This is a genomic window from Candidatus Amarobacter glycogenicus, from assembly GCF_016704105.1.
In the GTDB taxonomy this organism is placed as follows: domain Bacteria; phylum Chloroflexota; class Dehalococcoidia; order Tepidiformales; family Tepidiformaceae; genus Amarobacter; species Amarobacter glycogenicus.
In genome coordinates this window covers 283,540-339,772 of the sequence record NZ_JADJAT010000002.1, presented here as the reverse complement: position 1 = coordinate 339,772, position 56,233 = coordinate 283,540, and the positions used below count along the sequence as shown (strand labels likewise).

Here is a 56,233-nt window from a genome sequence, read left to right as displayed (position 1 = left end):
GACGCGCAGAAGTGGCTTGTCACCACGGACCGCGGCGACCGCTTTCTCGCGCGGTTCATCGCCATGGCGAACGGCCCGCTCAACCGCCCGAAGCTGCCCGGCGTCCCGGGAATCGAATCGTTCAAAGGCCACTCCTTCCACACGAGCCGTTGGGATTACGACTACACAGGCGGCGACAGCTATGGGAACCTCACCGGTCTGGCGGACAAACGAGTTGCCATAATCGGCACCGGTGCGACCGCGATCCAGGCCATCCCGCACCTCGGCGCGAGCGCAAAGGCGCTGTTTGTCTTCCAGCGCACTCCGTCCTCAGTCGACGTCCGGGCGAACCGAGCCACGGACCCGGAGTGGGCGAAGTCGCTTCAGCCGGGATGGCAGCGCCATCGCATGGAGAACTTCTCAACCGTCCTTGTCGGCGGTCAGGTAGAAGAGGACCTGGTGAGCGACGGCTGGACCGAGATCATCACGAAGCTTCTTCGTGGCCGCGTCTCCGGGAATGCCACAGATGGTTTCGGGGGCGGTGGTGCGCCCGACGCGCTCGAGCTCGGCAAGGTGATGGAGATGGCCGACTTCGAGAAGATGAACCAGATTCGTGCGCGGGCGGATGCGACCGTCCATGACAAGATGACGGCGGAAGCGCTCAAGCCGTACTACCGCCAGTTCTGCAAGCGCCCTTGCTTCCATGACGAATACCTCCCGACGTTCAACCGGCCCAACGTCACCCTGGTCAACACGGACGGCAAGGGGATCGACCGGATCACCGAAAAAGGGGTGGTGGCGAACGGCCAGGAGTATGAAGTCGACTGCATCATCTACGCCAGCGGCTTCGAAGTTGGGACGCCGCTTGAGCGGCGCGCCGGGTACGAGGTCTATGGCAAGGGTGGCCTCACGCTCAGCGACAAGTGGAAGGACGGAGTGGCGACGCTGCACGGTATGCAGACTCGCGGCTTCCCGAACTGCTTCATCGTCGGCCTCGCCCAGGTTGGCGGTAGCGCGAACATCACCCACGTGCTTGATGTGCAGAGCCGGCACATCGCTTATGTGATCGAGAGTGCCCTGGAACGGGGGGCCGAGACCGTGGATGTCGTGCAGGAGGCAGAGGATGCCTGGGTGGACACCATCATCCGGGCATCGATGGCGAACATCACGTTCCTGGAGAACTGCACGCCGGGGTACTACAACAACGAGGGCCAGCCCAATGGGGAACTGATCCGCCAGAACGGTGCTTACGCGCCCGGAATCATGGCGTTTTCGAAGTTGCTCGACGCATGGAAGGCCGAGGGCAGCCTGTCCGGCCTGGAGTTCGCCGGAGGGTGATGTCCGGCCGGTGAACTCCAGAGGCCCGGAGTCTATCCGGGGCCTCTCTGCCTGAGACCTGGCGCGGCAGCGGGCGATTAACGCGCGCCGGCCCGTTCCTTTTCTTCCATCTCCTTGAGGACGGCGCGCATCCTGGCCCAGCGTTCCGCGCGGGTACGGGCGGTCTCGTCGAGAGTCGACGGGTCGATCTGAGCGACCATCGCGCCATAGGCGGGGTAGGCCGGGATCTCGTCGTCGGTGAGTTCCTTCATCCACTGCTTTCGCTGAAAGGCTTTCTCGATGTACGGAGCGAGCTCTTCGGCTTTGCGCTTTTCGCGAGCTTCGATCTCAGCCTTGAATTCGGGCTGGACTTCTTTCGAAAAGAGCTCGAGGGAGTCGCAGATGTGTTCGTGCTTGTTCTTGCCGCCCTGCTGGATGAAGACGGTTTGGTCGACGCCGGCATCGGCGAACTTACGGAGGTGCTTGCGGAGCTGGTCGGGCGTGCCGATGCCCTCGCCGCCGCCGCCGAGGAAGTCGAGCGCTTCGGCGCCCATCGCGGCCTTCACAGCTTCGTACTGCTTCCAGATGTCGGTGCGGCCCGGCTTGTGGCTGCCGAAGGCGTAGTGGTGGCCGAGGCCGAACTGGAAGAATTTGAACCCATCGAAACCGCGGCGGAAGGCCTCTTCGGCATCGCGATGGCAGGAGAAACTGGTGACCATGGCGACGTTCGGGTTCACGGTGTGACCTATCGGGACGCACTCGTTCTTGAAGGTTTCGTAGTAGTCGGTCACCCAGTGCCGGGCTTCTTCGGGATCAACGAAGGCGAAGGTGAGGGCGCCGATGCCGAGTTGGGCGGCGAGATGGATGGTGTCGCGATTTGAGCAGGCGACCCAGAGTGGCGGATGGGGCTTCTGGACCGGCTTGGGCACGATGTTGCGGACCGGCATGGAGAAATACTTGCCCTGGAAACCGGGGTAGGGATCCATGGCAAGCATGTTGCAGACCTGCTCGACCGTCTCCCGCCACATCGCGCGGCGCTCACCGGGGTTGATGTTGAAGCCTTCGAGCTCGGCGCGAGAGGCGGACTCGCCGGTGCCGAATTCGACTCGGCCGTTGGAGACGAGGTCGAGCGTGGCGATCTCCTCCGCGATGCGCGCCGGCGAGTTGTAGCCGGGTGGCATGAGCTTGATGCCGTGGCCGAGGCGGATGTTCTTCGTGCGCTGGCTGGCGGCTGCGAGGAAGACCTCGGGGCAAGAAGAGTGGCTGTATTCCTCGAGGAAGTGGTGTTCGACTTCCCATGCGTATTCGATGCCGAGTTTGTCGGCGAGTTCCACCTGGTCGAGGGCGTCCTGAAAGAGCTTCAACTCCTCCCCATCGCTCCAGGGCCTGGGGAGTTGGTGTTCATAGAAGATCCCGAATTTCATCCGTCCCTCCTTGGGTGCCGGAGTTTAGCAGGCCAGGTTCGCCAGGTGGCAAGGGCAGCGGCGACATCCCGCGGGCGTGATCCGAAACCTCGCGGCGGACGCGCGTGCACCGTTTGCGCGGGTGTGGGCCAACGCAGAGAATGCGCGATCGGGCGAGCGAGACTCGGTTTGGGAACCAACTGCATGACGAAACCTGAACGCTCTCCGGAACTGGAAGCCGCAATCACGACGTTCTTCCAGGCGAGTGCACTGCTCGACCAGATCCGGTTGCGAATCTGGGATCGGGAGAACCTGACAGTCACGCAGCTTCGGCTGCTGGGACATTTGCGCGACAGGGAAGGCTTGAGCAACGCCGAGCTGGCCGACAGGTTGTATGTCACGCGGCCTTCTGTTTCGGCACTCCTCGAGCGGCTCGAACGGGGTGGATTCATCCGAAGGGAAGTCTCGCCAAACGACCGGCGGGGCATCGCCATCTGGCTGGAGCAGCGGGGTCGCGAGGCGGCGGAGAACCTGCGAGACGAGACGCGCGAGTACCTTGCGAGCCTGATGGAAGAGATGTCGCCAGCGGAGGTGGAAGCGTTCACGAAGTCCGTGGAGAAGTTCGTGGCTTCCGGGCGTTCGCGGCGGGCGAAGGACCTTGCGGCGGATGGCGGGACTCCGTCGTAGGCTGGCTTGATGACCGAAGGGCTACGCCTGACTGAAGCGCTTACAACGAGTTCCGCCGTCGCGACCTACCTGGGCGCGCATTCCGTGACGGCGGAGCACGTGTTGACCGCGATTGGCATCCTCCGGGGGACGGTGACGCTGGACGACCTCGGACGACCCCAATCCCCCATGCTGTCGCGGGCAACCGGCGCCGGGCGTGAGGTCGACGCTCTGGTGCGGGAGATAGCACAGCGGTGGTTTTCGAAGCTGGGGAGCGACCCGTTCGCGGAGATGGATGCGGAACAGGTCTCAGAGTTGGAAGCCGACCTGAGGGCGGCAACCGTGGTAGGCGGCCGCAGAGCCCTGGACTAAGGACTCGCGACGAGCCGTCGGACGACTTCGTAAAGCACCTGGAGACCGAGCCGGATGTTCTCGACGCTGATGCGTTCGTTGTGACCATGGACTCCGCCGAGTTCTTCGGGGGGCACGAGGCAGGGTACGAAGCCGTAGGCGGGTATGCCCTTGAGGCGGTAGATACGGGAGTCGGTGAACCCGCTGGTCATTTCCGGGGCGATGTAGGCGCCTTCCGCCATATCTGCGATGACGTCGCGGACGACACTGGCGAAGCGCGTGTCGAGGGGGCTTTCGGCGCCCACGAAGCGATTTTCGATGGCGAGTTCGACGCGCGAGTCGGCGATGACGGCGGACAGCTCGGCAAGAAACACATCGGCATCGACATCCGGGAGGAGCCGGCAGTCGAGCGTGGCGGTGGCCTCGGCGGGTATGACGTTCACCTTGATACCGGTGTTGATGGTCGTCACGGCCACGGTATTGCTGAGCCGGGCACGGAGGCTCGGGTTGCGGTTGGCGGCGCGAAGGATGGCGTCATCGGCGGCGGAGCGCATGACGCCCGCACCGGTGAGGGCCCTGGCGTGCTCCTTCATGACCGGGAGAATGCGCAGCTCTCTCTGCCAGCGGGTGATGCGTTCGAGGGCCTGGACGAGATGCTCGGCGCAGTTGTCGCCGTGGGGGACACTGCCGTGGCCGGGCCGGCCGTGCACGGTAAGGCGAACCCAAAGCGGGACCTTCTCGGTCGGGGCGATCTGAAAGACCTGGAGGCCGGCGGGCAGCGCGAGGCCATATGCGCCCTCGTTGATCACCAGGCCAGTGTCCATCCATGCCGGCCGGTTCTCGGCGACCCAGGAGGCGCCGAAGGCGCTTCCTGCCTCTTCATCCGCGACAGCGAGGAACGAGACCGATTCGGCAAGGGGAACTCCGGTGCGCCGGAGGAGGAGGAAGACCATCAGCTCGAGGATCCCCATGCCCTTCATATCGAGGGCGCCACGGCCCCAGACCATGCCATCGACGAGGTCGCCGCTGAACGGGTCCCGCGCCCAGAACTGGCGTTCGACGGGGACAACATCGGTGTGGTTGAGGAGGCAGACGCCGCCGGACGGCGGACCGAGCCGGGCGAAGAGGTTGGAACGGCCCGGAGCCGATTCGGCGACCTCGGAGGGGATGCCTTCGGCCGCGAGGATGCCGCGGAGGAATTCGACTGCGGGACGCTCGTTTCCGGGGGGATTGGAGGTATCGATTCGGAGGTATTCGCGGAGAAGGGAGACGGCCTCAGTGGTCGCGGCATCCCAGTCGATCGAAGCGGTCATCCGTGACTCCGTGCAGGATGGCCGGAGTTTACGGTGGCGATCAGATTGCCGATAGCGCCGGCACTGGGGATAGTCACGGCGATGGATGCACTCTGGATGGCGGGAGCTGCCGCTGTTGGCGCCGGGTTCGGGTGGGTGTTCCCGGGTGTGCAGCACGTGCTCTACTCGGAGCCGCAGTACCGGACGCAAGCAGCCGCAGGCCGAAAACTCCTGGGACTCCGGCTGTTCGCGATGAGCGCCGCGGCGGTGTCGTTGGCGTTGGCCTTGCGACCGGACTTCTACGAGGCCGGGCCGGCCCTTCTGACGGCCGCCTGCCTGCTGGTCCTGGTGGCGCTGAGCAGCACGGACTTCGATCGGCGCCGAATCCCGAACACCCTGACGTACCCGGCGTTCGCCGTGGCACTCGCGCTCTGTTGGGCCTGGCCGGACCGCACTGTGGGCGAGATGCTCCTGGGCGCGGGCGCCGGGGTTGTCGCGGCGATGGCACTTGTCGGCTTTGGCGTGTTGCTCGGGGGAGGGGGGCTGGGATTGGGAATTGGCGACGGGAAACTGATCATCCTGATGGGCGCGATGATCGGGTGGCCGGGAGTGTTCCCGGCGGTGGTATACGGCATTTTGCTTGGCGGACTGGTCGCAGTTGTGATGCTGGTGAGGCACGGGCGCGGCGCGACGTTCAGCTACGGACCCTACCTGGCGGCAGGTGCGGCGCTTGCCCTGCTCTTTCCGTCTCTCCGGTAAGGAAACGCCAACAGGCCCTCACGTGCGTGAAGGCCTGCTGGTTCTTTCGCGGGGCGAGGGCGCTTAGAGGTTGTTCTTCAACTGGATGATGGCGGGCCCACCGATGACGATCATGATCGCGGGGAAGATGAAGAAGACGAGTGGGAAGACCATCTTGATGGGGGCCTTGAAGGCCTGTTCTTCGGCTTTCTGGCGGCGCTTGGTGCGGATGACGCCGGTCTGGACGCGAATGACGCCGCCGATGCTGATGCCCATGGCTTCCGCCTGGACGACGGCGTTGATGAGCTGGCGGAGTTCATCGACGCCCGTGCGGTCGGCCATATCGATGAAGGCGTCGCGGCGAGCCCGGCCCATCTGAACCTCGCGCATGGTGCGGGTAAGTTCTTCGCAGAAGGGGCCGTGGACTTTTTCGATGACGCGGGTGAAGGCGGCATCGATGCCGAGGCCGGCTTCTACAGAGGCGGTGATGAGGTCGAACGCGTCCGGGAGCGAACGCCAGATTTCCTTCTGGCGGCGCTTGACGCGGCCCAGGAGCATGACGCGGGGACCGTAGATGCCCATGGCGGTCGCGACACCGAAGGCGCCGAGAATCATCTTGAAGGACTGGCCCATGCTCGCCATGTAGAGGGTGGCGAGGATCGGGAGGACGCCAGCGGTGACACCGCAGATGAGCAGGAACTGGCCCGGCTTCATCTTCATGCCCGCCTGGACCATCGTTTTTTCGAGGCGTTCGGACACGGAGGAGGGAAGGATTCCGTTGGCACGGCGGGAGAGGCCCTGCATGATCGGCCGGATGACGCGCTGGGTGAAGGCGGCGTCGGGGTCCGGGAGGGCGTCCTTGGCAGGGCGAGCGTAGCGCAGTCCGCCGAGACGCACGTCCATCCCGCCGCCGTCGGCGGCGCGATGGAGGAGGCCGTAGATCATGAGGGTCACGGTGATGAAGGTACTGATTGCGACAATTGCAGGCATGGCTAAATCTCGATATTCACGATCTTCTGGATGACGGCGAAGCCAAGGACTTCGGAGACGGCGGCCGCGCCGAGCAGCATTCGGCCGAGCGGGTCGGTGAAGAGGAGTGAGGTGAACTCAGGGCTGATCATCATGAAGACGAGGAGGAGGCCGATCGGGATACCGCCGATGACGTAGCCGGTGAGGCGCTGTTGCGAGGTGAGGGTGCGGATTTCGCCGCGGATGCGCTCGCGTTCGCGCATGGTGTTGGCGACGTTATCAAGGATTTCGGCGAGGTTACCGCCGACCGACCGCTGGATGAGGATGGCGGTAATCACGATATCGAAGTCGGGACTGCCGACACGGTCGTTGAGCGAAGTGAGCGCTTGTTCGACGCTCGCGCCCATGGCCGTGTCGCGAAGGGTGCGACGAATCTCGGTCTGGAGCGGCGCCTGGGTCTGCTCGCCTGCGGCTTCGAGTGCCTGGAGGAGGCCGAAGCCGGCCCGGAGCCCGCTGGAGAGCATCTGAAGAAGCTCGACGAGCTGGGCCTCCATCTTATGGAGGCGGGAGATCTTGCGGCGCTTGAGCCAGAAGCCCGTCGCGAAGAAGCCCAGGGGCAATCCGGCGAAGGCGAGGAGCGGGATTGGCGCAACTGCGAGGAGGAGCGTGGTGAGTACGACCGAGATCACGATGCGAAGGACGAGGTATTCCTTCGCGTTGAGTGTGAGTCCGGCGCGTTCGAGGTCTTTGGTCCAATTGGCGGCGAGGGTGCCGGAAAGGAGCGTGATGCCGGCGAAGTTCACCGAGCCACGCCTGCGGAGGCTGGTCTTGGTGTCGGCGGTGGGGAGCGAAGCTTCGGCTTCCCGGAGCTTGTTGAGGCGGGCTGAAGCGAGGGCGCTGGCTCCGCCGGCCCCGGAGAACCAGAGGACACCGGTGGTGGCGAACGCGCCAGCGCAGAGTGCGGCGAGGATCATCAGCATTGGTCTACCAGCCTTCCGGGGACCCGAAGAGGGTGTTGGGCAGTTCGATGCCGGCGATGGCGAACTTGTGGACGAAGCCGGGGCGGATGCCGGTGGGCTTCATCGCGCCGTGGACTTTGCCGTCCTCATCAACGCGGTCGAGCTTGAAGAGGAAGATGTCCTGGAGGGTGATGGTGTCCCCTTCCATTCCGCTCACTTCGGTGACGTGGGTGACTTTGCGGGAGCCGTCCTGGAGGCGGCTGATCTGGATGAAGAGGTGGATCGCGCTGGCGACCTGTTCGCGGATGGCGCGGGATGGGAGTTCCATGCCGGCCATGAGCACCATGTTCTCCATGCGGGCCAGGGCTTCGCGCGGGTTGTTCGCGTGAATCGTTGAGACCGAGCCGTCGTGGCCGGTGTTCATGGCCTGGAGCATGTCGAAGGCTTCTTCGCCGCGGACCTCACCGACGATGATGCGGTCGGGGCGCATGCGGAGGCAGTTCCTGACGAGGTCGCGCTGCTTGATCTGGTTCTTGCCTTCGATGCTGGCAGGGCGAGCTTCGAGGGTGATGACGTGGTCCTGCTGGAGACGGAGTTCCGAAGGGTCTTCGATGGTGACGATGCGTTCGGTGTTGGGGATGAACGCCGAGAGGGCGTTGAGCATGGTGGTCTTACCGGTGCCGGTACCGCCGCTGATGATGATGTTCATGTGGGCGCGGACGCACATGGCGAGGAACTCGGCGGTGGCTTCGCTGAGCGCGCCAACGGCGATGAGGTCGGCCATGCGCATCTTGTCGGCGCGGAACTTCCGGATGGTGACGCTGGGGGCCTTGGGTGAGGCCGGCGGGATGGTGATGTTGACGCGGGAGCCATCGGGCAGGCGGGCATCGACCATCGGGCTGGACTCGTCGATTCGGCGGCCGAGCGGCGCGACGATGCGCTCGATGATGCGCATGACGTGGGCTTTGTCGCGGAAGCGGACGGGGCTGCGGAAGATGCGTCCTTCGCGTTCGAAGTAGACCTTGTCGATGTCGTTGACCATGACTTCCGAGATGGACGGGTCACGGAGGAGAGGTTCGAGGGGCCCGAGGCCGAGGGCTTCGTCGGCGACGGCTTCGAGGAGTTCCTCGCGGCTGGCGCCACCGAGCTGGATGCCTTCCTGCTGGAGGAGCTCACGGGCGGCCTTCATGACGGCATCGCGCTGTTGTTCCGGGGCGAGGCCCTCAAGGGCGCCGTGTTCGAGCTCTTCGATGAGGAGTTCGTGCAGCCGGATCTTGGCGGCTTCAGCCTGGGTGTTGGCTCCCTTGGCGCCGGAGACGGCTTCGATGCGGCGTTCGAGGCGCATGGGCTCGGGGCGCGCGGGGGCTTCGGGGCGTTGTGTCGCGGGTGCGGGCTGCTGGGGTTGCTGGGCGCCTGCGTTGCGCAGAGCGCTCATGCGCGCCTGGCCAGGGATGCCGGGCGGAGGCGGGGGCACGGCTTCGACGTCGCCCCACGAGCGGCCCTGGGGGGCCGGGCGCTGGAGCTGGCCCGAAGGGCGCAGGCGAGCGGTCTGTTCGCCCGAGGGCGGAGGGGATTCCTCGTTGGAATCCGCGGGTTGGGGAGGACCGGCGGCCTGGTCGCCGGCGAGACGGCGGCGGGCACCGGACCAGCCGAAGGCAGGCCGTTCGTCGTCGCCCGAGGCACGGCGTTCGCGGAAGTCATCAGCCATGATCAGTCACCTCGTCTTTGAGTTAGGCGCTTTTCTTGAAGAGGCGGCCCAGGTTGAAGCCGCCCTTGCGCTGGGCCTTGGAACGCTGCCGGATGCCGGCGAGCGCGCGGGCGATTTCGCGGATTTCGAGGGATACGCGGCTGTTGGGCCGGCTCATGACGATCGGGCGGCCGAGTTGGGCGGCCTTCACGACTTCGTTGTCCTGGGGGATCTTCCACCAGAGCTCGGTGTCGAGGGTGCGCTCGACGTCTTTCTCGCGGACGCCGGTATCCATGCCGGCGCGGTTGAGGACGACCTTGATGCGTTCGTCGTCATCGCCGAAGCGCTCATGAAGCATTTCGAGGGCGAGGACCGTGTCCTTGATGGACGCCATATCGAGGGTGGTGATGAGGAGGATCATCGTCCCAACTTCGATGGCGGCGGCGACGATCTCGTTGAACGTACCGGGGGTATCGAGGATGACGAAGTCATGCGTTTGTGAGAGCACGTCGACGACATCGCGGATGTGGCTGGAGCTAAGGTTTCGCCAGTCGCTCGGCCGGGTTGGAGCGGGGAGGATGTGGACCCCGGATTCGTGCACCACGAGATAGTCGCGGAGGCTGTTGCGGTCGACGTTTTCCAGGTTGCGGGCGAGGTCGGCGATGGAGCGTTCGACGGGGATGTCCATGGTGATGGCGACATCGCCGAAGCGCGTGTCCATATCGACGAGCGCGACCGTCTGGTGTGCTTCGCTGGCGAGCGCGACGGCGAGGTTGGAGGCAATGGTGGTTTTGCCGATGCCGCCCTTGGCGCCGAAGACGGTGATGATGGTCCCCTGGGCGACCGGGTCGGCGAGTTCGCCGCGGCGCCTGGCAGCTTCGCGCTCCTTCTTCTCGAGGACCTTCATGATCGAGTTCTCGAGTTCTTCGGGAGTGCACGGTTCCTGGATGTAATCCGAAGCGCCGCCAACCATGGACTGGCGCATGAGGCGGATGTTGGCCTCGGTGGAGAAGACGATGATGGGCAGGTCCGGGAGGCCGTCGTTTATGCGGGAGAGCGTCTGGACCGGGCGGACCAGGGGCTCTTCGATGCGCATGAGGACGAGGTCCGGGCGCATCTGGAAGCAGAGCGTGAAGGCTTCCACGCCGTATCCGGCGGTTGCGAGGACCTGGAAGCCGAGCATCGAGAGGGTTTTCGCCATCTCGGCCGAGCTTTCGCGGTCCGGATCCACCACAATCAGTTGCGGTACCCGTGCCATGTGTTGTTCCTCCACCGTCTCGCACCCCAGGGACCGCCGGGGGCCTTGCTGTCGCTTTCTGATGCTTGGGCTGGCGTAGTCGCCACCCGTGGCGGGTGGCAACTACTCGTGATTGGATTTCCCCGCCGGGTTAGCGTGCCGGGAAGATGTCTTCGTACTTGTAGGTGGTCTTGCCAGAGATCGGGTCCGCATCGCCCTTCTGGCGCGGGAGGATGCGGTACTGGGCGACGTCGTCCTCCATCGCATCGATGAGGGCGACCTTGGCTACGAGGTCCGGCGGAAGGGCGATCGTTATGGAGATCGACTTTTCGTAGGTGCCGGTCTCATCGCCGGTGGCGACGGCCTGGGCGCCGGCGTTGGCGCTGACGGCGGCGGCGCCGCTGGAATTCTTGTCGGTAGCGATCTTCGGGACCGTCTTGACGACGGACTGGGCGACGGCGAGGACCTGGACGTTCTGGGCGATGTAGCCCGCGAGGAGGTCCGGGCGTTCCTGGCCGGTCAGTGGGTCGACGGTGACGAAGGCGGTGATGCCGAGGATGTCGATCATGTCGCCGGGCTGCGGGAGGCCGCCGGCAATCCACGCTTCATGAGGGACCATGAGGCCGAGTGCACGCATACCATCGGGGACTTTCCAGGCGATGGTGTTCTGGCCTTCGTAGGTGCTGATCTTGGAGGTCAGGACCTGTTCGCCAGAGTAGAGGGGAGCAACGGCTACCTGGCCAACGAGGGTGGTCGCCTCGCTATCCTTGATGTGGCCATCGACGAGCGCCGCGGCGGGCATGGTCTTGGTGCCGAGCATGTCGGCGGTGATCTTTTCGCCGACGTTCACGTTCCGGGTGACAACGACGACGGTTTCGGCGCCGGCGCCGGAGTTGAGCTGTTCATCGATGCCATTGTCGCCGCCCCGGCTGTTGAGGAACGCGAACATGAGCATCGCGCTCAGGATGCCAAAGACGGCGGCCAGTAGAAGGACGCCACGATTACGAGAAGAACTGCTTGAAGCAGCCGCGATAGTACGGTTCACAGTGCTACTCCTCCCCTTTCCCTTGCTATATCGGCGGTCTAACCGGGTTCCTACAGGCCGGGTTAACCCTGTTGACGGAGAAAGCGGAACCCCGCCTGGTCCGAGCTTCGTAGAGGAAGCCGGGGCGGGGTTCGCGGTGGTTGCGGATGGGCGCCCGGGTGTTACTTCACGAGGGCAATGTGGGTCTGTTCGGCGATGGCCTCGAAGGCTTCGTCGAGCTGAGCGGGTGTTGGCGCGAAGTAGTACCGGCAGCCGTCTTCATTTTCCTGGCAAGGGCCGACGCCCGCCGTCCCGCCATCGGCGATGCGTTCCAGGAAGGCCGCGTTCACACCGTTGCCGAGTCCGATCGTGAAGATCATGATCTGTGCGTTGGTGGCGCGGACAGCCTCTGAGTAGGCGTGACTTTCGGCGCTTCCCGAAGAACTGTAGGTGCTGCTGCAGGGGACGGAGTTGTAGTCCCCGGTCGAGTAAGCGGAATCCGAGCCACAGACGTAGTTGGCGATACCGTCGGTCAAGAGGACGAGGACGCGGACGGCGTTCGCTCTCTTTCCCGCCCCATCCAGGATGAGACGGCCGGCAGCGAGCCCCCCGGCGATGTTGGTCGAACCGGCGGGTGGCACGAAGTTGTGGATGGTGGTCTTCACGCCCGAGAGGCTGCTCGTCAGCGATTGGGCGTTCGTCGTGTTGGTGGAGTACTTGGCGACGCCGATCTTGTCGTATGCGGGGTCGAACAGTGTCGTGAAGTACTCGGCTGCGGAGATCGTGCCATCGAAGGGATCGATCTGGTAGGGGACGGTGGTGCTCCGGGCTGCCTTGTCGCAGCCGGTCCGGTTGGCCCAGACCTCGGCGCCGACGGAGTGGGCCATCTGGGTGGTCGCCGTGCTGGTCCAGTTGTTCGTCTGGGCGCGGGTAACGGTGAGCTGGTTGGCCCCGGGGCCGATGGCGCTGATGTCGAAGAGTTCGTACGGGCCCGAACTCCCGTTGGCGAAGATGGCGATGATCCCGGTCCGGCCGGAGATCGTTTGCTGGTGGTAGCGGTTGGTGCTGCTGTAGCCGAAGTTCGTGTTGTTGGTGGACGAGTTCGTGCTGTTGAAGATGGAGTTGCTGGAGAGCGTGATGACGATCGAGCCGGCGGTGGCGCCGGGGATGGCGGTTGCCACAGTGGGACGCGTGCCAGAAGGGTGGCCGGGGCTCATGAGGACGTTTTCCGAAGACTCCGAGTGCATGACGCCAGGGGAGTCGTAACACATGGACCCCGAGATATCGAGGACCATGGCGATATCGAGCACCTGGGCCTCGGCATCGCCTTCGGCGGAAACGGTCCAGTGGTCGACCCCGAAGAGCCTGGCGAACCAGGTGGGGATGTCGGCCTGGGCGGCGACGCGCAGGCGCTTATTCCCGGGCGGATACGAGACCGCGAAGGTGACGTTCTCGCCCTGGCTCTGGATGAAGCCGGAGTTGTCGATCCAGTAATCCGCGGCTGTCGCTTCGGCCTGTGCGACGTTGGGCATGTCCTGGGCGGCGGCGATAGCCGCGGCATCGACGCCGGCCTGCATGGAGGTGCGGGCCCAGACGTAACGTCCGACGTCGATGCTCATGGCGACGAAGCCGAGCAAGACAAACACCATAATGCCGAACAGAGGCAACGCCTGTCCGGCCTGGTCTTTATGAGTGCGGGAAAGGATGGTCCGCATACCGCAGCCTCCCGGAGGTGGGGGAATTATTCGAGGCGCATCGAGGTGTGTGCCGTGATGGTGGGCTCAGAGAGCGAGCCGCCGAGCATGGCCACGATGTTTCCGAGGGGAGTCGCGTAATCGAAGTTGTAGCTCAGGTCGATTTCGACGGCTGAACCGCGAGCGCCCTGGACGTTGGTCTTGTTGATGGTGAGCTTGGCCGGATCGAGTCCGCAGCTGGACGGGTAGTTGTCGCAGAAGCTGTCGTAGATCCGGGTGTTGATGGCGCTGGAGTCACCCTGGACGGCGGCAACACGGGCGCCTTCGCGCGCTGCGTTGGTGATGAGCAGCCAGGTGTAGAAGCCGCGGCCGAAATCGACCAGTCCGAAGAGAAGCATGAGGAAGATGGGCAGGATCATCGTGAACTCGACGAGGGCCTGTCCGGCCTCAGTCCTCCGGAGTTTGCGGACGACGCGCGCAAACCGGGACGAGCGCTTCGCTTCGTTCGGTCCGTGTTCCATCCGGTCCCTCTTTCCAGAGCAGGGATGCCCTGAGGATTGAGAAGTAAGGAAAGGGGTGGGTGACCGTGGTCGCCCACCCCTTTCGAGTTGGTCCTGGGTTGCGCCAGGATGGCCGGGGCCTAGAGGCCCGCGCTGACCTGGCCGAGGATGCCCTGCAGGTCGGTGCCCAGCGTGGTGAGGGCGGCGATGCAGACGACGGCGATGAGGGCGAGGATCAGGCCGTATTCGGCGAGGCCCTGGCCTTCTTCGCGAGCGTCCTGGAACTTGACGACCTTGCTGACAGCCCAGTTCTTGATCTTCGACATGATGTTTCTCCTACCTCTTTCCTGGTTCGGGGCTTTGCCCCAGTTGGTTTGCCGGACCGGCGACGTGCCCTGCCTCCCCTGGCCCCCCGGCCAGTTGTCCTTCGCATCGCTTTGGCGAACCCCGTTTCCGGGTTGGCCTTCGCCGCCGCTCTGCTCGGGACCGGGCGCTTCGTCGGTGAAGCTACTGGCTATTTCGACGTTGCCGGCGAGACCTAAAGGCACTTCACCGGGTATTCACTGTTTTGTCCGAGTCCCGGGCGTTGGAGGGCAGAAGAGGAAGCTGTCTGCCGAATCCGGGGGGACGTGCCGAATCTCTACGTGGGAGATCGGCCGAGGCCGGTGGGCCCAACAGGAGGTTCACGCGCGTGGCAGCATCGGTTTCAGCGAAGGTCCCGTCGCGGGTGCAATCGAACTGGTCGCGGCGGCTGTCGTACGTGCAGGATGCCGCGCTGGTGTGCGTTTCCGCCCTCTTCTTCTACGTGCACGCGCGCCACGTTATTGAGTCGCACAGTGTCACGAACGTGTTTTTCGCCGTGGAGCAGGGTTTGCTGGTAGGGATGTTCCTCATGCGGCGGCGGAGTGAGAACACGTCGACACGCCCGGCGGACTGGGTGGTGGCAACCATCGGCGGCTGGTTGCCGCTGGCCTTGCGCCCGCACGAGACGGGCGGCAGCGCCGAGCTCATCGGCGCGGGAATCTCCATGATCGGGTTGACCTGTGTGATCGTGAGCTTCGCGACGCTGGGGAAGAGCTTCGGTGTGGTGGCGGCCAACCGGGGACTGAAAGTGGGTGGGCCGTACCAGTTCATCCGGCACCCCATTTACTTCTCGCACGCGATGACGATGACCGGGTTCGTGGTGGCCAACTTCTGGTCTTACAACGTCGCTATCCTGGCGATCGTCACGACGTTCCAGGTGCTGCGGATCGCGGCGGAAGAGCGCGTGCTCGTGGCGACTTCGGACTACGCGAGCTACAAGGAACGGGTCCGCTGGCGGCTGGTACCGGGGCTGTATTAGGCGCGGGGCCGGGAGCCCTCCTAAGGGGGCCACACTCTACACTGGGGTCTGTGGACCAATCCCGCATTCGCAACTTCTGCATCATCGCGCACATCGATCACGGGAAGTCGACGCTGGCCGACCGGCTACTCGAAACGACGGGGACGGTCTCGAAACGAGAGATGTCGGAGCAGTTGCTCGACTCGATGGACCTGGAGCGAGAGAAGGGCATCACGATCAAGGCGGCGGCCGCCCGGATGAGCTACACGGCTTCGGACGGGGAGACGTACGAACTCAACCTGATCGATACGCCTGGCCACGTGGACTTCACCTACGAGGTATCGCGCAGCCTGGCTGCGTGCGAGGGCGCGCTGCTGGTGGTCGATGCCTCGCAGGGGATCGAGGCGCAGACGCTGGCGAACGTCTACCTGGCGATGAACCAGGACCTGAAGCTCATCCCGGTGCTGAACAAGATCGACCTTCCGCACGCTGAGCCGGAGCGGGTTTCGGCAGAGCTCACGCGGGTAATCGGATTCGACCCTGACGAAATGATCGCGGCGAGTGCGAAGGAAGGGACGGGTGTCCCGGCAATCCTGGAGGCTCTGGTCCAGCGCATCCCGCGGCCCAGGGGCAACCCGGAGGCGCCGCTGAAGGCACTCATCTTTGATTCGAAGTACGACGCCTACAAGGGCGTGGTCGCTCACGTGCGGGTGTTCGAAGGGCGCATGTCGGGGCGGAAGCCCCTGCTCCTGATGCAGACGGGAGCGACCTTCGAGCCGCTGGAGTTCGGCGCGTTCAGCCCGGCGATGCGACCGCTGCAATCGCTGGAGTGCGGCGAGGTTGGCTACGTCGCGACGGGGCTGAAGGACGTTGCGGACTGCCGAGTCGGCGACACGATCACCCTGCAGGAGAACCCGGCGCCAGAAGCCCTTCCGGGGTACCGCCAGGCGAAGCCGATGGTGTTCGCCGGGATCTACCCGACGGATTCGGACCAGTACCAGGACCTGCGCGAGGCGCTGGCGAAGCTGGTGTTGAACGATGCCTCGCTGGTGTACGAGCCAGAGTCGTCGGTGGCGCTGGGCTTCGGTTTCCGCTGCGGATTCCTCGGGCTGCTGCACCTGGAGATCGTTGGAGAGCGGCTCGAGCGCGAGTACGGGCTGAGCCTCCTGACGACGGCGCCGAGCGTGGAGTACCACGTGCAGACGACGGGGAACGAAGAAGTCATCGTGGACAACCCGGCTGACCTGCCGGACCCTTCGAAGATCGCGGTCATCTCGGAGCCGTGGGCGAAGATCGATGTCATCACCCCGAGCCGTTACATCGGGCAGGTGATGGACCTCGTGACGGGACGGCGGGGACAGTTCCTGCGGATGGAGTTCCTGGAGGCGGAGAGCGACCTGGCACCGGGCGAAGCGCGAGTGCTGCTCGAATACGACATCCCGATGGCCGAGATCCTGGTGGACTTCTATGACCACCTGAAGGGTTCGACGAGCGGCTATGCGAGCCTGGACTACCACCTGAGCGAGTACCGGCCGGCCCGCCTGGTGAAGGTTGACATCCTGGTGAACGGGGTGGCCGTAGACGCGCTCTCGCTCATCACGCACTCGAGCAACGCGGACCGGGAGGGCAGGGTGCTCGTCAGCAAGCTGAAGGACCTGATCCCGCGGCAGATGTTCGATGTGCCGATCCAGGCGGCCGTCGGGGGGAAGATCATTTCGCGCGAGACGATCCGGGCGATGCGCAAGAACGTGCTGGCGAAGTGCTATGGCGGGGACATCAGCCGAAAGCGGAAGCTCCTGGAGAAGCAGGCCGAAGGCAAGAAGAAGATGAAGCGTGTTGGGAACGTGGAGATCCCGCAGGAAGCGTTCATGGCCGTCCTGCGACTGCGGGAGTGATGGGGGCAGCGGGCGGGACCGTCGTCGCACGTGAGCAGCCGCCGGCGCGGCGGATGCGCCTGAAATGTGCCGGAAACCTCAAGGTGCTAGGTTAGCTGCATTGCACGGGCGTCCGCGGCCCGGAACGGAGCTAACCGCCATGATCAAAGCGTTCGTCCTGATCGTTGTCGACCCTGCCAAGACCGTTGATGTCTACGCGAGTCTCCGCGCGGTCTCGGGCATCAGCGAGGTGTACCAGGTCATGGGGCCTTACGACATCGTGGCAGTTGTGGAGGTCCCGACGCTGACGGATGTGCCGTCGGTCATCAGCAAGCACATCAGGTCGGTGGAAGGGATCGAGAGCACGACAACGTGCGTAACGTTCCCCGAAGCGAGTTAGCGGCGGGAATCGGACAGGGGTCCTGCACTGGTCTCCCCGTGACGATTCAGGTCGTCCGGGGATCGGGGACGTTGACGACGATTTGCTCCTGGCTGTTGCGCGCGAGGAGGAGTTCGGCTTCGCCCGCCTGGTCCAGGTTCTCTTCCATGTGGACTTCGTAGGGCGGCACGAAGATGAAGTCGCCGGGTTGGGTATCGGCGACGTGCTCAAGGTTCGGCCCCCAGCGGAAGCGGACGCGCCCCCGCAGAATGTAGATGCCCGATTCGTTTGCGCCGTGATGGTGAGCTCCAGAGCTTGCCCCGGGGCTGTTCACGGCCGTGCCCATCCAGAGGCCCTCGGAGCCGGTGAGGGCGGCAGAGATGCCTGCTTGCCGGACCATGCCGGGAGTCTGAGCGGTGCCCGAGTCACGCTCGCCGGGGCGAATGATCTTGACCATGGCGCGGATTATAGCCGGGCGCAGGAGAGCGTCATGGCCGGCGCATCTCAGGTGTAGAAGAGCTGGGCGATGGCCATTCCGTAGGCCATCACCTGCTCGGGTTCCAGCGCGTAGATCGGGGGGTTGAGGCAGGCCGAATCCGCTACTTCCCAGACCTTGGCGACCCTGGCCTTCACTTCATCCGGTGTCCCGCAGACGACGAAGGTCTGCGCCATTTCATCCGGGACGAGGTGTTTCACGCCCAGGTAGTCGCCACGCTTGACGCCTTCCTGGAGGAGCCGCGCTTCTTTGCCAAACCCATGGGCGGCGAAGTAGGCCTCGTACTGTTCGACGCCTGCATAGAAGGCCACGGTCGCTTTCGCGTCCTCGATGGCCTGCTTCCGGTCGTTGTTGGGTGCGACGAATAGCCAGACGTTGAATTCGATGTCGGAACGCTTCCGGCCGGCTTTGGCGAGGCCGGCGCTAATGTCGTCGATTACCTTCGTTGTTGCCCATTCGATGGACCAGATCGGGTGGCCGATGACTCCGTCGGCAACCTCTGCACCGAGCTTCAAGATGGGCTGGCGGAGGCCGGCAACCCAGATGGGAAGATCGGTCCTCACGGGGGCACGGAGGGGTTGGAACTCGCTGAAGTCGAGCTGGTGATACTTGCCGTCATAGCGGCCGAGTTCGCCAGTGTGGCTTTTTTGGATGACGAGCCGGACGATTTCGATCACTTCGCGAAGGTGTTCGACGGGCTTCCCATAGGGCATGCCAAAGAAGCCTTCGCTCCAGGAGCGGACGCTCGACCCGAGGCCGAGGACGAACCGGCCGTTGCTCACGGTGTCCATGTCCATCGCCGCCACAGCGGTTTCGAAGGGGCTGCGGGCGAAAGCCAGGGCGATGCCGGAAGCGAGCTTGAGCCGGGTGGTTGCCCCTGCAGCGACGGCAAGGGGGATGAACGGTGGGCCGTAGACCTGGGGGGCGAAGACGCCTTCGAGGCCCATGGATTCGAACTGCTGGGCCTGAGCCGTGATCACTTGAGCGGGCAGCGGTGAGAGCGTGCCCCAGTACCTCGGCTTGTTTGCCACGTCGAGTCTCCTGCTATGAGGTCGCGGCAGCGCCCACAGCGCGTGAGGGCGGCCGGAAGGTAGCACCGGTGCTGGAAGAACGCAATGGAGTGAACCGGTTCAGGAGGTCCATGACAGTTCCCCCGCCGGCGGGGTTGGCTGTACGCTCTGGGAATCGGAGAGGGACATATGAAGTATCGCGCATTGTGGGGTGCGGCCGTCGGGGGCCTTGCCATCCACTTCCTCGGACTTGGCTGGGACGTCTACCGGCATTCGAGCGACTCGACACTGGCGCAACGCGAGGACGTGCTGTCGTTGGGTAACCCGAGCCACCTGATGATCGTGGTCGGCATGGCGATCGTGGCGGCATCGCTCCTGGGGATGGCGGCGGCCTGGATGGCGGAGCGTCGACTGGGTGGCGACGGCCTGCCGGGGGCCATGGTGAGGGGAGTCTCCCTGCCGGTCATTTCGATTGTGGCCGGAGGATCGATCTGGCTGGCGTCGACGGCCGAAGACGGGAGCCATGACCACGGAACGACGGATCACGTCCACGCCCCGGGGACGCCAGAAGACCACCCCCATGACTCCGAGGGTGGGCCGGGCACGCAGGACTCGGCGGCGTTCCTGGTTGCGAGGCAAGGAAGCGCGGCAGGTGTGGCGACCCATGGACACACCAACGGCGCTGCCGCCGAAGAAGATTCGATGGGCGAGGGCAGTGCCCATACGCACGGCATCGAGGTCGCGGTTTCTGGCGAACAATTGCTTGCGGCCGGGAAGTTCGCAGCGGCGGTGAAGGAGAAGACTGCGAAATACATCGACGTGCGGGAAGCGCTGACGGCTGGTTACGTGCAGATCACGCCGGACTTGCCGGGTATTGCCGCGCACTTCATCCGTAGCGATTACCAGAGGGACGGGCACGAGATGGACCCGGAACGTCCTGAAGTGCTGCTTTATAGCAAGCGGCTCGACGGGAACTGGCGGCTACTTGGGGCGATGTTCATGGCGGAATCGGCGGGTGAGACGCCGCCATCCTACTTCGGCGCGGTGGACGTCTGGCACCGGCACGAGAACCTCTGCTTCACTGCCGGGGCGCAGGTGCGCACGACCGCGAGCGCCGCTGAATGCCGCGGGGGCGTGTTCGTGAAAGCGACCGCTTACCAGATGCACGTGTGGGTGGAACCGGGCGGGACGGGGGTATTCGCGCACGACTATGCGCCGATCTCCCCGGGAGCATTCGCAGGGGCGACGCAGTTGGCTGCCTCGGAACTGCGGGCACAGGTTCGGTAAACGTGGGCGATTTTGCGCGACGTTTACAGAGCTGTCGTTTGGGTTTGACACGGGCGAGGCAAGATAGGGCCTGAAAGGAGCAGAGATGGCTCGCACGCTCTCCCCCACCTTCTCCGTGACCGTGCTTCCCGAGTGCGGTGCGCGGCGGCGGCAAGCCATCTCCGCCTCCTTATCGCGCCCGTCCGCCCCGAATTCGGGGTAACCCGTCCTGGTGGCGCCAGGCGAACCTCCCCTCGTCCTGGCGCCGCTTCTCTCTCCTGGTTGTCAGCACTTCGCGGCCCTGCCTCTCTCCAGTCCCGTCGAAGGCGAAGAACCCAGAAAGCCCACCGCTGGCCCGGTGGGCTTTCTCGTTCTTGCGCGGTTTGTTCGCGGTTAGGGACGCTCACGGACTACCGAAGGGAGGGCCGCGAGAAGATGGCGCCGAGCCTGGCGCCGGCATGGTCGAGAACGGGCCAGCGATGCAGGAGGATGAGGATACGGAGGGCGATGAGCCCCACCAGGACCCCGGCCACGGTGTCGGTGAGCCAGTGCCGCCCCAGTTCGATCCGCCCGAACATGGTGAGAACGACGATCAGTGCGTAGGTGGCAGCGATGGCGAAACGCATCCGGCCGGTGCGGGCGGTCCCGAGCATGACGTAGGCCATGAGCCCGTAGAACGATGCGGCCCACTGGACGTGGCCGCTGGGGAAGCTCTCGAGTCCCCCGGCGCCGAGTACGCCGAACTCTGGCGAAGGCCGGTTCGCGGTGATCAGGAGCTTGGGCGAGATCAGGACGTAATGCAGCGCGAACGCCGCAGCGACCAGGAGCAGCAGTTTCCATTGCCGCCTGACAGCGAACCAGGACGCGGCCATCGCAGGGAGGAGCAGGGTGCCGTAGACACCGCCTCCGACATCGGAACCGAGGCGGGCCAGGCGTCCGAACGTCCCGGCCGGCAATGCCTGAACCAGAGTTGTGAACTCGCGGTCGATGGGACTGGGAGCCCACAGGAGCACAGTGAGCAGGAGCGCGAAGAACCCGAGCAGCATCGGGCCGACCAGCGTGAGTTCGCGCCTAAGTGGATCTTGAGACCACGTCTTTGACAAAGTATTCATGGAGCCACTTCAGTCTACCGCATCGGCAGGAGGAACGATCGCCCGTTCGGCCCGATCTCGGTGTCCGGCCGCCCGGATCGCCGAGTACAGCCAGATGAGGCCTGACAGCAGCCCGAAACCGACGACGTAGGAAACCAGTACGTCCATAGGCCAGTGCCTGCCGATGGCGATCCTGCCGACTCCGGTAGCTATAGCCAGAACAGTCCATGCCATGGTCACGGCGAGGCGGACGCGGGTGCTCCGTGAGTGGGTTACGACGAGGTACGCGAGGAAGCCCCAGAACGTGATTACGAATTCTGCGTGCCCGGAAGGGAAGCTCTGGAACCCCCCGACCCCCTCGATGGCGTGGTGACCGGCGGGTGGCCGTGGCCTATCGATGACGGCTTTCGGCCACTGTGCGAAGACGTGGAGGGGGAACGACAAGAGGAGGAGCAGAGCAGCATCCCTTTGATTCAAGAGCCAGGCGACCCCGAAGGCAGCACCGAAGATCGGGATGAACTCCCAGGCGATGGTGTTCGTGAGCCAGAAGGCGAGGTCGAAGACCTCGTAACGAGCCGGGATTCGTTGGAGGATCCTGGTGGTGTGGACTTCCCATTCGAAGATGTGGCCATCTTCGAGCACGAGGACGCTCATCGCCTGAAAGCCGAAGGCTACCATTGAGCAAGCCCAGAGGAGCCGGTTCCGGCGACTCGGAACGACGGCCAGTCTGACCGCCGCACCGAGTTTGGAATCCATGGGCTGCTCCGGTGTTTAGTGGGTGATCACCTGTGGAAGGGACTTCGCTCCACCGATCCAGTCCGCAACTTCGGAGGCGGCCGGGGCATCAGCGCCGCCGACCTCGGCCAGTTTCGCGTGCAGGTTCACTGCGTTTCGCGTGGCCAATTCCTTTACGGTGTCGACGCCCGCATTTTCGAGGAGGTCTGCGAGGCCAGCAGTGACTCCCGGGACGCGCATGAGGTCGGCACGGTTCGCCCACTCAAGGAGCTGCTTCGCGTCGATGCCGGTCTGGGTGGAGAGCGCCTTACGGCCATCGGCAGAGGCGGCGACATCGAGATACTCATCGAGCCAGACAATGCCGGCGTCGTTGAGGGCGGCTTTGGCTTCGTCGCTCACGCCGATGATGGTCTCGACGGGGACGCGACCGCCGGGTTCGCCATGATCGGCGGCCGAAGGCGCAGCCACGGACTGGGGCGCGGCGGTGGCCGGCATGGCAACTCGAGGTGTGAGGCCGGAACTGGACCTTGCCAGTGCGACGGCGGGGACGTGCCCGTTGCCGAAGAACTGCGAGACCTTCCCGCCCTGGGCGAGGCTCGATACGAAGACGTGCCCGGCCGGCACGCGTTCCGTGACGGTGGCCTTCGCGGCTACGGCGGTCGTGCCGGCGGAGATGGTCACTTCGTCGCCGCTGGAGATGCCGAGCCGGAGTCCATCTTCCTCGCTGACCTGGATACGGTCGTAGCGGTGGAGTTTCTCCGCTTCCGGATGGCGCATCGCGGCGGCATCGAGGGCGGTGTAGAGGTCCCGGGCGGCGATGATCTTCGTGCCGGCGTCAGCGGAAAGGGATTCGACCGGAGCGGAGGCGGCCTTCGACGAAACGGCGACGGAGCGGCGGACGCCTTCGCCGATGATGAGGTCCCAGGCCGGCTGATAGGCGCTGTCGAGCTTCGCTATCGCGCCAAGTGCGGCATCGGCCGTCTTCGGGAGCTCGACGCCGAGGGCGGCGCCGAGAGCTGAAAGGGCCTCGAAGAGCGATACGGCATCGCCTTCAGGCTTCACGGCCGGCATGAGCTTCTGGATGCGGTGGTCGGCGGTGGTGTAGGTGCCGGTACTGGCGTAGGCACGGCCCTCGGCGATGACGACTGCAGCAGCCTTCGCCGCCTCGCTGAGGACGTTGTCGATCACGATGACCGTCGCAGCTTTCGCAAGGGCTGCACCTGCCGTGGCGAGCCGCATGGTGGGGTCGTCGCGGATGAGAAGGACGGCAGCGGCTCCCTCGAGCGGATCGGCTGCGCCTTCGGTGGCGACGCCGACGTCGAGCAGGCCGTGTACGTTGGCTTCGGGCGGGAGGACGACGAGGCTGTTACTGGCTTCGGCCCCAAAGAGGGCGATCGCCAGGTTCGCAGCGCCGCCCGCCATGGCGCCGGCGATGGCCGCGCTGACCGGGTTGGGAGCGCAAACCACGAGCGAACTGTCCCTGGGCGCGTCCTTGAGGATGGAGACCGCCGCGGCGACATCGTCGTTCGTCGCGGGCGCCCCGGCGACGGAGCTGGCTATGGCGGCCGCGGTCGCGCCTTCGGCGCCGGCATCGGTGCGGACCCAGAGGGCCGCGAAATCGACGAGTTCGCTCCGCAAGGGGCCAATAACAACAAGTTTCGCCCCGTTGCGGACGACGGCATCCTTGATGCGGACGCTGGCGATGTTGTGGCTCTCTTCGAGGTCATCCGCGACGACGACGATGGCCTTGCTGGTGGCGATCCGGGTCATGTCGGTTGCCATCCGCCACGTGCCGAAACGGGCCTCGAGGGCGGACTTCGTGGCTCGGATGACCGGGCCGAGTGAGCTGTCGGCGGAGGTCTTGAGGGCCTTCGCTATCTGGGCGGCGAGGTAGGCTTCTTCGTTGGTGACGTTGGCGCCGACGAGGACGCCGACCTTGCCAGGGGCACCCTTGAGCGCTTTCGCGGCTTCGGCGACTGCTTCGGCGAGGGTTGCCGGGGCATGGATGTTTCCGCGGCGCAGGAGATGCTTCCCGAGGCGTTCGCGCGGCTTGAGCGAGTCGTAGTGATAGCGGCCGCGGACGCAAATTTGGTCGCCACTGACGGGATTACCGTCGCCGGGGCGGACGATGACGCCGCGGCCTTCTGCGGAGCCGATGCGCAGACTGCAGCCGATAGCGCAGGAGTCGCAGGTGGTGGTGGTCCAGGCATCGGGCTTGGCGACCCACTTGTTGGGGTGTTCCATGAGCGTCGCCGTCGGGCAGACGTCGATGCAGGCGCCGGAGAAATCGCAGTTGCTCTCATCGATTGCGCCGCCGGCGCCGAAGGCAATACGAGTGTCCCAGCCCCGCCCGCTGAGGGTGATGGCGCCGGTGTGCCGTTTCTCATCGCAGGCGCGGACGCAGCGGGTGCAGATAATGCACATCTGCGGGTCGAACTCCATGAAGGGGTTCCCGCGGTCGGCCATGGGCTGGGGTACCTGGTACCAGGAGCGCTCTTCGCCGACCCATGGCTCGTAGCCGGACATGCCGACCATTTCGCAGGTGGCCTGGAGTTCGCAGCGGTAGTTCTTGGAGCAGGTGAGGCAGCGGTGCGTGACCACGTCGTCGCGCAGGCAGATGTCGCCGGGGTGGCAGTGCTCGCGGCGGTGGCAGGTGAGGCAGCGGTCGCTGTGGTTCGCGAGGATGAGGGAGAGGACAGCCTTGCGGCCTTCCTTAACTTCTTCGGTATCGGTCCGGACGACCATGTTGTCCTGGACGACGGAAGTGCAGGAGAGCTGGAGGCCGGGAGGGCCTTCGATATCGACCAGGCAGGAGCGGCAGCCGGCGTAGGGTTTGAGCCCATCGATGTAACAGAGGCTTGAGACGTAGAAACCGTTGTTCTTGAGGACTTCCACGAGCGGAGCGCCCGCCGGGGCCTCGATGACCTTGCCGTCGACTGTGAGAGATGCCATGTCTACCTGCAGCGAAGCCGGGCGCGGGATTGCCGCGACCAAGCGGATGGTTCCGAGGAAATCTACCAGATTGTGATTTGGAACACGAACCGAGGGTGGCCTGCGCGCCGGGATCGCGGGTTGACATTCACCGGAGGCGGGGCTGATGACACTCGACCACCGGCGGCTCCGGCCTGAGCAGCGCCGACCCCCTGGCGCCGGAAAGCTCCGTATGCGCTCCGAGTCCCCGAAGCGCCCCTAAAGCCGGTGGAAGTCCGCTTCGGGGGAGGGTGCTTTCATGCCGTTGGGGTAGGTGTTTTCGTGGCCGGAGAGGAAGCGTTGCGCGACGTTCGTGAGCGAGTGCTTGTCGCGGTACATCTCTTCGAACTGATAGACGGCGTCATCGAGCGGGCCACCGGGCTGGATCGCCTCGTACGGGCAGGCCTCAGTGCAGAGGCCGCAGTACATGCAGATGCGGAAGTCGATCTCGTAGCGGTCGATATTGCGGCGGCCTTCGGCGTCCTGGCTGGTGGCGACGAGGATGCAGCCATCGGGGCAGGCCTGGGCGCAGGTGGAGCAACCGGTGCAGCGCTCTTCGAACCAGAGCAGGTTCGTCCGCGCGTAAACGGGGACCGCGCGCACTTCTTCCGGGTACTGCACGGTCGCGACGGGCTTGAACATGCTCTTGAGCGTGAGGCTCATGCCTTTTGCGATGCCCGTTCCGTAAGCCATGCCGACTCCCCGAGGTATGCGCGCATGCGCGGCGCGACGTCCCCGCGATCCTAGCACAAGAGAGGATTGTGACGACAAACACAAGACCGCCGCGTCGCGGGTTAGGGGGCAACGGCTGGTTGCCTGGCCATAGCAAGCGCGTCGCCAAGGGCCTCGTACTGCGCGAGTTCCACCTGGAGCATGATTGGGTCGGCGAGCGCCCGGAGTGCCGGGCTGGAGGACGAGACCGGGTGTTCCACCGCGGCGAGGTTCGTTGTCCCGCCCGCTGCGGGCCTTTCCAACGGCGCGGCCGGGGAGCTCTCCGATCGCCACGCACCGGCCATGCTAAGGGCGATCGCGATCACGCCGAGAGCGATGAACAGCAAGTTGACGGGGCGAAGCCGCTGCCCGGCGACTGAGTGCATTGAGGTTGCCACGGTTGGACCTCCTGTGTGTTCCAGGAGGGACGATGGCAGCGAACGGGGTGTCCGGGTATCCGCTGGACGGTTGATTCCAGGCGAAAAGCATCGACCGTTCGGTTGATTTACGGCCGGCTGGCGGCGAGGCCGTGGCGTATTGCCCATGCTGTCGCCGCAGCGCGGTTGGAGACGCCGACTTTTTCCAGGATGTGGTGAATGTGCGTCGCCACGGTGGAACGGCTGATGACCAGGGTGTCGGCGATCTCGCGGTTGCTCTTTCCCGCGGCGATAAGCGACAGGACCTGCGTCTCGCGGGCGGACAGGCCGGCGACGCAGCCGGGGGCGAGCGGCTCGGCATCGCGGCGCGGGGGAGGCGGCACGTTCTCGCCGCCGAAGAACATCCGGCTCTCGTCTGCTACTGCCGAGTCCTGGGCCCAGCGGTCGGGCGAAGTGAAGAGGAGGAGCCGGGCATTGGGAAGCAGGCGGGCGAGTTCGGCGGAGTGGGGATGGGGAACAAGTGAATCACCGGTGTTGTGGATGATGAGGCATTCGGCGGAGACGAGTGGGGCGACGCCAGCGAGCTCACATGAACCCAGTGCGTCAAAGAGGGCGCGGATGTCCCCTGGATTGCTCGTCGCGACCGGTGCGGTTCCCGCGAGAGCCCCGATGTTCTTGCCCCAACCGGCCGCGTACTGGCCCATGACGCGCCAGAAGGTCGTCACGTCCTGATCGAGCAGGGACAGGATCGACCGCGTTTCCGGACGGAGCCGCCATTCGCTGCCAGAGAGAATCGGTTCGGCGAGCAGAATCCTGGTCACACGAGACGTCCGAGCGGCGAGGAGGAGGGATTCGAAACAGCCGGCGGCGGCGGCGTAGATCACGATCTCAGTCAGCCCGGCCGCGTCGGCCACAGCCTCGAGGTCATCGGCGTAGCGTTCGGGGCTATGCTCGACGTTGGCCTGGGAGTTACCAAAGCCCCGGCGGTCGAAGTATATGACCCGGCCGCCGAAAGCCGACGTCACAATACTCGGCCACGGCGACCCGGACTCCATGGTGACGGGCCAGGGTGGGGCGAAGAGCAGTGACGGGCCTTCGCCCTCTGCTCTCCAGGCGATACGGGCGCCGTCGGCCGAGGTGGCGTAGCTGATCGGGCTGGCAGGACTCATCGGGCGCGTGAATCCGGGTAGTCGATTGCGAGGGACATGCGTGGTGGATCGTACTACCTGGCTGCAAGTGGTCCGCCGGATTCGCTGGTCGATGGAGACGGCAGAAACACGAAACGCCTCGACGGGTGTCGAGGCGTTTCGCCGGGGTTCGCAGCGGAATCGACGCGGTCGCTACAGCTCCCCTGCCAGCCACGCATCGATGTGGGCGTCGTGTTCGGCGCGGGCCGCACTCCCGTCGACTTCCCGTGACGGGGTCGTCAGTACGGCGGAAAGCGGGAACGCATTGTCGTGTTCGATGCGGGCAGCCTCGATCTGGGACGGGGCGTCGGAGTTGGCCGTGCCGGCGGAGCGCTGCCAGCTGGCCAGGTAGGCGCCACCGGCGGTGTCGCTGGTGCTGGAACCACTCCAGGGGTGCGCGAGGATTGCTCCTCCTGCGACGAGTGCCGCCGCGCCGATGGCGAGGTAGATGCGGCGGAATGATGTCCCGCCATGTCGTCCGGTGAAAGTTGCTTGCGTCATTGCCTTTCCTCCTGTGGAAGTCAGGAGGAGCTTGCCAGCGAGCGGGAGGGCCGGGCATCGTCAGAGAAGTGGATTTCTGAGCGTTCGCCAGTCCGGGACGTACACAGAGTTGTGTACTGCGAGGCTCAGAGGCCGTGCCGGGCCGCCCATGTGGCGGCTTCAACCCGGTTCGCGAGGTCCAGCTTGTTGAGGATGTTGTGGACGTGGCGGGCGGCCGTTGCTTCGGCAACGACGAGCTTTTCGGCGATCTCGCGGTTGGTCTTGCCGGCGGCGACTAAGGCCAGCACCTCGCGTTCGCGGGCGGAGAGCGCGAGCAGTTGGGCGGAGCCGGATCCGCCGGAAAGGGTCGTGCCGGCGTCGAGGGCGGTGCTCGCGGGCTCGCCTCCGAGGAATTCCCGCACGCGCGCGACCACCTCGGGAGGGAAGACCCAGCGCTCGGCGGCGGACCACAGCAGAAGGGTTGCGTTCGGGAGCAACTGTGCCAGCCGCGCCGAGTGCGGATCGGCGACGAGCGAATCGCCGGTGTTGTGGGTGATGAGGCACTCAGCGCGGACGAGCGGGGCTATGGCATCGAGTTCACAGGTGGCGGACACGTCGATAGTCGCGCGGAGATCATCTTCGCTGGCGATGCTGATCCGCTCCCGGGTCGACGCACCCCCCGTGAACGGCTCCGTGGATCGCCCCCACCCGGAAGCGAATTGGACCATGACCTGCAAGAACATACTGGGATCCCGGTCGAGCACCGCGAGGAGGGGCCTGATTTCGGAACGGTTGAGCCATTCTCTACCCGAAAGGACGGGTTCTCCGAGTGCAGCCCTGGTGACCCGCGGGCCGCGGGCGGCGAGATGGAGGGCTTCGGAGCAGGAAACCACCGCCGAGTAGATCATGATGTCATCGAGGCCAGCCGCATCGGCGACGGCCTCAAGATCGTCGGCGTAGCGCTCGATGCTGTGCTCGACATGGCGTTCGGAGTTCCCGAACCCGCGGCGGTCGTAATAGATCACGCGGCCGTCAAAGCGTGATTCGATGATCGTTGGCCACGGACCGGGCCATGCCAGCGTAATTGGCCATGGTGGGGCGAAGATGAGCGACGGCCCCTGGCCTTTCGCCTTCCAGGCGATGCGCGTCCCATCGTTGGAGGTCGCGTAGCGGATGCGACTGTCGTCGTCCATGTCGAGCCTCAGCGGGCGCCTCACTTGCCGACGAGCACCCGGGGGGATTGTACGAGAAGGAGCGGGAAGCTCGCTCGCTACATCCCGTAGAGCACCTGCCGGAGGTCGAGCGCGAGGTTGGTCGAGTCCATGAGCATGTGGCGCGAGTTGAAGCCCTGGGCGTGGACGCGGATGCGAAGGTCGGCCGGTTCGAGGTCTGCGGGGATCGAGATGCCGGCGACCCCGCTGCTGTCGGTGAGGACGCGGGCGACCTTGCCATCGCGGTGGTCGGAAACGAGGATTTCGGCCGCGGAGACCGGGGGCTTCTCCCCGGATGGCGTGGCATCGTTGTCGAGGACGGTGACCTGGGCGGTGCGGCCGTCGGCCTGGACGACGATTGCCACTTCGATGTCGCGGAGGTAGACGAGTGGTTCGGTGGTGACGGCTTCCATGCCATCGCGCTGAGGAATGCGGGCCGGGTTCGCCTTGAGGGATACGTCCTGCTGGGCCATGCCGTGGTCGGTGGTGATTACAAAAAGCGTGGATTCGAACAGGCCGCGTCCTTCGAGCGTGCGCAAGAGGTGTCCGATGCGGACGTCGGTCTCATCGAGGGCGGCACGGGCGCCTTCGTGGTGGGGTCCGTAGTCGTGGGCGCTGGAATCGGGCTGGGCGAACTCGTGGTAGGTGAAGATCGGCGCGGGATGCGACCGGTCGAGGAGGAGCTGGCGAGCCTGGGCGAGGGCACGGTTATCGATCTGGCCCTGGAGCCGGTGGCCCTGTTCTTCGAGTTCGTTGAACCAGCGCGGGCTGATCTCGTGCTCGGTCTCCTTCGTGAGCATGATGAGCTCGCCCCGGTCGCCGATGAGGCGGCGTTCGAGCGATGCGTGCCCGGCTCCTCGCGTGCAGGGTTCGTTAACGGAAGCGGTGACGACACCGCTGGCGCCGTCCCATTCGCCGTAGACGCGGTGGAAGGCTTCGAAGAGTGTTTCGACGGCGGGATTGAGGAATCGGGCGGTATCGAACTGCTGGCCCTGGGGGGAGACGGTTTCGCGGGTTTCGCGGAGGTAGTAGCTGGGATTGACGATGTCGTGGTGCCCGGACCAGCTGCCGGTACCGATGGCGTTGTGGCTCGGCCAGGTGATGCTCGGGAAGTTCGTGATACTGCCGTGACGCAACATAACGCCAGCAGCAATCAGCCGCCTCAGGTTCGGTATCGCCCCGGGCTCGGCCTCCAGGCGGTGGAGCAGTTCCGTGTGGGACTGTCCGTCGAGCAGGACCAGGTAGACCCGCTCCGGTTCGCCGGCGGCCGGATCGAGCACCTCATCGAGTACCCGGCCGTCCTGCCGGGCGAGGTACACATCCGGACTCACTCCGCGCTCCGAACTCGTCCTGCCGGTCAGGTCGCACCCATCGATGAGCGGGAAACCCATCAGCCTCGCGACGGTCGGAGCGATGTCGATCTGTCTCGATGGGCACTCGATGAACGCGCCGGCCTTCACACCCGGACCGCTGAAGATGAGCGGCGAGCGGGACTGGATGACATCCAGCGCCCCATGCTGGCCCGGCTGGCGACCGTAGCAGTAGCTCTTCGGATTGACGACCAGGTCGGGTGCGTTCGGGCTATCGAACAGCTGGGAAAGCCGCTCGTAAGCCCAGGGGTAGGTGAGCTTATCGGGTTCGACGAAGTTCGTTTCCGGGTCTCCACTGCCGGCAGCGAGTTCCTCGGAAAGCGTCGCCAGCGCGCGATAGTCCTGCCGCTCGATCGGGTTTGCGCCGGCGGTTTCGACCACTTCGTAGTCGTATCCGCCGGCTTCGGAGTAGCGGCGAACCCAGCGCACCATCCCCCGAAGCGCCCACGCTTCGTACGACCAGGAGCCATCGCGGGATTGCCTTGCGGTGGCGACGAAGTCCGTCCACGCGCGGCCGTCGTCAGTGGTCAGCAGTTTGTGGATTGCGAGGTTGCCCGATTCTTCCTGGTTGTGGTCCAGGCCCTGCCCGCCGGGGCGTTCCGGGCCGATGGGATCGAGGGTGACGGATTCGACGGTGGTCATCTGGGGCCTCCCGGAGGAATATCGGATTGTGCGCGCGACTGTGTGAACGGGTCAGCCCTGGAGCTGCCAGCCGACGAACGGTCCTTCGGTCTCTACCTCGAAGCCACCGAGGAACCGGGCAGTCATCCCGTAGTAGCCGATGAGGAGATTGATCCCGACGACGGTCGAAGAGTCGAAGTGTTCGGCGAGCGCGGTGTGGGCCTCGTCAGACGGGTGATCGCTCGCCGCGAGCGCATCCACGTATTCGAGGAGCGCCCGTTCGGGTCCCGTGAACGCATCGCTCGCACGCCAGTGGTGTAACGCGAGGATCCGCCCGTCGCTGAGGCCCGCGCGCCGCCCGATGTGCACATGCTGATGCCATTCGTAGAGCGAGTGGTGAAGGATGGCCGTCCGGAGGATCGCCAGCTCGCGGGTCGCTATGTCGAGGCCACTGTGGGTCCAGAGAGCGTTCCCGAGTCGAAGGTATGCGCGCCAAAGGATGGGGTTGTTCGCCATCGTGCGGAAGATGTTCGGGAGCGCGCCATCCGTGGTATTCCGGTCCCACACATACTGGAGCTCTTCGGGGATGTCTGCGCGCTCGACGAAGGGAAGTCGGGCCATGGGCGGCACTCCGGGGGAGGTGATGGGCGAGTGTAACTTCTCGCGCAGCGGAGTGCCGGGTGTGGGGGCGTTAGAATCGGTTGGACGAAATGAGGACTGAGATGACGGAAGCACCCAAGCCGACGGGAACCTGCTGGTGCGGCTGCGGAAGTGGGACAGCCGCCGACGCGTTCTTCCTGCCCGGACATGAACGGGCGGCGGAGGCGGCGGTCGTGCGTATCGTCTACGGCGGTGTGCCAGCGTTCCTGCGGGAGCACGGCTTCGGACCGGAAGGCCGGAGCGCGATCAAGGAGCTCGCAGCATTGCGGCGAGATGAAGCCCGCTGACAGGTTGACGCGGCCGTAACAGGATGCTGGTAGGCTGCGCGGCATGCGCGCGATTGTGTGGAACGCCGGCGGCAGACTCGAGCTTGCCGAGCGTCAGGAACCGGTTGCCGGCGAAGGGGACGTCCTGGTCCGCTCGGCGGTTGTGGGAATCTGTGGGTCTGACCTGCACTTCTTCCGCGGTGAGTTCCCCGCCTTCCCCGGTTCTACTCCGGGGCACGAAATAGCAGGCAGGGTGGTTTCGGGCGGCGGTCTGGCGCCGGGAACGGCGGTGGCGATAGAGCCAACGCTGCCGTGTGGCCAGTGCCCGGGTTGCCGTCGCGGGCAGTCGCCGACCTGTTCGCGGTTGCGCCTGATTGGGATTTCGGCGCCGGGCGGGATGCAAGAGCTCGTCGCGGTCCCAGAAGCGAATGTCCACGCATTGCCCGAGGGCGTCAGCCTGGATATCGGATCAATGGCGGAGCCGCTCGCCGTTTGTGTGCGGGCTTCGAACCGTGCGGAGGCGCCGATGGGCGCTCGTGTGCTCGTCCTCGGCTCGGGGACGATTGGGCTGCTCGCCGTGTTACTGGCCTCGCAGACGGCGAACGAAGTCGCGGTAACGGCGCGATACCCTCACCAGGCGGGCCTGGCGGAGGCGATGGGCGCCGGCCCGGTGTTCGAACCCGGAAGCCAGGCGTTGCTCGATTGGGCGCGGCGCAATCCCGTCGACGTTGTCATCGAGACCGTGGGCGGAACGGCGGACACGTTCGCGGAGGCGATCAACGCGGTGCGGGCGGGCGGTACGGTCGTGCCTCTCGGGGTGTTCACGGCCGATGTGATGGTCCCCGCGCGGAAGCTGGTGAACCAGGAGGTGCGGGTCGTGGGGTCGGTTGTCTACGGCCATGCCGGGCACCAGAGCGAGTTCGGCGCCGCCGTTGGGATGCTTGGGCGGTTCGCGCCGAAGCTTGCGTTGTTGCGGACGGAGACGTATCCGCTGGCGTCCGCGAACGAGGCATTCGAACACGCGGCGGACAAGGGACGGCAGGCGGTGAAGGTGAGCGTGGCGGTCGAGGCCTGAGCCGGAATTCCCGGAGGGTTTCGGACGCAGGCCGAGTCCCCCGAGTGCGGGAGAAAACGAAGAGGGGCCCCGTTGGGAGCCCCTCTCGATTAGTGCCGGTTGGTGGAGCTGGAGGGATTCGAACCCTCTACCTCAACACTGCCAGTGTTGCGCTCTCCCGATTGAGCTACAGCCCCGAAGCAACTTTTCGATGGTATCAGCCGCCGTGATTGCGCGCCAAATCGGGAGTGCCCTATTTCCGGGTTCGAGGGTCGAGCGCGTCGCGGAGGCCATCGCCGAGGAAGGTGAAGCAGAGCATGAGTATGGCGACCATGATGGCCGGCCAGACGACGAGCCAGTTGTTGACGAAGAGGTATGCGTAGCCATCTCCCATGAGGGCGCCGAGGCTGGTGTAGGGAGACGGGACTCCGAGCCCGATGAAGCCGAGGGCGCCTTCCGCGAATATCGCGAGCGGGATGCCGAACGTGACGGAGACGATGACGGTGCTGAGGGTATTCGGCAGCATGTGGGCACGGACGACGCGCCAGGGACTGGCGCCGATGGAGCGGGCGGCGAGGACGTAGTCCTGTTCTTTGATCGAGAGCATCTGGCCGCGTACCAGCCTGGCGATAGTCACCCAGCTCACAAGCGAGATGGCGAGGATGGTACCGAGGATGGCCGACGGAAAACCCGGGATCTGAGGGTCTCCGGTGCCGATGATGGGCCAATCGCGACCGAAGAGAACCTGGCGCAGGAGGATGATCGCGAGAAGGTCCGGGAAGGCGTAGGCGAGGTCGGTGAACCACATCAGGATGGTGTCGCTGAGTTTGCCCCCGAGGGCGGCGCCCATACCAATGGTGATGCCGACGAGGAGGACGATGAGCTGGGTGCCGAGGCCGATCTTGAGAGAGAAGAGGGTGCCGTAGAGGAGGCGCGCCCACATGTCGCGGCCGAGGATGTCGGTGCCGAGCCAGTATTCGGAACTCGGGCCCTCGTTGACGATTGAGTACTGTTGGACGGTGGCATCGTGGCGTTCGATGAAGGGCACGAGTTGGGCCGAAATGGCGAGGACCGTGATGAAGATGAGGATGATGGCCGAGACGAAGGCGAGCCGGTTGCGGATAAGCCGCTGGAAGGCCATTTCCCAGAGTCCGCGCTGCTTGGTGGCGAACGGGTCCCGTGCGAAGTCGAAGGGCTGGAGAGTGGTTTCGGTGGCCATCGTGTTCTCCTGTCCCTACAGCCGGATTCTTGGATCGGCCATTGCGTAGGCCAAGTCCACAACAAGATTCATCGCTGCGATGATGCCCGCGTAGAACAAGGTAACGCCCATTATCAGGCCATAGTCGCGGATAAGGACGGAACTCACAAAGGCATTGCCGAGCCCGGGGATGGCGAAGGCGTTTTCGATGATGAAGGAGCCGGTAATGAGGCCGGCGAAGATCGGGCCGAGGACCGTGAGTACCGGGATCATGGCGTTCTTGACCGCATGGCGCGTGATCACGGAGAACTCCTTGACGCCCTTGGCACGGGCGGTGCGGATGTAGTCCTGCCGGAGGACGTCGAGCATCGAGGCGCGGGCGATCCGGGCGATGAATGCGCCGGGGAGCATGCCGAGGGCGACGGAAGGCAGCACCATCTTCTTGTAGTTCCACAGCTCCCAGCCGAGGACGTCGAACCAGTCGAGCTTCAAAGCGAAGAGGATGATGCGGAACGGGGCGAGAATGAAGCTCGGCAAGGCGGCGCCCCCGGTCGCGATGAAGACACCGACGTAGTCGCCGATTCCGTTCTGGTTCATGGCGGAGACGACGCCGAGGGTGACGCCGAGCAGGACAGCGAAGATGAAGGCGCAGATGCCGAGCTGGATCGAGACGGAGAACTTCTCGCTGATGATGTCGGTGATGGCGCGCTCGTTCGATGATGTGGAAATGCCGAGGTCCAACTGCGCGGTGTTCGCGATGAAGTTGGTGTACTGGGTCAACAAGGAGCCGTCCAGGTTGTAGCGCTCGTTCAAACGTGCCCTGGTTGCGTCTGAGATGGGGCGGTCGGAATCGAACGGCCCCCCTTCGACGGAGTGCATGAGGAAGAACGTGAGTGTCGCGACGGCGAAGAGCAACGGGACCATGAGAACGACGCGCCTGATGGCGTAAGCGATCATGAGGACTCGCACCTGAAAAACCGTGATGGGGTATCCGAAGACACCCCATCACACGCGTAGCCCGGAGTTCGTGGAGTGCCGGGAACCGGCACTCCACTTTGCCTCGGGGGATGTTACTTCTTGGTGGTCGTCCAGAGTTCGACGCTGGTGTCGCCTGGGACCTGCTTGTCGTCGGGCTTCTTGTTTTCGATCATGCCCTTGATGTAGGGCTTGACGACGGCGTGGAAGCCGACCTGCCACATGGGAGCCATGCCGCAGACGTTTTCGACGATGAGCTTCTCGGCGTCGCGATACTGCTGGCGCCGTTCTTCGTCCTTCTGGTTGAACTTGGCCTTGGCGATGACATCGTCGATCGCCTTCATCGAGCAGCTCTGCTTGTTGATCGAGCCGCCCGTTTCATAGAGGCCAAGGATCCAGTTTTCAGGGTCCGGGTAGTCTTCGCCCCAACCACCGAGAACGATCTGGAAGTCGCCGCTGTTGAACCGCGCAGAGCGGGTCTTCGAGTCGGTGTATTCCAGGGTGATGTCGATGTTGAGGTGCTTCTTCCATTCGGACTGGAGGAATTCGCCAATGGCCTTGTTGCCGGCCGAGTCGACCTGGAGGACGGTGACCTTCGGGAAGCCGGCGCCGTTGTCGTAGCCAGCCTTCTTCAGGTTCGCCTTCGCCTTGACCGGGTCGAAGCCGATGGCGGCGTCGTACGCGGTCGGGTTGGTGCCGGAGCGGGCCGGCGGCATCCACGTAGTCGAAACGATGTTCGCGCTGTTGAGGACCTTTTCGTTGAGCGTCTTGCGGTCGGTGGCCTGCGAGAGGGCGAGGCGCACTTCGAGCTTGGCGAGTGTCGGGTCCTTGAGGTTCGGCTCGATACCCGTCGTCCGCGTGGCGGGATACGAGATCAGTTCCTTGCTCAGCGTCGGGTCGGCCTTGACGGCGGCGAGCTGAGTCGCGGGAACGAGGGTCGCATCGATTTCACCGGCGCGGTAGGCGGTGAGTGCTACGGCGGGGTCATCGATGTACTTGATGACGATCTTTTCGACCTGGGCCTTGACGGCGCCGGTGTACTGTTCGTTCGGGACGAGGGTGATGCCGGACTTCTCGGTGTAGGCCGAGGGCTTGAAGGGGCCGTTGTAGACGTTATCCATGGGGGCGGGCCACTTGGCATCCACCGTCGCGAGCTTGTGCTTCGGGACGGGGAAGGTCGGCCAGAGGGCGAGCTTGATGGAGAACGTCGGCACCGGGTCGGTGAGTTTGAACTCGATCGTGGTGGCATCGACGGCACGAACGCCGACGGCCTTAAGGAGGGCCGCTTTCTCTTCAGCGGTTTTCTTGCCGGCGCCGTAGTAGGCGTCGCATCCCACGATTTCGGTGAGGATGTACTGGTAGTGCCCGGCGTTGTCCGGGTTGCAGGTGCGCTGAATGCCGAGGACGAAGTCGTTGGCATCGAGCGGCTGCCCGTCGGACCACTTCAGGTCCTTCTTCAGCTTGACGGTGTAGGTCTTGCCATCGGCGGAGACGGTGGGCGCGCCATCGGCCATCGCGGCCTGGGGCTTGCTGTCTTTATCGAGGTGGTAGAGACCGCGCCAGACCATGAAGAAGTGTTCGATGTCCTGGTTGAAGTCGGAGAAGTGTGGGTCCCAGCTTTCGAACTGAATGCTGCGGATGGTGATGGTGCCCGAAGGCTTGGCGACTGTGGTGGGCGAAGCGGCGGCGCCAGTCGTGGGCGACGCTGTGGTGTCGTCATCGTCGTCATCATCGTCGTCGCCGCAAGCCGCAGCGAAGGCGAGGACGGCAAAGATGGCGAACATGCTCAGGAGCAGGTGCCATTTGGACCTGGTCATCGTTAGTGGTTCCCTCCTCTATTCGATTAACCGTCCGGTAAGGTGCTGGCCGCCGGGCTTAAAGTCAACAAGCCTTAACAGCCTGCGTGGTTCGATTCACGCACTTTCGATTGCACCGACCTCCTCGTGAGTGGCACTCGGGGCAGCCCCCGGGCGCCTATCTGAGCGAGGATACGGCGCGCGGGAAGTCTATGGATGTCTGTGCTTTTTGCATAGGCACCGCGAGCGCGCATGCCCGGTGGGCGGGATGGCCCTATCCTCGCTTGTGAGTCGGCGCAGAGCCGGACCTCCCGCCAGAGGAAGATTTCATGAACCGTGTCCTTGCCATCGTCAGCGTCCTCGGCCGGGACCAGAAGGGTGTTGTCGCGAGGATCAGCACGTACCTCGCCGACCAGGACATCAATATCGAGGACATCGAGCAGCGCGTGGTCCGCGGGCAGTTCCTGATGGACATGCTGGTGGATATCACGGGTGCGACCGTTTCGCTCGATGAGCTGGTTGTCGGATTGCTGGCGATCGGCCGCGAGATCGACATGGAGATCCGGGTGACGCTCCACAACAAGCGCGAACGCCCGAAGGTCGGCGTGCTGGTGAGCAAGGAGTCGCACTGCCTGGAGCAACTGATCACTGACCATCGCGCGGGATTGCTCCACGGCGATCTGGTGACGGTGGTGGGGAACCATGAGGATCTGCGACCAGTCGCGGAGAGCGCAGGAATCCCGTTCGCGTGGCGCCCAAGCGACGACAAGGATGCGCACGAGGCGTTTGTGGTCGAGGAGTTGGGCCGGGCCGGCGCCGATGTGGTCGTGCTGGCGCGCTACATGCAGATCCTGACGCCGACCGTCGTCGGACCGTATGCCGGGCGGATCATCAACATCCACCCATCGCTGCTCCCGTACTTTCCGGGCGCGAATCCGTACCGGAGGGCGTGGGAGGACGGTGTGCGCGTGACGGGCTGCACAGCGCACTTCGTGACGGAGGAGCTCGATGCGGGCCCGATCATCCTCCAGGACGTGTTTCACATCGAGGTCGGCGTCGATAGCGTGGAGGACGTGCGAAGGAAGGGGCGGGCGCTCGAGGGCGTCGTGCTGAGCCGTGCGCTTCAGCTCTACCTGAACAACGAAGTCGTGGTCATCAACGGGAAGGTCGTGTTTAAGCCCGGGATGCGGACACTGCTGCGGGACTTTGGCGGAACGGAGTAGCGGTGTCGCCGACGAGGCGCCAGGCCATGCGGATGCCCTCGATGCGGCCGCGGTAGACATCGACGACGTGTTCGGGGCAGGCATGAACGATGATGTGCTGGTCCGTGCCCACGCTTTCGAAGCTATCGACGGCCGATGCGACCATGTCCGGCGCGTTGGTAAGGAGGCCCACGGTGCCAGCCGCCGCGCGGGCGGGAGTGGAAAGGTGTTGGCAGATAGCGCAAACCGGCACGACGTTCCTCCAGTGGCTGAGCGAGCCTAGCACTGCCCAGACCAATAATGTTTCTGCAGACGTGAAGGGTGACGGCCGCCAGGGCGGGCATAGCCGATTGTGATGGGAGGAAGACGTCCGGGCGCCAGGGGCGGGAGTGGGCTCCAGCTTCGGAGAGAAGTGGATGGCGTGGTCTATACCGGCAATCGATGGCTTGCATAGATCCCCCGGCGGGGGCGTAGAATCAGCCTCTGCGGCTTGCGGGGGCTGCGAGCGGTCCGACTTTATCCGCCGGGTTGGTACACGTGCGTGCAGATCACTCGGACGTGGCGTTCAGGTTGTTGCTTGCTCTGGGAGACCTCTGGGATGGACTTGGTCGAGCGGGTGTGGATCCCACGGCCAAAGGGCTCCACGTGACGCAGGAATACCTCGGGGGCTACACGAGGTTCTCGGCCGGGCCCGGGTCTCATGCTCGCCTGGTGATCGAATGGAATCAGACGACGCGGCATTTGCGGGTGTTGCGGGCAGAGCCGTGGCCAGGGGCAGAAGCGACGATTTCCGGTACGGTCGCGCATGTGCGGATGGAGGCTCGGGCGCACGGGATCGCGGATTCCGTTGATCGCGCGCTAGTAGCAGCCTGCCAGGAGCCGAGCCAGCCCTCGCGGCGGACGGTGCTGAGCACTGCCATAGCGGCGACTCAGCCGGCGGCGGCCCTCAGGCGGGCCTAGGAGAAGGCCCCGGCTACTGCCGGGCGGCCCACTGCTTGGCATGGTAGGTGATGATCATGTCGGCGCCGGCACGGCGGATCGAGGTGAGCGTTTCATCAATCGCGCGGTGCTCGTCGAGCCAGCCGTTCTGAATCGCGGCCATGAGCATGCTGTATTCGCCACTGACGTTGTAGGCCGCGACCGGCACGTCGACGCGGTCGCGCACCTGGCGGAGCACGTCGAGGTAGGGGAGAGCGGGTTTGACCATGACCATGTCGGCCCCTTCCTGGATATCGGTGGCTACTTCATCGAGGGCCATCCGCGCGTTTGCGGGATCCATCTGGTAGCCGCGGCGGTCGCCGAACTGGGGCGCGCTATCGGCGGCATCGCGGAAAGGGCCATAGAAGGCGCTTGAGAACTTCGCGGCGTAGGAGAGAATCGGCGTCTGCGCGAAGCCAGCGGAATCGAGGGCGAGGCGGATGGCCGTGACCCGACCATCCATCATGTCGCTCGGGGCGATGATGTCGCAGCCGGCTTCGGCAAGGGTCACCGCGGTTTCGGCGAGTAAGGGAAGGGTGGCGTCGTTGTCGACTGAACCATCGGGGAGGAGCGGGCCGCAATGGCCGTGCGAGGTGTATTCGCAGAGGCAGACGTCGCCAACGACGACCAGTTCGGGGTTTGCCTCTTTCAGGCGGCGAATAGACTGCTGAACGATCCCGTCGCGTGCGTATGCGCCGCTTCCAAGGTCATCCTTTGAGACCGGGAGCCCGAAGAGGAGGACAGCAGGGATTCCGAGGCGGGCGAGGTCGTTCGCTTCTGCGTTCAACTGGTCCACGCCGATCCGGTCTTGTCCCGGCATGGAGAGGATGGGCGAGCGGCCCTGGAGGCCGGCTTCGATGAAGAGCGGGTAGATCAGGTTCCGTGGAGCGAGGTCGGTCTCGCGGACCATCGAACGGATCCCGCTCGACCGGCGAAGGCGGCGATGGCGCTTGAATGGAGGAAGTTCCACGGTTTTCCAGTCTAGCATCAGGCAACTGCACGGAATCCCGCAGGGATGCCGTGAGGTATCCTGCGGAGCATGGAAAGGCGACTCCCGAGGGAGTACAGCGGCTGGCAGGAACACGAACCGGCGTTTCGCAGGATGACGACGCCGGAACTTGTGCAGGAGATCCAGGACGGGTCGCCGGAGCGCCGGCTGGCGGCGCTTTCCGTGATCGATCTTGCGGACGTGGCGCCGTCGACGATCGAGGACTGGATCAGGACGCTGCCGGATGCGGAAGCGAACGAACTCGCCGGGGCGATCCCGGCCCAGCGCCCGCATTCGGCATGTGCCGAAGATGTGCGCTGGGTTGGCGTTGCGCGGCTCGGCTACGAGCAGCGGAGGCTGCCGACGTTTCTCGTGATGCTGTTCTCCTCGCTCGAAGCCCTGGACTCCCGGGCGTGTGCGGAGGCAGCGGGAGAATGGGAGCGGATCGGCGACTGGCTGGGGGATGTCTACGACCGTGTGGTCGCGGCCGGCGAGGAGGACGCGCGGGGAGACATCTCCCTGTTCGTGTTCGAGAACTACCTGGGCCAGCCGGCGATTTTCGAGGCGTTCTGCGGGATGATGGTCCGCCACGAGGTGCTGGCACTCGAAGTGAGCGCCAATCCGGCGCTGTACCTGTTGCAGGTGGACGAGGCGCACCAGCGGTTCGCCCTGCAGGAAGCAGCGGCGAACGGCGGGATCCCATTCGACCAGGCATGGAAAACGCTGCAGGGCGGTTAGCGGATTAGATCGCGCATTCGCCTTCGCCGCGCTGCAGCTGGTAGAGCTCCAGGCGGCTCCAGTCGATGAACATCTGGCGGTTGTCGTCGGTGAAGTCACCGGGGAGGGTGAGGTCTTCGATTGCGGTCTCGAAGGCTTCTGCGCCCACCCGATCGAAGAAGGCGTTGAATTCTTCGCCAGGCTGGCGGCCGGCTTCGTAGAACTTCACCACACGCTCGACGGCATCGGGGCCGCGCTTTGCGGGGAGGCGGACCTTGAGCTGGGTGGCCATGCGCAGGTTGCCGTTGTCGTAGGAGCCGCCGACGAACATGTGATAGGCGGGGAGCTGCTGGGGGCCGACTTTCATTGCGGCGCCGTGGAAACCGATGTTGGCAATGTGGTGTTGGCCGCAGCTGTTCGGGCAGCCGCTCATCTTGATGTGGATCTTCCTGGTGAGGGCATCGGTGACGTCCATGAGTTCGACGCGGTCCTGGATTGCCTGGTTCAGGCCCATGGAGGCGGTGATGCCGAGCTTGCAGCTGTCGGTGCCGGGGCAGCTGACGACATCGGTGATGCCCTGGGCGCCGATGTCGGCGAGGCCGAGGTCGCGCAGCGCCTGGAAGACCTCGAAGAGGCTTTCGTCGCGGACCCAGCGGAGGACGATGTTCTGGCCGACGGTCATGCGGGCATAGCCGCCGCAGTATTCGCGCATGAGGGTTGCGATGCCGCGGAACTGCTCGGGCTTGAGGTCGCCACGGGTGACTTTGACTTCGACGGCGCTGAAGCCCTGTTGTCTCTGAGCGCGGACGTTGGCCGAAACGAAGGCCGAGAACGCCGCCATATCGCCATTCGGCTGCTGGTAGAGGGGCTTCCGGGGCGGGGCGTTCTTCTCTTCGTCGTGGATGTAGAGGAGCCGGTCCGGGCGGAAGTCCTTGTTGGCCCAGTCGCCCTTCAGTTCTTCATCGACCATGCGACGGAACTCTTCGATGCCGACACGGTGGACGAGGAACTTGAGGCGAGCCTTGGACCGGTTCTTTCGGAGCTCGTCGGCTTTTTCGAAGATGCGGACGACGGCCTCGGAGAGCCTGAGGTACTCGTCGGTGGACACGAATGGGGCGAGGACGGGTGCATTGCGCGCCATGATGCTGAGGCCGCCGCCAACGACGACCTCGAATCCCTTGACGCCGTCTTGAATGCGTGGAATGAAGCCGAGGTCATGGATGCCGGTAATCGCGTTGTCGGCATCGGTACCGGTGAAGGCGACCTTGAACTTCCGGGGAAGGAGCTGGGAAAGCGGGTTCCGAAGCCAGAAGCGGGCGAAGGCGCCGGCGTACGGGGTAGGGTCGAACAGTTCGCCTTCCTGGATGCCTGCCCACGGGTCGCCAGTGACGTTACGGACGGTGTTGCCGCAGGCTTCACGGGTGGAGAGGCCGGCCTTGCCGAGGACGAAAAGCGCTTCAGCGGCTTTTGCCAGCGGAATGTGGTGGAGCTGGATGTTCTGGCGGGTCGTGATGTGACCCTTCCGCAAGGGTGCGAATCGCTCCGCAACTTCGGCGAAAGCGTCCATCTGTTCCGGCGTTACGCCGCCGAAGGGGAGCTTCACGCGGATCATCTGGACGTTCGGCTGGCGCTGGCCGTAGACGCCCTGTTTCAGGCGAAAGCCGATAAACTGATTCTCTTCCCATTCGCCGTTGAGCATGCGGTGGGCTTCCGTCTGGAAGTCCTGCAGTTCCTTTTCGAGGACAGGGAGGATGAGGGCGGGCTCGTTGGTGTAGACGAGAGTCTCGACGTCAGGCATGGAGTTCACCTCGAACCGGGTTGCGGCCCCCGGCGGGCGCGGGGTATGGCGGCAAAGATGACTGACTTTATCAACTATAGCCCTTGCCCGCAACGGATGAAGTTGATAAAGTTGACTGAACTACTCAGGTATAGGGTCTCTCGCTTTGCTAACGACGAAGAAGACATTCAGCCCGGGCGAGCTTGCGGAACTCGATGCCGGATTCGAGCGGACGGACCCGCGGGAGATCGTGCAGTGGGCGGTCGAAACGTTCGGCGAGGGCCTCTCCGTAGGGGCGAGTTTCGGCGGCGCGAGTGGGATGGCGATCCTGCATATGGTGGCGCAACTGAAGCCCGATGTTCACGTGTTCGTCCTCGATACGGACTACCTTTTCGAAGAGACGCACGAAACGATGCGGAAATCGATTCCGGCGCTCGGACTTGGGAATGTGAACGTCTACAAGTCGGAGATGAGCCACGAGGAACAGGCGGCGAAGTACGGTTCGGCGCTCTGGATGCGCGACCCTGACCTTTGCTGCGAGATCCGGAAGATCGAACCGAACCGGCGTGCCCTCGCGGGGAAGTCGGCGTGGGTCAGCGGCCTGCGGCGGGACCAGTCGGAAGGGCGTGCCGACACGCCGATCGTGTCCTGGGCTCCCAAGTTCGGTGTCGTGAAACTGAACCCGTTGGCGAACTGGACTGAGAAGCAGACCTGGGAGTACGTGATGGCGAACAAGATCCCGTACAACCCGCTGCTCGACCAGGGCTACGCGAGTATCGGTTGTTACAACTGCACGCTACCGGGCGTGCAGGGACGCGCAGGACGTTGGCAGGGCTTTGAGAAGGAGGAGTGCGGCCTCCACACGTAGGCCGTACCGACTATGCAGAACACCCCACCAATCCCGAGGTGCGCTTGAACGGCGAGACCGGCTTCGTACTCTGGTTCACCGGCCTTTCGGGGGCCGGCAAATCGACGTTGACCGAGGCGGTGGCGCCTTTGCTGCGCGGACGCGGGCGGAAGATCGAGGTACTCGACGGCGACGAGGTGCGGCTGAACCTCTCAAAAGGTCTCGGATTCAGCCGGGAGGACCGCGACACCAACATTCTGCGGATCGGATTCGTTGCGAACCTTCTCGCGCGAAACGGCGTGGGCGTCATCAGCGCGGCGATTTCGCCGTACCGGGAAACGCGGGACGCCGTGCGGCGGATGGTCGAGGCTGACGGAGTGCGGTTCATCGAGGCACACGTCGCCGCCAGTCTCGAGGAGTGCGAGGCTCGGGACGTGAAGGGGCTGTACGCGGAGGCGCGGGCGGGCAAGCGCCCGGGCTTCACCGGTATCGATGACCCGTATGAGCCGCCGGCCGCTCCGGAGATTGTGATCCCGACGGGGCAGGAGCCGCTCGAAGCCTCGATTGACCGCGTGCTCGGGTACCTGGAACGGGAAGGGCTTATCGCGCGGGCGGCGGAGGCGGTTCGGTGACGACGGAAGAAGCTTCGGTCCCGGTCCTCCACGATTCGGTGCTCGAAATGCTCGAGGCCGAGGCGATTTTCATCATGCGAGAGGTCGCGGCCGAGTTCGAGCGTCCGGTGTTGCTGTTCTCCGGGGGGAAGGACTCGATCGTCCTCCTGCGCATCGCGGAGAAGGCGTTCTGGCCGGCGAAGATCCCGTTTCCGGTGATGCATGTCGATACAGGACATAACTTTCCGGAGGTCGTTGAGTTCCGGGACCGGCGAGTCGCGGAGCTTGGGGCGCGGCTGATCGTGGCCTCGGTACAAGAGGCCATCGACCGCGGCGAGCTCGTAGAAGAGCGCGGTGCGCGTGCCTCGCGTAACCGGTTGCAGACGCCGGTGCTGCTTGAGGCGATTGCGGCGCATCAACTGGATGCCGCCATCGGAGGGGCGAGACGAGATGAAGAGAAGGCGCGTGCGAAGGAACGCGTCTTTTCGTTCCGCGATGAGTTCGGGCAGTGGGACCCTCGGAACCAGCGGCCGGAGCTGTGGCACCTGTTCAACGGGATGCATGTGCGGGGCGAGCATCTGCGCGTGTTCCCGCTTTCGAACTGGACGGAGCTGGACATCTGGCGGTATGTCGAGCGGGAGGGCCTTGAGATCCCGTCGATTTACTTCGCACACGAGCGGGAAGTTTTCGAGCGCGACGGGATGCTGATGGCGGTGAGCGAGTACCTTCCGCCGCTGGCGAGCGAGAAGCCGTTCGTTGCTTCGGTCCGTTACCGGACGGTGGGCGACATGACCTGCACCGCCGCGGTCCGTTCGACGGCGGCGACGGTTTCTACGGTGGTCTCGGAAATCGCGGCGACGCGCATCACGGAACGCGGCCAAAGCCGGGCGGACGACCAGTTTTCGGAAGCGGCGATGGAAGACCGCAAACGTGAGGGGTACTTCTGATGGACCTCCTCCGGCTCGCAACCGCTGGGTCCGTCGACGATGGGAAGAGCACGCTCATCGGGCGGCTTCTCTACGATTCAAAGCAGGTGTTCGAAGACACCCTCGCCAGCCTCGAGCGTGCGAGCGCCGCGCAGGGGCTGGGGGATGTGAACCTGGCGCTGCTCACGGACGGGCTGCGCGCCGAGCGGGAGCAGGGCATCACGATCGACGTGGCGTACCGGTATTTCGCGACGCCGAAGCGCAAATTCATCATCGCGGACTCGCCCGGGCATGTGCAGTACACGCGGAACATGGTGACGGGCGCTTCGACAGCGCAACTTGCCCTCATCCTGGTGGACGCGCGCAAGGGCGTGGTTGAGCAGACCCGGCGGCATTCGGCGTTGACGCATCTCCTGGGCATCGAGCATCTGGTCCTTTGCGTGAACAAAATGGACCTGGCGGGCTGGTCTCGGACCCGCTACGACGAGATCGAGGGGGAGTACCGCGCGCTTGCGGGGCGTCTCGGCGTACCGCGGGTGACGGTCATCCCGATGTCGGCAGTATCAGGGGAGAACATCGTCGAGGGCGCGCCGAGCATGCCCTGGTACACCGGGCCGACACTGCTGGAGTTCCTGGAGACCGTGGAAGTGCGCGACCCCGCGCGGCACGCCGACGTCCGATTCCCGGTGCAGTACGTGATCCGCCCCCTGACAGATGAGCACCACGACTACCGGGGCTACGCCGGGACGCTGGCGGCGGGAGTGCTCGAGGTCGGGTCCCACGTCACGGTGCTTCCGGTGGGGAAGACGACGCGGGTGGCCGGGATCGACCGGTTCGACCAGCGGCTGGCGGCAGCGGAGAGCGGCGACGCGGTGACGGTGCGGCTGGAGGACGACATCGATGTCAGCCGGGGGTACATGTTCGTGACGGCCGATGCGCCCCTGCCAACGACCAACCGGTTCGCGGCGGACATCTGCTGGATGAGCGACTCCACCGCACTGCGGCCGCGGCAGCAGTTCTGGATCAAGCACACCACGCGGCGGGTGAAGTGCATGGTGGAGTCCCTGGATGACCGCCTCGAAATCGAGGACCTGGAGCGAACCGCCGCGGGCGACGCGATGAGCCTGAACGAGATCGGCCGGATCACCATCAAGACCATGGAGCCGCTCTTCGCCGACCCCTATTCGAGGAGTCGCGATACCGGGAGCTTCATTCTGATCGACCCGGCGACGCGCCACACGGTGGCGGCCGGGATGATCCGGGACGTCTCACCCGGCGAACGAGCCAGTGAGTCCTGAAGAGCGTGTCGTCCCTGGCCTGTTGGACGAGGGCGGGGAGCGAGAGCGACCACAGGGCCGCCGCGTCCGAATAACGTTGGGGGCGTGGCTGCGCCTGTTCAGTGCCGGCGGCGGGCTGTTCCTGTTCGTCTTCGCGCTCCAGATCATCAAGACGGGTGCGCGGGCAGTCGTCCCACTGCTCGAGAACCTGGACATCGCAGGGCCCACAAATTCGCTGGGTTTCGGGTGGCTCGCAGCGTACCTCGCACTCAGCGGGTCGCCGGTCGCGGCGATCGGGACCACGCTCCTGGCGGGCGGGGTGTTCAACGAACGCGAGGCGTTCGCCGTCATCGGGGGGTCGCGACTGGGGGCGTCGTTCATCGTGCTCGCAGTCGGCTACGTCATGTACCTCAGCCGGCGCCGCAGCCCCGATGGCCTCGCGATTGGCGTGGTTGCGTTGCTCACGACGTTTACGACGCAAGGGCCGGCGGTCGCCCTTGGGCTCTTGTCGCTCCACTACGGCTGGCTTGACCGGATTCAGTTCACGCCGCCGGCGGGGATGCTTGACTGGATCGATGCGGTTTATGGCGGACCGGTCGACTTCCTGGACGATGCGTTGCCCTCGGCGCTGGTGTTCGCCACCGGCGCGGCGGTGCTGCTCGGGAGTTTCGCGCTGTTCGACCGGGCGCTTCCCCAACTGGACGCAGGTTCGCCCGGGTTCGAGCGAGCGTTGCGCCGGTTGGATTCGAAGTGGCTGATGTTCGGGATGGGCTGCGCGGTGACCGCGATGACGCTCAGCGTTTCGATTTCGCTGACGTTGCTGGTACCGCTCTCGCTGAAAGGCTATCTACGGCGAGAGCAGATTATCCCGTACGTCATGGGTGCCAATATCACGACGTTCATCGATACGCTCGCCGGGGCTCTCGTGCTGGGCGGAGCAGCGGCGTTCACCGTTGTCCTGACAGAGATGGTGGCGGTGGGCCTGGTCTCTGGTGCGGTGCTCCTGCTTGCTTACGGGCCGTACTCGCGGGCGGTCCTGTGGGCGGCGGGGCGAGCGACGCACAGCCAGCGCAACCTCGGAGTGTTCCTCGCGGTGATCGTGGCTGTGCCGTTGGGGCTGTTGGTGGTCTGACGTTACCGGTGCAGCGTCTCGTCCGGGTCGTCGGCGGTGATACCGGCAGCGTACAGGGCCTCGAGGTCGGGCTCGGAGAGTCCGAGGAGTTCGCGGAAGACGTAGCCGTTGTGCTGGCCGAAGCCCGGCGCGGGCATACGAATGTGGCCAGGTGTCCGCGAGAGCCTCCAAGGGGGCGCTTCCATTTCCCATGTGCCGGCATCCGGGTGGGTGTGTTCGACCCAGGCGCCGCGAGAGCGCAAGTGCGGGTCCGAGAGGAGTTCGGGGGCGGTGAGGACGGCTCCCGCCGGGACTCCTCGCTGTTGGAGCAGGTGCATCGCCTCGTAGTGACCCCGGACGGAAGTCCAGCCCCCGATGATGGCGTCGAGTTCGTCTTCGTTCGACTTGCGGGCCGCATTCGTGGCGAACCGCTCATCCGTCGCGAGTTCGGGCATGCCCATAGCGGCGGAGAGCCCGGCGAACTGGGAGTCGGATTCGCAGCTGACCACGAGCCAGCGGTCATCGCCTGCGCTGGGGAAACGGTTGTGGGGAGCGAGGAACGGATGACGGTTGCCGATGGGCGGGCGTTCCTCGCGGTTCATGCTGTAGTCCACGATATGTTCGCCGACGAACATGGTGAGGTTCTCGCGCTGGGCGAGTTCCAGGTAGCAGCCTTTGCCGGTCCGGTTGCGCTGTCGAAGCGCCATGGCGACAGCTCCGACGAGCGCCGTGCCTGCCATGGGGTCGCCGTAGCTGAAGCCGGTCTTCATGGGCTCACCGCCTTCGTAGCCGGAGAGCGAGACGAGTCCTGCCAGTTGCTCGACGTTGGACCCGTAGGCGACGAAGTCCTTTTCGGGGCCGGTCTTCCCGTGCCCGGGCATTGAGACATAAATGATGGCGGGGTTCGCCGCGCTGACGGCCTCGTAGGTGAGGCCGAGGTTGTCCATCACGTCGGAGCGGAAGTTTTCGACGACTACGTCACTGACGGCACAAAGCTTGAGGAACACGTCGCGGCCGCGGGTGTCTGAAAGGTCGAGGGCGGCGGCGAACTTGTCGCGGTTATTGTGATTGAAGTAGGCGGACTTGTTGTACCAGTGGTGCTCGTCGCGGGGGATGAGTCCGAGCGACCGGAGCATGTCCCACTGGCGCGGGGACTCGATCTTGATGACTTCGGCGCCGTAGTCGCCGAGCATGCGCGCGCCGAAGGGCCCCGCCCACACCATGGTCAGGTCGATGACGCGGATCCCGTCGAGGGGCATCGTCATGAGGCTGCTCCGAGGCGGGCGAGGCTCGCCGGGCCTTCCCAGGTATCACCGTTGTCCAGGCGAACGACGAGGGTAGTGCCGGATTCCTCGATGGTGCCGGGGAGTTCGCCACCGGAGCGGGGGTAGGTTCGCTTCTCAGGGACGGTAACGCGGACACCGGGCGGGAAGTCGGCCGATGCGGCGATCTCGAGCGTCTCGATGCGCTGGCCGATCGCGCGGGTGATCGCCTGGAGGAGGGCAAAGTCCTGGGTTTTGCGCAGGGTTTGCATGGCCTCATCCCGAGTCGCTTCTTCGCGCGCCCCGCGGACATCGGCGGGATGCGGGATGGTCTCTTCGCTGCCCTTCTGGAGGTAGCCGGAGACCATCCGCTTGATGCGCGGCGCGGCCTCTTCGAGGGACTTGCGGAGAAGTGGCATGTCGCCGGCGTTTTCGAAGAACGTGATGGCCCGTGCGGTTTCTTCGCGGGGTGTCATAAGGCGCTGCTCCCAAGGAACTCAGTCGTGTGCTCACCGAGGAGCGGGGCGCGCAGGTGGCTCCAACCGTCCGGGCCAATCCACCAGGGGGGCCCGGGGTACGAGGCTTCACCCGCGACAGGGTGATCGATGCGTTGGATGAAGCCTCGAGCTTCGAGCTGAGGACTGGTGAGGAGGTCTTCCATGGTGTGGACGAATGCGATCGGGGCGCGGCCCGCGCCGGCCCGGCGGTAGACGTCGTGCTTGGTCTCGCCAGCGGCCCATGCGTAGAACTCCGCCATGAGGTCGTCGTTGTGCTGGGTGCGGGCCGCCTGGGTGACGAACCGCGGGTCGTCGAAGAGGTCGGGCCGTCCGATGGCGTCGGTGAACGGTTTCCAGTTGCGAGCCATGATGTGGATGCCGAGGTGGCCATCGGCGCAGGGATAGATCCCGATGAAACTGGCCATGTGGTTGCCGCGGCGGACGCCGGCCCAGCGGCCCATGTAGGTGTAGTAGGGGATTGTGGCTTCGAGGATGGGGGCCATGCACTGCTGGACGCTGACATCGACGTGCTGGCCGAGGCCGTCGCGTTCGGCAGCGAGGACGGCGAGCATTCCGGCGGAGAAGGCGTTGAGGCCGCCCTGGTAGTCGGCCTGGTAGCCGCCGTTCTTGAGCGGACCGCCGTCCTGGGTGCCGGTCATGAACATCTGTCCACCCATGGCGAAGGCGACGAGGTTGTTGCTTTCGTAGCCGGCGTAGGGTCCGTCCTGGCCGAAGGCGGTGATAGAGATGACGACAAGGCGCGGGTTGGCGGCGCTGAGCGTTTCGTAGCCGAGGCCGAGCCGGCGCATGTCGGCCGGGCGGAAGTTCTCGATGACGACGTCGGCAGTCTTCACGAGTTCGAGGAACTGCCGGCGGCCTTCCGGTGCCCCGATGTCGAGGACGACCGACTTCTTTGCGGTGTTGAGGTAAAGGAAAAGGGCACTGGTCTCCGGGTCGGGCAGCGCGTCCTTAAAGGGGCCGTGGGCGCGGGAGATGTCACCGCCGGGCGGTTCGATCTTGATGACTTCCGCGCCGTATCCGGCGAACAGCTTGCCGCAGTAAGGCGCGGAGACGAACGTCCCGATTTCGAGGACGCGAAGACCTTCGAGCGGTTGGGGCATGAGATGGGATTCTACGCAGTCCGCGTGGTGCGGGCCTCGGCCGGGGAGCGGCGCCCGGCGATCCTCTGCCGGGAATGAGGATTCGCGCTCCGGATGCGGGGCCGTTAGGGCGATCTCCGGGTATACTCGGGGCATTCTCCTGTCTCCCAGGTTCATTTCGCGCGGGGTCCCAACATGGCGTTGTCTCTCGGGTTTACTTCGAAGGTATTCCAGGTCGATACGATTGACCTGAAGGGTCACAAGGAACAGATCGTGAAGGGTGGCCGCCACCTCTTCCCCCTCCTGCCGAAGGCGCTGGAGGGCATCAAGCAGATTGGCGTGATCGGGTGGGGCTCGCAGGGGCCGGCCCAGGCGCAGAATCTCCGTGATTCGCTGGACGGAACGGGGATCGTGGTGAAGGTTGGCCTGCGGCCCGGCTCCAGTTCGATGAACGAGGCCCGCGACGCCGGGTTCTCCGAAGCGACGGCACGCTGGGCGAGATGTTCGCGGTGGTCGCGGAATCGGACCTCGTGATCCTCCTGATCTCGGATTCGGCGCAGGCCGAGGTCTTCGAGCAGGTGTTCGCGAAGCTGAGGCCGGGCGTCACCCTAGGACTTTCTCACGGCTTCCTGGTCGGACACATGAAGAACGTGGGGGCGACGTTCCCCGAAAACGTCAACGTGATCGCGGTCTGCCCGAAGGGCATGGGCCCATCGGTGCGGCGGCTGTACGTGCAGGGGGCGACGGTCAACGGCGCCGGCATCAACAGCAGTTTCGCTGTGCAGCAAGACATCGACGGGCGCGCGACGGACATCGCGCTCGCGTGGTCGGTCGCCATCGGCTCGCCGTACACGTTCCAGACGACCCTGGAATCGGAGTTCAAGTCGGACATTTACGGCGAGCGCGGCATTCTCCTGGGAGCGGTGCATGGGATCATCGAGAGCCTGTACCGCCGATACATCAACCAGGGGATGAGCCACGAGGACGCGTTCCGTCACTCGGCCGAGGCGATCACGGGGCCGATTTCGCGGATCATTTCCCGGCAGGGCATGCTCGGCGTTTACGACGCCCTGGGGGCGGATGGACGCCCGCAGTTCGAGGCCGCGTACGCAGCTTCGTATCCGGCGGCCCACGAAATCCTCTCCGAGATCTACGACGAGGTCTCCAGCGGAAATGAAATCCGAAGCGTCATCCTTGCCGGCGACCGGTTGAAGAAACGGCCGATGGGCGTGATCGATCGGACCGAGACCTGGCACACGGGCAAGGAGGTCCGCGCGAGCCGCGCGGAAGACGAAATCCCGCTCGATCCGTTTACCGCCGGGGTCTACATCGCCACGATGATGGCGCAGATCGATGTCCTCATGTCGCATGGCCACCCGTACTCGGAGGTTGCCAATGAGTCGGTGATCGAAGCAGTGGATTCGCTGAACCCGTACATGCACGCACGGGGCGTTTCCTACATGGTCGACAACTGCTCGACGACGGCGCGACTCGGCTCGCGGAAGTGGGCGCCGCGTTTCGATTATGTGCTAACCGAGCAGGCATACTCCGCTCTCGACGCGAAGGACCCGCTGGAGTTCGAGCGAGTGGACAGCTTCAAGTCGCACGAAATTCACCAGGTGCTGGCGGAGTGCGCGAAACTGCGGCCCTCGGTGGACATCTTCGTCGATTAGGGCGGAGGGCGAGCGGAGAAACAGAAGGGGCGCCGAGAGGCGCCCCTTTGCATTTTCAAGGACTGTCCTGTTGACGGCCGAGGATGACTAGATCGGCAGAATCACCTGCCGGCGGTGCCGGTCGTTGGCGTAGTTCTCCATGGGATTGACGCCGACTTCACGCAGCATCCAGTAGACCTCGACGACGCGCACCTTGCCGTCGACGAGCCGAAACCACTGGGCAAGCCGCGGCCGGGAGGGCTCGATGGCCCATTCCAACATGGCGTCGTGTTCTCCGGTGAGCACGCGGGTCACTCGCAGAGTCCCGAACGCGGGCTGAGGCCGGGAACCGCTCAGTGCGAGGATGTTGTCGAATCCGTGAGCGATCCCGTAGACACCGTCGATCAGGGTGGCCTTGTCGTGAATGGGCTCTTTCATCCCGTCGATGTCACCGGCGGCGACGGACGTGAGGAACTTGTCCACGACCCCCTTCGTCGTGCTGGCGCTACCGCCCTGGAAGCCCTGAGCGTCAGTCATCGAGGCGGTCGCGGCCTTGTCGATTTCGATGTCGCGGAGCATCGCGTAGAGGCGGCGGGCGCTGATCTCGCCGGCGTCATCGAATTCGAACACCTCGACGATACGCTGGGTGAACGGGCGCCAGTCGTAGGCTTTGGCTTCGATCGTGGCGCGGAGGGCCACGGTGTTGCCCTGCTCGACGTACTCGAGTTCGGTGTAGTTGCAGTCTGCGTAGTCCCGCAGGAATTCGCGGTGCCAGTCCGCGATAGCGACGCTATCGCGGAGGGTTGGGCCGCGAAACGAGTGGAAGACCGCATCGGAGGCGTGGTGCGCCTCGATTTCGGCGAATCGATCGTGATTGATGGCGGTGAGGAGCGCGTTGACCGCGGGGATGTTCGACATACGCGTCAGCAGTACCTGTCCTGCGAGGGTGCCGGCGGATTGTACCCCGTGTCACGAATGCGGGGTAGGCGAGTAGGAGGACGCCGGGAGGAAGCAGAGCGAGAAGTGGCGCCGGGTTCGCGACGTCGGGTGGCGGAGTGTGAAGTGCTCGGCTGGAGGCGTGCCGGCGCGCGCTGTAAGCTCGTTCGACCCCGCCCGAGAGGGCTGCCGGAGGAGCGAAGCCATGACGATCAGCACACCAGAGCTGCGTGACAACCTGACCCAGGCCGAGGCGGAGGCGCGTGCCCTGCGCGTCAGTGGCTGCGAGTACACGATCGCGATCGAACTCACTCGGGGCGCCGGGACATACCGCGGAGACACAACGCTGCGGTTTGATGCCGCGGGGAGCGGCGACCTGTTCCTCGATTTTCGGGGCAAGTCCATCGAATTGCTGGAAGTCAACGGGCGGCGGTTGGAGCCGAACTGGAACGGCTACCGGCTTTGGTTGCCGGCCGCGTCGGTCTCGAAATCCAACACCGTGCGGGTGGTATACGAGAACGAGTACGACCACGAAGGCGATGGATTCCACCAGTTCAAGGATCCCGAGGACGGCGAAGAGTACCTGTACTCCAACTTCGAGCCTTATGAGAGCCACCGGTTGTTCCCGCAGTTCGACCAGCCCGACATCAAGGGCACATACGGGCTGACTGTGCTCGCGCCGGCCGAGTGGGAGGTTGTCGCGAACAGCCGGGAGACCAGCGCCGAGCCGCGGCCCGACGGCCGGACGCTCCATGCGTTCGAGGCGACGCAGCCGTTTAGCACGTACCTGTTCGCGCTGGTCGTGGGGCCATACCACGTGGCCCGGGAACGGCACGGGAGCGTGGATATCGGACTCTTCTGCCGGAAGTCTCTGGCGAAGCACCTCGACACGCAGGAACTGTTCGAGGTGACGAGGCAAGGGCTCGACTTTTACGCGGCGTTCTTCGACTTCCCGTACCCGTTCGGGAAATACGACCAGATCTTCGTACCGGAGTTCAACTCCGGCGCCATGGAGAACGTGGGCTGCGTGACGCACAACGAGTACATGGTGTTTCGCGACCCGCCCACGGAGAACCAGCGGCGGGGGCGGGCCGAGACGGTCCTGCACGAGATGGCACACATGTGGTTCGGCGACCTCGTGACGATGCGCTGGTGGAATGACCTCTGGCTGAACGAGAGCTTCGCGACGTACATGTCGTACCTGTGCATGGATGATGCGACGCGCTTCAAGACGGGCTGGCAGGACTTCGCCTCGGGGATGAAAAACTGGGCGTATCGCCAGGATCAACTGGTCACGACGCACCCGATCGCGGGGCAGGTGGAGGACACGGACCAGACGTTCCTGAACTTCGATGGCATCACGTACGGGAAGGGTGCGAGCGTGCTGAAGCAGCTCGTGAAGGCGATCGGCCTGGACGGCTTTCGCGAAGGCATGCGCCACTACTTCCGGACGCACGCCTATGGCAACGCGACCCTTTCGCAGTTCCTTGGTTCGCTTGAGAAGGGCAGCGGGGTGGACTTGAAGGAGTGGGCCCGGCTCTGGCTGGAAACACCTTCGCTGAACACCATCGGCGCCCGCTGGGAGGCTGACGGGGACCGAATTTCGCAGTTCTCCCTGGGCCAGACAGCGCCTGAAGAGTACCCGACGATTCGGCCGCACCGCATCGACATCGGGTTGGTCCGGGATGTCCAGGGGAAGCTCGAGATCAGTGTCGTGCCGGCGTCCATCGCCACGGCCGAGGCGGAAGTGACCGAAGCCCGGGGGCTGCCGCGGCCATCGCTGGTCTTCCCGAATTACGGAGACCACGGATACGCAAAGATCGCACTCGACGCCGAATCGCTGACGTTCCTCAAGGGCAACATGCAGCGGATCGAGGACGCGCTCCTGCGGCTGCAGCTCTGGGGATCGCTCTGGAGCATGGTCCGGGACCAGCAGCTCCGGTCCACCGAATACCTCGAGCTGGTGCGTGCCCACATCACCCGGGAAGCAATGCCCGAATTGGTCGAGGCTGTGGTGAACAACGCGACGGCAGCAGCCGGCCGGTACGTGCCCGAAGAGTGGAAGGCCGGAGAAGCGCATTCACTCGCCCGGGCGGCGTACGGCGCGTTGAAGGCCGCCGGTTCTCCTGACTTGCAGATCATCTGGGTGCGCGCGTTGATCGCCAATGCGGTGGTCCCGGAAGACCTGGCGCTGGTCGCCCGGCTGGCGGATGGCGAAGAGGCGGTCGAGGGCCTGACGATCGACCAGGACATGCGCTGGAGCATCGCCGCGAAGCACGTGGCCTACGGCATGCCGGGCGCCGCCGAGCGGGTGACGGCCGAGGCTCAGCGCGACCCTTCGGACAGGGGGGTTCGCGCGAAGTTGCGTTGCGAGACGTCATCACCCGCCGCCGAGGCCAAGGCGAGCGCCTGGGAGAGGTTCAACGGCGAGGGTTACGGGTCCCTCTACCTGACCGGGGCAGCGATGTCCGGGTTCAACTGGGCGGAGCAGCGGGAGGTGCTCGAACCGTATGTGGAGGCGTACTTCGGCGCGCTTCCAAACGTCTTTCGGACAAAGGACAAAGAGTTCGCCTCGGACTATTTCCGCGCGTTGTTCCCCGGCTACCGGGTTGAGCGGGAGCTGCTATCGCAGAGCGAAGCGGTCCTTGCCGGGTACGGAGATGAGCTCCCGGTGTTGGCCCGGATGGTTCGGGAAGCGAACGATGACCTGCTGCGGGCGATCCGCTGCCGGGAGTTCGCGGCGGGGTAGCCGAAGGGGCACTTTCGCATCCGTGGCGCGCGAGGCGGTACGCTTCTGCGGCCTATCGCCAACTGAGGAGGCGTCGTGAAATTCGGACTGCACATCGGACAGCAGAACATCTCGATGGCGGAGATGCGGAAGACCTGGACCTGGGCGGATACCGCAGGCTTCGACTGGGTGGATGTCTGGGACCACTTCTACGAGGCGCCTCCCGTCGACGGGAACGGAAGTTGTTTCGAGGCTACCACCTGCATGGCGGCGATGGCCTGCGAGACGAAGAACGTCCGCATCGGCGTGCTGGTCCTGGGCATGAACTACCGGCACCCGGCAATCCTCGCGAATGCGCTGGTGACTATCGACCACCTCAGCGCCGGGCGACTTGAAATCGGACTCGGCGCCGGCTGGCACCAGCAGGAGTACGCCGGCTATGGCATCCCGTTCCTGCCCATCGGCCAGCGGATGGACATCCTCGAGGAGGGGGTGAAAGTGGTCAGGATGCTGACCACGCAGGACCGCTCGGACTTCCAGGGGAAGCACTTCCAGTTGAACAACGCTGCCTGTAACCCGAAGCCCGTTCAGGCGCGCCCGCGGATCTGGGTCGGAGGCAACGGGGAGAAGCGGACGCTTCGCATCGCAGCACGCCACGCAGACGGCTGGAACACGCCATACCCGAGCGTGGACGAATTCAAGCGGCTGCAAGGGGTACTCGACATGTGGTGTGAGAAGGAAGGGCGCGACCCAGCCACTA

General features: G+C 64.9%; 52 protein-coding genes, 1 tRNA gene and 1 pseudogene (2 of these 54 running past the window's edge). 21 read left to right on the top strand and 33 right to left on the bottom strand.

The genetic code is table 11. From position 1 onward, the window contains the following. Positions 1-1,317, top strand: partial view of an NAD(P)/FAD-dependent oxidoreductase gene (locus tag IPG14_RS06410; protein WP_343391243.1) — the 3' portion only. Its footprint begins 516 nt before the window's first position; only the last 1,317 of its 1,833 coding nucleotides appear in the window; the start codon falls outside the window, past its left edge; its stop codon occupies positions 1,315-1,317. Between the two features lie 77 nt (positions 1,318-1,394). Here IPG14_RS06410 and IPG14_RS06405 read toward each other — a convergent pair whose 3' ends face one another. After that, positions 1,395-2,720: an LLM class flavin-dependent oxidoreductase gene (locus tag IPG14_RS06405; protein WP_343391242.1), complete on the bottom strand. Its 1,326-nt coding sequence runs from the start codon at positions 2,718-2,720 to the stop codon at positions 1,395-1,397. A gap of 183 nt (positions 2,721-2,903) precedes the next feature. Between IPG14_RS06405 and IPG14_RS06400 the strand changes: the two genes are divergently transcribed. Both IPG14_RS06400 and IPG14_RS06395 read left to right on the top strand, forming a co-directional pair. Next, a complete protein-coding gene (locus tag IPG14_RS06400) occupies positions 2,904-3,386 on the top strand; it encodes a MarR family transcriptional regulator (protein ID WP_343384195.1) in 483 nt (160 codons plus the stop codon). Between the two features lie 9 nt (positions 3,387-3,395). Continuing rightward, positions 3,396-3,737, top strand: coding sequence for a hypothetical protein (locus IPG14_RS06395; RefSeq protein WP_343384196.1), 342 nt, complete (start codon positions 3,396-3,398; stop codon positions 3,735-3,737). Here the strand turns inward: IPG14_RS06395 and IPG14_RS06390 are convergent. Beyond that, the gene (locus IPG14_RS06390) at positions 3,734-5,029 is read right to left on the bottom strand and encodes a M20/M25/M40 family metallo-hydrolase (RefSeq protein ID WP_343391241.1); all 1,296 of its coding nucleotides are present in this window, start codon (positions 5,027-5,029) and stop codon (positions 3,734-3,736) included. The two genes, IPG14_RS06395 and IPG14_RS06390, sit on opposite strands and share 4 nt — an antisense overlap. A gap of 33 nt (positions 5,030-5,062) precedes the next feature. Between IPG14_RS06390 and IPG14_RS06385 the strand changes: the two genes are divergently transcribed. After that, positions 5,063-5,767, top strand: coding sequence for a prepilin peptidase (locus IPG14_RS06385; RefSeq protein ID WP_343388652.1), 705 nt, complete (start codon positions 5,063-5,065; stop codon positions 5,765-5,767). 63 nt (positions 5,768-5,830) lie between these two features. Here the strand turns inward: IPG14_RS06385 and IPG14_RS06380 are convergent, their stop codons facing one another. From IPG14_RS06380 to IPG14_RS06345, 8 genes are all read right to left on the bottom strand, one after another. Further along, positions 5,831-6,736 carry a type II secretion system F family protein gene (locus tag IPG14_RS06380; RefSeq protein WP_343384199.1) on the bottom strand — a complete coding sequence of 302 codons (906 nt, stop codon included), beginning with the start codon at positions 6,734-6,736 and terminating at the stop codon, positions 5,831-5,833. A gap of 2 nt (positions 6,737-6,738) precedes the next feature. Then, positions 6,739-7,695 carry a type II secretion system F family protein gene (locus tag IPG14_RS06375; protein WP_343391240.1) on the bottom strand — a complete coding sequence of 319 codons (957 nt, stop codon included), beginning with the start codon at positions 7,693-7,695 and terminating at the stop codon, positions 6,739-6,741. Positions 7,696-7,699: 4 nt separating this feature from the next. Continuing rightward, positions 7,700-9,382, bottom strand: coding sequence for a CpaF family protein (locus tag IPG14_RS06370; RefSeq protein ID WP_343384201.1), 1,683 nt, complete (start codon positions 9,380-9,382; stop codon positions 7,700-7,702). A gap of 22 nt (positions 9,383-9,404) precedes the next feature. After that, a complete protein-coding gene (locus IPG14_RS06365; RefSeq protein ID WP_343384202.1) occupies positions 9,405-10,619 on the bottom strand; it encodes a P-loop NTPase in 1,215 nt (404 codons plus the stop codon). Between the two features lie 130 nt (positions 10,620-10,749). Further along, positions 10,750-11,643, bottom strand: a complete 894-nt coding sequence (gene cpaB / locus IPG14_RS06360; protein WP_343384203.1) for a Flp pilus assembly protein CpaB — start codon at positions 11,641-11,643, stop codon at positions 10,750-10,752. Between the two features lie 161 nt (positions 11,644-11,804). Then, complete coding sequence (locus IPG14_RS06355; protein WP_343391239.1) at positions 11,805-13,337, bottom strand: vWA domain-containing protein; 1,533 nt, start codon at positions 13,335-13,337, stop codon at positions 11,805-11,807. Between the two features lie 26 nt (positions 13,338-13,363). After that, a complete protein-coding gene (locus IPG14_RS06350) occupies positions 13,364-13,837 on the bottom strand; it encodes a TadE/TadG family type IV pilus assembly protein (RefSeq protein WP_343388655.1) in 474 nt (157 codons plus the stop codon). A 119-nt stretch (positions 13,838-13,956) separates the two neighbouring features. Next, entirely contained in the window at positions 13,957-14,142 is a 186-nt protein-coding gene (locus IPG14_RS06345) for a Flp family type IVb pilin (RefSeq protein WP_343384206.1), read from the bottom strand. A 365-nt stretch (positions 14,143-14,507) separates the two neighbouring features. On the opposite strand from IPG14_RS06345, the gene IPG14_RS06340 reads away from it, so the two are divergent. The 3 genes from IPG14_RS06340 (at position 14,508) to IPG14_RS06330 (ending at position 17,411) form a co-directional block, all read left to right on the top strand. Then, positions 14,508-15,158: an isoprenylcysteine carboxylmethyltransferase family protein gene (locus IPG14_RS06340; protein WP_343391238.1), complete on the top strand. Its 651-nt coding sequence runs from the start codon at positions 14,508-14,510 to the stop codon at positions 15,156-15,158. Positions 15,159-15,208: 50 nt separating this feature from the next. Continuing rightward, a complete protein-coding gene (gene lepA, locus IPG14_RS06335; protein ID WP_343391237.1) occupies positions 15,209-17,032 on the top strand; it encodes a translation elongation factor 4 in 1,824 nt (607 codons plus the stop codon). 139 nt (positions 17,033-17,171) lie between these two features. Next, the gene (locus tag IPG14_RS06330; protein WP_343384209.1) at positions 17,172-17,411 is read left to right on the top strand and encodes an Lrp/AsnC family transcriptional regulator; all 240 of its coding nucleotides are present in this window, start codon (positions 17,172-17,174) and stop codon (positions 17,409-17,411) included. Positions 17,412-17,457: 46 nt separating this feature from the next. Here the strand turns inward: IPG14_RS06330 and IPG14_RS06325 are convergent, their stop codons facing one another. Then, the gene (locus IPG14_RS06325) at positions 17,458-17,847 is read right to left on the bottom strand and encodes a cupin domain-containing protein (RefSeq protein WP_343384210.1); all 390 of its coding nucleotides are present in this window, start codon (positions 17,845-17,847) and stop codon (positions 17,458-17,460) included. A 47-nt stretch (positions 17,848-17,894) separates the two neighbouring features. After that, positions 17,895-18,917: an LLM class flavin-dependent oxidoreductase gene (locus IPG14_RS06320; RefSeq protein ID WP_343388658.1), complete on the bottom strand. Its 1,023-nt coding sequence runs from the start codon at positions 18,915-18,917 to the stop codon at positions 17,895-17,897. A gap of 168 nt (positions 18,918-19,085) precedes the next feature. On the opposite strand from IPG14_RS06320, the gene IPG14_RS06315 reads away from it, so the two are divergent. Beyond that, positions 19,086-20,183: a hypothetical protein gene (locus IPG14_RS06315; RefSeq protein ID WP_343391236.1), complete on the top strand. Its 1,098-nt coding sequence runs from the start codon at positions 19,086-19,088 to the stop codon at positions 20,181-20,183. Positions 20,184-20,572: 389 nt separating this feature from the next. Here the strand turns inward: IPG14_RS06315 and IPG14_RS06310 are convergent, their stop codons facing one another. The 10 genes from IPG14_RS06310 to IPG14_RS06265 all read right to left on the bottom strand — a co-directional run bounded on the left by IPG14_RS06310 (position 20,573) and on the right by IPG14_RS06265 (position 31,536). Next, a complete protein-coding gene (locus IPG14_RS06310; RefSeq protein ID WP_343391235.1) occupies positions 20,573-21,274 on the bottom strand; it encodes a phosphatase PAP2 family protein in 702 nt (233 codons plus the stop codon). A gap of 9 nt (positions 21,275-21,283) precedes the next feature. Continuing rightward, complete coding sequence (locus IPG14_RS06305; protein WP_343391234.1) at positions 21,284-22,009, bottom strand: phosphatase PAP2 family protein; 726 nt, start codon at positions 22,007-22,009, stop codon at positions 21,284-21,286. A 15-nt stretch (positions 22,010-22,024) separates the two neighbouring features. Then, the gene (locus tag IPG14_RS06300; protein ID WP_343391233.1) at positions 22,025-24,940 is read right to left on the bottom strand and encodes a DUF4332 domain-containing protein; all 2,916 of its coding nucleotides are present in this window, start codon (positions 24,938-24,940) and stop codon (positions 22,025-22,027) included. A gap of 237 nt (positions 24,941-25,177) precedes the next feature. After that, a complete protein-coding gene (locus tag IPG14_RS06295) occupies positions 25,178-25,651 on the bottom strand; it encodes an NADH-quinone oxidoreductase subunit I (RefSeq protein WP_343384217.1) in 474 nt (157 codons plus the stop codon). A 101-nt stretch (positions 25,652-25,752) separates the two neighbouring features. Next, positions 25,753-26,067 carry a hypothetical protein gene (locus tag IPG14_RS06290; protein WP_343391232.1) on the bottom strand — a complete coding sequence of 105 codons (315 nt, stop codon included), beginning with the start codon at positions 26,065-26,067 and terminating at the stop codon, positions 25,753-25,755. A 107-nt stretch (positions 26,068-26,174) separates the two neighbouring features. After that, the gene (locus IPG14_RS06285; RefSeq protein WP_343391231.1) at positions 26,175-27,215 is read right to left on the bottom strand and encodes an alpha/beta fold hydrolase; all 1,041 of its coding nucleotides are present in this window, start codon (positions 27,213-27,215) and stop codon (positions 26,175-26,177) included. Positions 27,216-27,386: 171 nt separating this feature from the next. After that, positions 27,387-27,734 carry a hypothetical protein gene (locus tag IPG14_RS06280; RefSeq protein ID WP_343391230.1) on the bottom strand — a complete coding sequence of 116 codons (348 nt, stop codon included), beginning with the start codon at positions 27,732-27,734 and terminating at the stop codon, positions 27,387-27,389. Between the two features lie 125 nt (positions 27,735-27,859). Then, entirely contained in the window at positions 27,860-28,906 is a 1,047-nt protein-coding gene (locus tag IPG14_RS06275) for a LuxR C-terminal-related transcriptional regulator (RefSeq protein WP_343391229.1), read from the bottom strand. A gap of 77 nt (positions 28,907-28,983) precedes the next feature. Then, positions 28,984-30,936 (bottom strand): alkaline phosphatase family protein, encoded by a 1,953-nt coding sequence (locus IPG14_RS06270; RefSeq protein ID WP_343391228.1) that lies wholly within the window; start codon positions 30,934-30,936, stop codon positions 28,984-28,986. Positions 30,937-30,987: 51 nt separating this feature from the next. Next, positions 30,988-31,536 carry a carboxymuconolactone decarboxylase family protein gene (locus IPG14_RS06265; protein WP_343391227.1) on the bottom strand — a complete coding sequence of 183 codons (549 nt, stop codon included), beginning with the start codon at positions 31,534-31,536 and terminating at the stop codon, positions 30,988-30,990. 101 nt (positions 31,537-31,637) lie between these two features. Between IPG14_RS06265 and IPG14_RS06260 the strand changes: the two genes are divergently transcribed. Both IPG14_RS06260 and IPG14_RS06255 read left to right on the top strand, forming a co-directional pair. Then, entirely contained in the window at positions 31,638-31,862 is a 225-nt protein-coding gene (locus tag IPG14_RS06260) for a hypothetical protein (protein ID WP_343384224.1), read from the top strand. A 43-nt stretch (positions 31,863-31,905) separates the two neighbouring features. Beyond that, on the top strand, positions 31,906-32,916 hold the full coding sequence (locus IPG14_RS06255; RefSeq protein WP_343391226.1) for an alcohol dehydrogenase catalytic domain-containing protein: 1,011 nt from the start codon (positions 31,906-31,908) through the stop codon (positions 32,914-32,916). Between the two features lie 100 nt (positions 32,917-33,016). Here IPG14_RS06255 and IPG14_RS06250 read toward each other — a convergent pair. From IPG14_RS06250 to IPG14_RS06235, 4 genes are all read right to left on the bottom strand, one after another. Continuing rightward, positions 33,017-33,092 (bottom strand) — tRNA-Ala (locus IPG14_RS06250). 56 nt (positions 33,093-33,148) lie between these two features. Further along, on the bottom strand, positions 33,149-34,114 hold the full coding sequence (locus IPG14_RS06245) for an ABC transporter permease (protein WP_343388673.1): 966 nt from the start codon (positions 34,112-34,114) through the stop codon (positions 33,149-33,151). A 15-nt stretch (positions 34,115-34,129) separates the two neighbouring features. Next, positions 34,130-35,062, bottom strand: coding sequence for an ABC transporter permease (locus tag IPG14_RS06240; protein WP_343391225.1), 933 nt, complete (start codon positions 35,060-35,062; stop codon positions 34,130-34,132). Positions 35,063-35,163: 101 nt separating this feature from the next. After that, a complete protein-coding gene (locus IPG14_RS06235; protein WP_343391224.1) occupies positions 35,164-36,885 on the bottom strand; it encodes a peptide ABC transporter substrate-binding protein in 1,722 nt (573 codons plus the stop codon). Between the two features lie 308 nt (positions 36,886-37,193). Between IPG14_RS06235 and IPG14_RS06230 the strand changes: the two genes are divergently transcribed. Beyond that, positions 37,194-38,087: a formyltetrahydrofolate deformylase gene (locus IPG14_RS06230; protein ID WP_343388676.1), complete on the top strand. Its 894-nt coding sequence runs from the start codon at positions 37,194-37,196 to the stop codon at positions 38,085-38,087. Here IPG14_RS06230 and IPG14_RS06225 read toward each other — a convergent pair. After that, positions 38,038-38,319 carry a hypothetical protein gene (locus IPG14_RS06225; RefSeq protein ID WP_343388677.1) on the bottom strand — a complete coding sequence of 94 codons (282 nt, stop codon included), beginning with the start codon at positions 38,317-38,319 and terminating at the stop codon, positions 38,038-38,040. The genes IPG14_RS06230 and IPG14_RS06225 overlap by 50 nt on opposite strands. A 305-nt stretch (positions 38,320-38,624) precedes the next feature. Between IPG14_RS06225 and IPG14_RS06220 the strand changes: the two genes are divergently transcribed. Next, positions 38,625-39,026: a hypothetical protein gene (locus IPG14_RS06220; protein WP_343384231.1), complete on the top strand. Its 402-nt coding sequence runs from the start codon at positions 38,625-38,627 to the stop codon at positions 39,024-39,026. A gap of 13 nt (positions 39,027-39,039) precedes the next feature. Here IPG14_RS06220 and hemB read toward each other — a convergent pair whose 3' ends face one another. Then, the gene (hemB, locus tag IPG14_RS06215; protein WP_343391223.1) at positions 39,040-40,032 is read right to left on the bottom strand and encodes a porphobilinogen synthase; all 993 of its coding nucleotides are present in this window, start codon (positions 40,030-40,032) and stop codon (positions 39,040-39,042) included. Positions 40,033-40,083: 51 nt separating this feature from the next. Here hemB and IPG14_RS06210 point away from each other — a divergent pair, with 51 nt between their 5' ends. Beyond that, positions 40,084-40,770, top strand: a complete 687-nt coding sequence (locus IPG14_RS06210; RefSeq protein ID WP_343391222.1) for a hypothetical protein — start codon at positions 40,084-40,086, stop codon at positions 40,768-40,770. A gap of 4 nt (positions 40,771-40,774) precedes the next feature. Here the strand turns inward: IPG14_RS06210 and IPG14_RS06205 are convergent, their stop codons facing one another. Further along, complete coding sequence (locus tag IPG14_RS06205) at positions 40,775-42,547, bottom strand: nitrite/sulfite reductase (protein WP_343391221.1); 1,773 nt, start codon at positions 42,545-42,547, stop codon at positions 40,775-40,777. Positions 42,548-42,692: 145 nt separating this feature from the next. On the opposite strand from IPG14_RS06205, the gene IPG14_RS06200 reads away from it, so the two are divergent. From IPG14_RS06200 to IPG14_RS06180, 5 genes are read left to right on the top strand one after another with little or no spacing between them, the layout of a single operon-like run. Beyond that, complete coding sequence (locus IPG14_RS06200) at positions 42,693-43,394, top strand: phosphoadenylyl-sulfate reductase (RefSeq protein WP_343391220.1); 702 nt, start codon at positions 42,693-42,695, stop codon at positions 43,392-43,394. 38 nt (positions 43,395-43,432) lie between these two features. Then, positions 43,433-44,005 carry an adenylyl-sulfate kinase gene (gene cysC, locus IPG14_RS06195; protein ID WP_343385222.1) on the top strand — a complete coding sequence of 191 codons (573 nt, stop codon included), beginning with the start codon at positions 43,433-43,435 and terminating at the stop codon, positions 44,003-44,005. 47 nt (positions 44,006-44,052) lie between these two features. Beyond that, the gene (gene cysD, locus IPG14_RS06190) at positions 44,053-44,931 is read left to right on the top strand and encodes a sulfate adenylyltransferase subunit CysD (protein WP_343391341.1); all 879 of its coding nucleotides are present in this window, start codon (positions 44,053-44,055) and stop codon (positions 44,929-44,931) included. Further along, a complete protein-coding gene (locus tag IPG14_RS06185) occupies positions 44,931-46,208 on the top strand; it encodes a GTP-binding protein (RefSeq protein ID WP_343391219.1) in 1,278 nt (425 codons plus the stop codon). The genes cysD and IPG14_RS06185 overlap by 1 nt, the downstream gene beginning before the upstream one ends. Next, positions 46,198-47,319 (top strand): hypothetical protein, encoded by a 1,122-nt coding sequence (locus tag IPG14_RS06180; protein WP_343391218.1) that lies wholly within the window; start codon positions 46,198-46,200, stop codon positions 47,317-47,319. The genes IPG14_RS06185 and IPG14_RS06180 overlap by 11 nt, the downstream gene beginning before the upstream one ends. Positions 47,320-47,321: 2 nt before the next feature. On the opposite strand, the gene IPG14_RS06175 is transcribed toward IPG14_RS06180, so the two are convergent. From IPG14_RS06175 to IPG14_RS06165, 3 genes are read right to left on the bottom strand one after another with little or no spacing between them, the layout of a single operon-like run. After that, a complete protein-coding gene (locus tag IPG14_RS06175) occupies positions 47,322-48,563 on the bottom strand; it encodes a CoA transferase (protein WP_343391217.1) in 1,242 nt (413 codons plus the stop codon). Beyond that, entirely contained in the window at positions 48,560-49,036 is a 477-nt protein-coding gene (locus IPG14_RS06170; protein ID WP_343391216.1) for a hypothetical protein, read from the bottom strand. Before IPG14_RS06170 ends, IPG14_RS06175 begins: the two co-directional genes overlap by 4 nt. Continuing rightward, positions 49,033-50,178, bottom strand: a complete 1,146-nt coding sequence (locus IPG14_RS06165; protein WP_343391215.1) for a CoA transferase — start codon at positions 50,176-50,178, stop codon at positions 49,033-49,035. Before IPG14_RS06165 ends, IPG14_RS06170 begins: the two co-directional genes overlap by 4 nt. Positions 50,179-50,352: 174 nt before the next feature. Between IPG14_RS06165 and IPG14_RS06160 the strand changes: the two are divergent. Then, positions 50,353-51,830 (top strand): annotated as a pseudogene (locus IPG14_RS06160) (ketol-acid reductoisomerase). A gap of 87 nt (positions 51,831-51,917) precedes the next feature. On the opposite strand, the gene IPG14_RS06155 reads toward IPG14_RS06160, so the two are convergent. Then, the gene (locus IPG14_RS06155) at positions 51,918-52,727 is read right to left on the bottom strand and encodes a nuclear transport factor 2 family protein (RefSeq protein ID WP_343391214.1); all 810 of its coding nucleotides are present in this window, start codon (positions 52,725-52,727) and stop codon (positions 51,918-51,920) included. Positions 52,728-52,950: 223 nt separating this feature from the next. Between IPG14_RS06155 and pepN the strand changes: the two genes are divergently transcribed. Then, positions 52,951-55,494 carry an aminopeptidase N gene (pepN, locus tag IPG14_RS06150; RefSeq protein WP_343391213.1) on the top strand — a complete coding sequence of 848 codons (2,544 nt, stop codon included), beginning with the start codon at positions 52,951-52,953 and terminating at the stop codon, positions 55,492-55,494. Positions 55,495-55,569: 75 nt separating this feature from the next. Next, positions 55,570-56,233, top strand: the 5' portion of a protein-coding gene (locus tag IPG14_RS06145) for a TIGR03560 family F420-dependent LLM class oxidoreductase (protein ID WP_343384244.1). The gene runs 275 nt beyond the window's last position; the window shows 664 of its 939 coding nt (coding positions 1-664); its start codon is at positions 55,570-55,572; its stop codon lies off the right edge, out of view.

Bases quoted from the DNA above. Each gene is read 5' to 3' on its own strand.
- IPG14_RS06405 (WP_343391242.1), bottom strand. From the start codon at position 2,720: ATGAAATTCGGGATCTTCTATGAACACCAACTCCCCAGGCCCTGGAGC.
- IPG14_RS06400 (WP_343384195.1), top strand. From the start codon at position 2,904: ATGACGAAACCTGAACGCTCTCCGGAACTGGAAGCCGCAATCACGACG.
- IPG14_RS06395 (WP_343384196.1), top strand. From the start codon at position 3,396: ATGACCGAAGGGCTACGCCTGACTGAAGCGCTTACAACGAGTTCCGCC.
- IPG14_RS06390 (WP_343391241.1), bottom strand. From the start codon at position 5,029: ATGACCGCTTCGATCGACTGGGATGCCGCGACCACTGAGGCCGTCTCC.
- IPG14_RS06380 (WP_343384199.1), bottom strand. From the start codon at position 6,736: ATGCCTGCAATTGTCGCAATCAGTACCTTCATCACCGTGACCCTCATG.
- IPG14_RS06375 (WP_343391240.1), bottom strand. From the start codon at position 7,695: ATGCTGATGATCCTCGCCGCACTCTGCGCTGGCGCGTTCGCCACCACC.
- IPG14_RS06370 (WP_343384201.1), bottom strand. From the start codon at position 9,382: ATGGCTGATGACTTCCGCGAACGCCGTGCCTCGGGCGACGACGAACGG.
- IPG14_RS06365 (WP_343384202.1), bottom strand. From the start codon at position 10,619: ATGGCACGGGTACCGCAACTGATTGTGGTGGATCCGGACCGCGAAAGC.
- IPG14_RS06355 (WP_343391239.1), bottom strand. From the start codon at position 13,337: ATGCGGACCATCCTTTCCCGCACTCATAAAGACCAGGCCGGACAGGCG.
- IPG14_RS06350 (WP_343388655.1), bottom strand. From the start codon at position 13,837: ATGGAACACGGACCGAACGAAGCGAAGCGCTCGTCCCGGTTTGCGCGC.
- IPG14_RS06345 (WP_343384206.1), bottom strand. From the start codon at position 14,142: ATGTCGAAGATCAAGAACTGGGCTGTCAGCAAGGTCGTCAAGTTCCAG.
- IPG14_RS06330 (WP_343384209.1), top strand. From the start codon at position 17,172: ATGATCAAAGCGTTCGTCCTGATCGTTGTCGACCCTGCCAAGACCGTT.
- IPG14_RS06325 (WP_343384210.1), bottom strand. From the start codon at position 17,847: ATGGTCAAGATCATTCGCCCCGGCGAGCGTGACTCGGGCACCGCTCAG.
- IPG14_RS06315 (WP_343391236.1), top strand. From the start codon at position 19,086: ATGAAGTATCGCGCATTGTGGGGTGCGGCCGTCGGGGGCCTTGCCATC.
- IPG14_RS06310 (WP_343391235.1), bottom strand. From the start codon at position 21,274: ATGAATACTTTGTCAAAGACGTGGTCTCAAGATCCACTTAGGCGCGAA.
- IPG14_RS06305 (WP_343391234.1), bottom strand. From the start codon at position 22,009: ATGGATTCCAAACTCGGTGCGGCGGTCAGACTGGCCGTCGTTCCGAGT.
- IPG14_RS06300 (WP_343391233.1), bottom strand. From the start codon at position 24,940: ATGGCATCTCTCACAGTCGACGGCAAGGTCATCGAGGCCCCGGCGGGC.
- IPG14_RS06295 (WP_343384217.1), bottom strand. From the start codon at position 25,651: ATGGCTTACGGAACGGGCATCGCAAAAGGCATGAGCCTCACGCTCAAG.
- IPG14_RS06285 (WP_343391231.1), bottom strand. From the start codon at position 27,215: ATGAGTCCTGCCAGCCCGATCAGCTACGCCACCTCGGCCGACGGCGCC.
- IPG14_RS06280 (WP_343391230.1), bottom strand. From the start codon at position 27,734: ATGACGCAAGCAACTTTCACCGGACGACATGGCGGGACATCATTCCGC.
- IPG14_RS06275 (WP_343391229.1), bottom strand. From the start codon at position 28,906: ATGGACGACGACAGTCGCATCCGCTACGCGACCTCCAACGATGGGACG.
- IPG14_RS06270 (WP_343391228.1), bottom strand. From the start codon at position 30,936: ATGACCACCGTCGAATCCGTCACCCTCGATCCCATCGGCCCGGAACGC.
- IPG14_RS06265 (WP_343391227.1), bottom strand. From the start codon at position 31,536: ATGGCCCGACTTCCCTTCGTCGAGCGCGCAGACATCCCCGAAGAGCTC.
- IPG14_RS06260 (WP_343384224.1), top strand. From the start codon at position 31,638: ATGACGGAAGCACCCAAGCCGACGGGAACCTGCTGGTGCGGCTGCGGA.
- IPG14_RS06255 (WP_343391226.1), top strand. From the start codon at position 31,906: ATGCGCGCGATTGTGTGGAACGCCGGCGGCAGACTCGAGCTTGCCGAG.
- IPG14_RS06245 (WP_343388673.1), bottom strand. From the start codon at position 34,114: ATGGCCACCGAAACCACTCTCCAGCCCTTCGACTTCGCACGGGACCCG.
- IPG14_RS06235 (WP_343391224.1), bottom strand. From the start codon at position 36,885: ATGACCAGGTCCAAATGGCACCTGCTCCTGAGCATGTTCGCCATCTTT.
- IPG14_RS06230 (WP_343388676.1), top strand. From the start codon at position 37,194: ATGAACCGTGTCCTTGCCATCGTCAGCGTCCTCGGCCGGGACCAGAAG.
- hemB (WP_343391223.1), bottom strand. From the start codon at position 40,032: ATGCTAGACTGGAAAACCGTGGAACTTCCTCCATTCAAGCGCCATCGC.
- IPG14_RS06210 (WP_343391222.1), top strand. From the start codon at position 40,084: ATGGAAAGGCGACTCCCGAGGGAGTACAGCGGCTGGCAGGAACACGAA.
- IPG14_RS06205 (WP_343391221.1), bottom strand. From the start codon at position 42,547: ATGCCTGACGTCGAGACTCTCGTCTACACCAACGAGCCCGCCCTCATC.
- cysD (WP_343391341.1), top strand. From the start codon at position 44,053: ATGCTCGAGGCCGAGGCGATTTTCATCATGCGAGAGGTCGCGGCCGAG.
- IPG14_RS06185 (WP_343391219.1), top strand. From the start codon at position 44,931: ATGGACCTCCTCCGGCTCGCAACCGCTGGGTCCGTCGACGATGGGAAG.
- IPG14_RS06175 (WP_343391217.1), bottom strand. From the start codon at position 48,563: ATGACGATGCCCCTCGACGGGATCCGCGTCATCGACCTGACCATGGTG.
- IPG14_RS06170 (WP_343391216.1), bottom strand. From the start codon at position 49,036: ATGACACCCCGCGAAGAAACCGCACGGGCCATCACGTTCTTCGAAAAC.
- IPG14_RS06165 (WP_343391215.1), bottom strand. From the start codon at position 50,178: ATGCCCCAACCGCTCGAAGGTCTTCGCGTCCTCGAAATCGGGACGTTC.
- IPG14_RS06155 (WP_343391214.1), bottom strand. From the start codon at position 52,727: ATGTCGAACATCCCCGCGGTCAACGCGCTCCTCACCGCCATCAATCAC.
- pepN (WP_343391213.1), top strand. From the start codon at position 52,951: ATGACGATCAGCACACCAGAGCTGCGTGACAACCTGACCCAGGCCGAG.